Raw genomic sequence first — 55560 nt, forward strand, 5'->3', positions numbered from 1 at the left:
CGTGCACGTCGACCCGCACGAGATCGGCTGACGGTCACGGGTACCGGGCGGTGACCTCCGCGAGGTTCTCGGTGGCCAGCGCCAACGCCGCCGCGCGCGGACTGGTCCCTCGTTGGCCGGCCCGTTCCAGCACCCGCCCGCTCAGCTCGGTGATCCGCGCGCGGATCTTGTCGAACGAACCGCCCGCGTCGATGTCGCCGAACAGCACCCACCACCACCAGGCGTTCGTCGCGGAGTTGGCCAGGAAGTCCGGGCTGATCAGCACGCCGCGCCCGCGCAGCGCGTCCTCCGCCTCCGGGGTGACCGGCATGTTGGCCGCCTCCACGATCAGCGACGCGGCCACCTCGCCGTGGTTGCCGGCGTCGATGACGTAGGACGCCGCCGCCGGCACCAGCACGTCCGCCGGCCAGGACAGCCACCGCTCGCCGGGCAGCCGCTCGTCCTCGGCACGCAGCTGGGAGCGGTCCAGCTCGCCGCCCGGGGTGCGGGTGCGCAGCAGCCGCTCCACGTCCAGCCCCGCCGGGTTGGCCACCAGGCCGCGCACGTCCGCGATCCCGACCACCCGCACCCCGGCGGCGGCCAGGTAGCGCGCGGTGGCCCCGCCCATCGAGCCGAAGCCCTGGATCACCGCCGTGCTCGCCTCCGGCCGCCGCCCGAGGTGCCCCAGCGCGGCGAGCGCGGCCTGTGCCACGCCGTAGCCGCCGACCAGCTCGTCCAGCCGCACCCCGTCGAGCACGGTGGCGAACGCGGCGGCCAGCCTGGCGCGCGCCGCGTCAGGGTCGGGCAGCACCCGGAACGCGGCCTGCACCGAGCTGTCCAGCCCGCACCGCGCGATGCCCCGGTCCACCGCGTCCTGGCGCACGCCGAGGTCCTCGCCCATCGACCAGTGGTGCTCGACCATCGGGCGCATCGCCGCCAGGTAGCGGAACAGCACGCCCTCAGCGTCCGGGTGGTACGGGTCGAAGTCGATGCCACCCTTGGCCCCGCCCAGCGGCACGTACCGCGCGCCCGGCTCGTAGTGCAGCGCCTCCTTCAGCGTCATCCCCCTGGCCAGCCCGCGCACCTCGGCGGTCGTGCACCCCGCGCGCATCCGCAACCCGCCGCTGCACAGCCCGCGCACCAACCGGTCGATCACCAGGTAGCCGCGCGCCTCGGACTCCGGGTCGGACCAGCCGACCTCGAGGTAGGGCGCGTCGGCCCGGGCGCCGGGCGCGGCGGAGATCGCGTTGGGCAGGGCGAGCGGCACCGGAACCTCCCGTGGGCTGACTGACCAATTAGTCAGTACCACCGGCGGGAGGCGCCGGTCAACCGGTGCCCAGCTCTGTGCCCAGCTCTGTGCCCAGCTCGGAGCGCAGCGCGGTCTCCACCCAGCGCTCCAGGTCCGCCGGGGAGATCGCGTCGTCGAAGGCGATCCGCTGCACGGCCAGGCCGTCGATGAGCGCGGTCAGCCGCCAGGCCGCGCCGCGCGGGTCCCCGGTGTGGAACTCGCCGCGCGCGACCCCCTCCGCGATGAGGTCGGTGACCACGTTGCGCCAGCGCTGGTCCAGCGCGTGCAGCACCGCGCGCAGCGCAGGGTTGCGCAGGCCCGCCGACCAACCCTCGATCCACAGCCGCCAGCTCGCCCCGGATCCGGTCGGGCCGTACTCGCGCAGCGCGGTGCGCAGCCGCTCGCCGGGGCTCGACCCGGGCGCGTCGAGCAGCTCGTCCAGCTTGGCCAGGTCGCGCTCGGTGGCGTACCGGAACGCGCTGACCGCGAGGTTCTCCAGGCTGTCGAAGTGGTAGAAGACCAGCGCCGGGCTGATGTCCAGGCGCTGCGCCACGTCCACCCCGCGCAGCGCGTCGATGCCCCGCTCGCCGATCAGCTCGAGCGTCGAGGCCAGGATCTCCGCCCGCCGGACCTCGGCCCCCTTCTTCACCCGCGCCATTCGCCCACGCTACGCGGGACCACGGGGCGCCGGTCGGAAGCGGACGCTGAGCACGGCGTTCGGAGGGCCGTCGTGCACGCGGTCGAGGCGCACGGGTGCGCCGCCGGGGTTGTCGAACAGCCGGATGCCGTCGCCGAGCAGGACCGGCACGATGTGCAGGTCGATCTCGTCGATCAGGCCGCGCTCGATCAGCTGTGCTCCGATCGAGGCCGAGTGCACCTCGACGTTCTTGCCGTTCGCGGCGTCCAGCGCGATCCGCACGGCCTCGGCGACGTCGCAGGTGAGGAACGTGACGTCGTCGGCCGGCGTGGCGTCCTCCGGGTGATGGGTGAGGACGAAGACCGGACCGCGCCAGGCCTCGCCGCCCCCGTAAGGGCGGGATCCGGGGAACGCGTCCCAGCCGTTGCGGCCGCCGAGCACGGCGCCGGTGGTCGCGGTGTACTCCTCCTCAAGGCCGGGCCGGCCGGAGAACCCGGACATCCAGTCCATCGCGTGGTTCGGCCCCGCGACGAAGCCGTCGAGCGACATCGTGAAGTGCCAGAGCACCTTGCCGGCCGGCGTCTGCGGTTCTGGGTGGGGTGTCGTGTTCATGCATGCTCAGACGGCCCTCGGCGGCGGAACTCATCGGGTTCTCGCGGCATATCTTCTCGGGTCGACCATAGTGAGACAGGCATAGCTGTGGCGGGCTTAGGTATTGGTGACGGCGGCGAGCGCGCGCGCATACTTCCCGAACATTCGACCGGTCGCCGGATCTTCGCAAAGACGGGAAGCCCCGCATGAGCGAGACAACTCGTGATCTCGACGCGTCAGTTCCGCTGTCCGACAAGGGTCTGCGCCGCGATATCGGAAAGCTCGGCCTGTTGTTCGTCAGCTGCGGCGCGATCATCGGTTCGTCCTGGCTGTTCGTGCCGGTCACGGCCGCGAAGCTGGCCGGCCCGGCCGCCGTGGTGTCCTGGGTGATCGGGATCGTGCTCATCCTGCTCATCGTGGTGACCTTTGCCGAACTCAGCGCCATGTTCCCGGTCGCGGGCGGGGTGAGCCGATTCCCGCAGTACTCGTTCGGCTCGTTCGCCAGTTACACGATGGGCTGGATTACCTGGCTGGCCATTGCCGCGGTGCCGCCGATCGAGGTGCTCGCGACATTGCAGTACGCCTCGGCATATCTGCCCTATCTCTTCGAGCGGGCCGACGACGTCCCGGTGCTGACCCCCGTGGGGATCGCGGTCTCGGTCGTGCTGGTGTCGGTCATCCTGCTGACGGCCACTTTCGACTCGTCCCGGTTCACCGCGGCGTCGACCGGCGGGTTCGCGCCGTACGGCTTTGGCTCGGTGCTCTCCGCCGTGGCCTCCGGCGGGATCGTGTTCAGCTTCCTCGGCTGCCGACAGGCCGTCGACCTGGCGGCGGAGAGCACCAGGCCGCACCGCAACGTGCCGTTCGCGCTGCTCGGTTCGGCGCTGCTGTGCGGGGTGATCCTGATCTTCCTGCAGGTCGCGGTGACCGGTGCCGTCCCGGCGGACGCGCTGGCCGGAGGGTGGGCGCACCTGGCTCTGGCGGACGGGTTCGGGCCGCTGGCCGGGCTGGCCGGCGCCGTCGGCCTGACCTGGCTGGTGGTGCTGATCCGGGTGGACGCGGTCGTCTCGCCGTTCGACACCGGGCTGATCTACGCCGCGTCGGCGGCCAGGGTCTCCTACGCGCAGGGCTGACGAAGATCAACTCAAGGGGCTTGCCGTGGGTGTCGATCCTGGTGATGTTCGTCGTGGGCTGCCTGTTCTTCCTGCCGTTCCCGTCCTGGCAGAAGCTGGCCGGCTTCATCACCTCGGCGACCATCCTGTCCTTCGGCGCCGGGCCGCTGGTGGTGGCCGCGCTGCGCCGACAGCTCCCGGAGCAGGCCCGGCCGTTCCGGCCCGACCAGCTCGCCAGCATGTGCGTGACCGGGCTGGACTTCGAGCCGGGCGTGAACGAGCTGGAGCGGGCGGGCCTGACGGCGCTGCAGGCGCGGAGGGTGCGACCGCCGCGCATCGCCGAGTACGGCCGGCACTTCGAGTGCAAGGTGCTGTGGAACATGGTCTGGCGGGACCGGGTCACCATCGTCGGTGAGGTGGTGGCCGCGTCCTGCGACGACGGGATGCTGGACGGGAACGGCGACATCCGGTGGGAGGTGGCCCGGCCGGCGACCTACTGCGGCGGGCCGTACGGGCACACGTTCACGCCGTCGTTCGAGACGATGACGGTACCGGCGGGTGATCGACTCGGTGAAGCCGCCGGGCCGGTCCCACAGCGGGGTGCGGATCGACCCCGGCGACACCGAGTTCACCCGGATGCCGTCCGGGCCGAGCTCCTCGGACAGTGCCTTGGCCACGGCCAGCACGGCGGCCTTGGACGCGGCGTAGTCGACGAAGTACGGGTCCGGGACCCGTGCGGTGGTGGATGCGACGAACACCACCGAGGGCGCCGGCGAGCGGCGCAGCTCGTCCAGCCCGGCCCGGGTGGCCCGCACCGCGCACATCAGGTTCAGCCGGAAGGTGGCGTCCCAGTCGCCGTCGGTCACCGCCGCCAGCCCGGCCCGGGTCGCCATCCCCACGTTGTTGACCAGCACGTCGAGCCGGCCGTGCCGACGGATCGCCTCGGTCACCAGGTCGGCCGGGCCGTCCGGGCTGGAGAGGTCGACCTGGAAGGAACCGATCGCCGGGTTCTCCGTCGGGCCCGGATCACGGTCGCCGCACACCACGTGCGCGCCGTCCGAGGCGAGCCGCAGCGCCGTCGCCAACCCGATCCCGGCCGCCCCGCCGGTCACGATGGCGACCCGCCCGTCCTGATCGGCCATGTGTTTGCCCTTCCCGGTCAGCCCAGCGGTTGTAGATCGCGGGAACAGCAACGTTCGTACGGATTCGCTGTTTGCGGTCTCACCCTGGACTTCATGATGACCACCCACAAGGCACCGAGATCGTCACGATTCATGCTCGGCCGCGCATACCGGCGTGGATAGGTGACAGTGGCCTCACTGACGTGGTGGAGCCGGGTTCGGGTTGTCGAATGGGAGCCAGCCCACTTCGAGGTAGGGCCGTTTGCCTTGTTGGAGGAGTTCGATCGTCGCCGCGGCGAGGTTGGCGCTGGCCGGGGAGGCCATGAGCCGCTGTTGGGTGTTGAGGTAGTAGGTCCAGGCGTCCTGGAAGCTGGTGTCGTTGGCGGTGTTGATGATGTGTTTGCATGCGCCGACGCTGGCCAGGGTGTCGGCGGTGAGGGGCGCGACGATCTGTTCCCACGCCGCGCGCAGGTGGTCGGGGTGGACGACCTGGTCGACGAGGCCCCAGTGCGCGGCGTGGGCGGCGTCGAGCACCGCGCCGCCGAGCATCAGCGCTTTGGCCCTGCCGATACCGAGTAGGTGCGGCAGGTACCAGGTCGCCATGCCGCCGAGGATTCCGACCTCGCGTGAGGCGGGGATGGCGAAGACGGCCCGTTCGGTTGCCACCCGGAGGTCGCATGCCATTGCGAGTTGGATGCCGCCGCCGAGGCAGTAGCCGTCGATGAGGCCGACCACGACCTGGTCGATTGCCTGTAGGTTCGCGATTGCGGTGTCCCAGCGCTCGGCGCTTTCGCGGCTGGGTCGCCATCCGTGTTGCTGTGCGGCCTTCATGTCCAGGCCGGTGCACCAATGGTCGCCTAGTGACCCGATCGCCACCGCGTCGAAGTCGTCACGGTCGCGCAGGCCGTTGGTGGCGTCGTGCAGGTCGTTGATCAGGGCCTCGTTCTGGGCGTTGTGGACCTCGGGTCGGCAGAGGGTGAGGAACACCCTGCGTCCCTCCTGGCGGACATCCAGCGTCTGGTGCGAGCGGCTGCGCGGGTTCATCAGATGCTCCTGCCTGCTAGTCCTGCCAGAAGTTCGTGACGAGGCGACGCCGGGCGTCGCGGGTTTGTCTGTGGGTGAAATCCCGGATGCCGGCTCCGAACGGCTCGCGGGGCGGCGCGCCCTCGAAAGCCAGGCTGGACCACATGTCGAGGTCCGCGCCCTTGTCCAGGAAGTACTTCGTGCACAGCAGGGTGGCTGGGCTCTTGTCCAGCAGGACCTCGATCAGCCCGTCCACCTGCTCGCCGAGCGCCTCGGGCTCGCAGAGTCGGTTGACCAGGTCGTGCCGCTCGGCGGTCGCGGCGGAGAACAGCGCACCGATGAGGTTCCACTCCTTGGCCTTGCGCCGGCCGGCGAACTTGGCCAGCCGACCGGTGCCGCCCCATCCCGGGGTGATAGCCCAGTTGATCTCGGGCATTCCCCACCGCGACCGGTGGGTGGCGATCACGAAGTCACACACCAGCGTGAGCTCGAGGCCGCCGCCGGTGCAGATGCCGTCCACGGCGGCGATGGTGACCGGAACCAGGTTGGAGATGATGTTCACCGTCTCCTGGTACTGGCGGAGCTGCCAGAGCCCGTCCTCGCCGGACCAGGTGGTGAACTCCTTGATGTCATCGCCGGCGCAGAATGTGTCACCGGCGCCCCGGATCACCACGATTCGGCATTGCCGGTCGACGTCGATGTCCTTGACCGCGCGGTTGAGCTCGGCGGAGACCTCGCGGTCGAGCGCGTTGTGGACCTCTGGACGGTTCAGCGTGATCGTCGTGACCGGGCCGTCGCGGCTGATGATCAGCTTGCCCGAAGGGGAGGGATGCTGGCTCATACGGTGGGCTCCTGGGATCCGTACCGATGCTGAGGACGAACCCTAACACCGTAAGTCTTGTTGTGAAAGTAAGTATCGTAAGCAGACTAGATGGGGTGGTTATGACCCAGGGCCGTGCGCAGGCAGCTGTCGGCTGGCGTGATTCGATCTTGAGTACCATGGAGGTCGTCGGTGACGCCTGGTCATGGCTGATCCTGCGGGAGGCCGTGTTCCACCGGGTTCGGCGTTTCGGCGAGTTCCAGGCCCGGCTCGGGATCTCACGCGCGACGTTGTCTGCCCGGCTCGGCCAGCTGGGCCGTGGGGGCGTGTTGGTTCGAGAGTCCTCGACCGGCCAGGACTACCAGCTGACCGACCGCGGCGAGGACCTCTTCGGATGTTTGATGGCCGCTCTTCGCTGGGGCGACCGGTGGCGCCCGCTGCCCGAACCCACGCTGTCGGTCACCCACCTGGCCTGCGGCAACCGCATCGCCGCCGAGCTGCGCTGCCGGGCCTGCGGTCAGGTGATCACGGCCAGGGACGTGCGGGCCGAGCGCGGTGACGCCCGGCCCCCGGCGGCGATCGGCGGCGACGTCCGCAGGCGCACCCCGGACTTCGAGCTGCTCGAACGGAACCAGCCCTCCTCGATCGCGTACACGCTCACCATGACCGGCGACTGGTGGAGCGGCCTGATCGTGCGCGAGGCGTTCTTCGGCGTTCGCCGGTTCGACGACCTCCAGCACAGCCTCGGGGTCGGCCCGAACATCCTCTCCGCACGGCTGCGCCGCCTGGTCGGGCACGGATTCCTGCGCCGGGCGGAGTACCAGTCCTGGCCGGTCCGCCACGAATACCTACTCACCGAGAAGGGCCGCGACTTCTACCCACTGCCGCTGGCCATGGCCACCTGGGGCCGTCGATGGCTCCCACCGGCCGACGGCGAGCCCCGACTCACCCACTCCTGTGGTCACGACGTACAGGCGATGTTGTGCTGCGAAGCCTGCGGCCGGGAGATCACCCGGGGGGACGTCACCACACGGCACGACCACTGACCGCGGCGCGCGCGCCCATTGACAAACATGTGACGGCGGTCGCATGCTGCTCTAACTGTTTGACTGGTCAGTTAGGAAGCGACGCCGATGTCGGATCCTGTGACGCTCGACGGCACCGACACGCTGCGGGCCACCAAGAGCCGGTTGCGCCGGGGGCTCGGGCGGTTCGACGTGTTCTTCCTGCTGGTCTGCTCGCTGGTCGGGCTGGACACCATCGGCTCGCTCGCCGCCGCCGGGCACGAGGCGTTCACCTGGCTGTTCGTGCTGTGCGTGCTGTTCTTCGTGCCGTACGGGCTGATCGTGGCCGAGCTGAGCGCGGCGTTCCCGCTGGAGGGCGGGCAGTACGCGTGGAGCCGGCTGGCGTTCGGCCGGTTCGTCGCCGGGGTGACCCAGTTGGTGTACTGGCTGTCCAACCCGGTGTGGGTGGGCGGGACGCTGTGCGTGGTGGCGATCACCACGTTCGAGAAGTTCGTGCACCCGCTGCCCGGGCCGTGGACCTACCTGGCCGGGCTGGTGTTCATCTGGGCCGGCGTGCTGTGCACCTCGGTGTCGCTGTCGGTGGGGCGCTGGGTGCCGGCGGCGGGCGCGGTCGCCCGGATCGTGCTGTTGGGGTTCTTCTTCGTCTCCACGGTGGTGTACGGGATCTCGCGGGGTGCCCAGCCGCTGGCGGCGGGCGACTTCACACCGACCTACCTGGGTTTTCTCGCGCTGGTGCCGGTCATCGTGTTCACCTTCGTCGGGTTCGAGGTGTCCAGCTCGGCCGCCGAGGAGATCCACAACCCGCGCCGGGCCATCCCGCTGGGCGTGCTGCGGGCCGGGCTGCTGTCGTTCGTCATGGTCGCCGCGCCGATCGCCGGGATCCTGGTGGTGCTGCCCGGCGAGCAGGTGAGCAGCCTGGGCGGGTTCATCGACGCGTGCAAGGCGGTGTTCACGGTGTACGGCGGCGAGGTGGCCGCGGACGGCGCCGTGCGGCTGACCGGGTTCGGGGCGGTGGTGGGGGTGCTGGCCGCGGTGGGGCTGATCGTGGGGCTGTTCACCAGCGGGGTGTCCTGGGCGTTGGGGGAGAGCCGGGCGCAGACGGTGGCCTGCGCGGACGGCGCGGGGCCGAGGTTCTTCGGCGTGGTGTCGGTGCGGCGCGGCACGCCGGTGCGGATCAACGTGCTGTCCGGGTTCCTGGCCACCGCGGTGATGGTCGCCGCGCTGAACTTCACCGGCGGCGACACCGGCAAGTACTTCAGCGCCGGGTTGAACCTGGCCATTTCGATGACCATGGTGGCCTACCTGGTCATGTTCTGCTCGCTGCCGGTCTTGCGCCGGAAGTTCCCGGGCGTGGCCCGGCCGTTCACCGTGCCCGGCGGGCGGGCCGGCGGCTACCTGGCGTCCGCGCTGACCGCCGCGATCGTGCTGTTCACGCTGGTCCAGCTGGTGTGGCCGGGGCTGGGCACCGGGTGGTTCGGCTCGGCGGGCAGCCCGGACGACGCGCTGCCGGCCGCGTTCGCCGGGCAGCGGTGGGCGTACGAGGTCACCCAGCTGGTGCCGCTGGCCGTGTTCGTCGGCATCGGCGTGGCGTTCTACCTGGTCGGCCGGTGGGAGACCCGGTCACGCCCGGCCTCGGAACCCGAGCTGGTCAGCGTGCGATCAGGCGGTCGATGAAGGTCCGGCAGGCCTCCCGCATGGCCTCCAGCGGCATCGCCTTGGCGCGCAGCAACACCTGCATGGCCAGCCCGTCGATCATGCCGATGAGCATGTTGGCCAGCAGCTCGGGGTCGCCGTCGCGGGCGGTGCCGGCCCGCTGCGCCGCCGCGATGGCGTTCTGGACCAGCTCGCGCCACCGCCCGTAGAGCTCCTCGTTGACCTGCCGCAGCGCGGGGTCGCGGATGCCCTCGGCCCACAGCTCGGCCCACACCTTCCAGGCGCGCAGCGAGGCGCCCCGGTTCGGCAGGTACGACTCGACGATCTCGCCGAGCAGCTCCAGCGGCGGCCTGGTCTCGTCTTGCATCCACCGCCTGCGCTCCAGGGAGTGCCGGAAGTTGTACTCGAACGCGGCGTTGACCAGCTCTTTCTTCGTGTCGAAGTAGTAGTGGATGGTGCCCGAGCTGACCCCGGCCACCGCCGCCACGTCCAGCAGCCGCAGCTCCTGCAGGCCGCGCCTGGCGATCACCGTGCAGGCCGCGTCCAGGATCTGCTTGCGGCGCTGCGCTTCCACGCTGGGCCGGGGCACGGTTCGAACACTACCCGTCACAGGTTCCTGGAGATCACCAAGCGCATGATGTCCGAGGTGCCCTCCTCGATCTCTTCCAGCTTGACGTCACGCATCCACTGCTCCACCGGGTGCTCGCGGGAGTAGCCCCAGCCGCCGAGGGTCTGGACGGCCGCCCAGGTGACGAACATGGCGGTCTCGGAGGCGGTCAGCTTGGCCATGGCGGCCAGCCCGGTGGCACGTTGGCCGGAGTCGATCACCCGGGCGGCGTGGTGCACCAGCAGCCGGGCGGACTCGATGCGGGTGGCCATGTCGGCCAGCCGGAACGCCACCGCCTGGTGCTGGATGATCGGCACGCCGAACTGGGTGCGGGTCCTGGCGTAGTCGTGGGCGTACTCGTAGGCGGCGCGCGCCGCGCCCAGCGCCGCCGCGCCGAGCACCACCCGGGAGATGTCGAAGGTCTCCATCAGGCCGTGGAAGCCCTGGCCCTCGGCGCCGAGGCGCTGCTCGTCGGGCACGAACACGTCGTCGAAGAAGATCTCCCGGCAGACGATCGCGCGCTGGCCCATCTTGCGCATCGGCTGGCCGAAGCTCAGCCCCTCGGCGTCGCGGCGCAGCAGGAACGCGGTGACCCCTGACGAGCGCTTGGACGGGTCGGTCTTGGCGAACACCACGTACAGCTCGGCGGCGCCGGCGTTGGAGATCCACGCCTTCTGCCCGTTGATCCGGTAGCCGCCGTCCACCTTGCGGGCGGTGGTCACGATGGACGCGGCGTCCGAGCCGGCCTCGGGTTCGGTGGTGGCCAGCGCGGTCATCGGGGAGCCCGGGCCGGTCAGCGGGGTCAGCCAGGCGCGCTTCTGCTCCTCGGTGCCCAGCGCCAGGATCGGGTCGGCGAAGAAGCCGTTGGAGCAGACCAGGTTGCCGATGCCCGGGTCGCCCCAGCACAGCTCCTCCTGCGCCAGGCACTGGGTGAACACGTCGGTGAACCCGCCGCCGCCGTACTCCTGCGGGATCATGAAGTCGGTGACGCCCACCTCGGCGGCCTTGCCGTACAGGTCGGTCGGGGTGACCACGTCGGCTTCGTCCACCTCCCGGCCGCGCGGGCGGATCTCGTTGGCCGCGAACTCCCGGCAGAGCGCGACGACCTGCCGCTGCTCGTCGGTGAGTGGCCAGGCCGGGATGCTGCTCATGCGTTGTCCCTTCGCTCGATGAACGCGTCCACCGCGAGGACGCCGTCCGGACCGACCCGCACCGGGTTCAGCTCCAGCTCGGTGATCTCTTCGTGCGCGGCGACGAACCGGGATACGGCGGCGACCACACCGGCCAGCGCGTCCCGGTCGGTCGGGGGGCGGCCGCGCCAGCCGGCGAGCAGCGCGGCGCAGCGCAGGCGGCCCAGCATCTCCCGCGCGGTGGCCGGGTCGACCGGGGCCAGCTCCACGGCGGTGTCCGCCCACACCTCCGCCCGGGTGCCGCCGGCGCCGACCACCACGACCGGGCCGAAACCGGGGTCGCGGCGGGCGCCGACGAGGACCTCTACCACGCCCGGGCGGCGGTCCTGCTCTTCCAGCACGTACTCGCCCTCGCCGAGGGTCGCGCGCATCCGGTCGAACGCACGCAGTGCCTCGGTCTGGCCGGCCAGGTCGAGCGCGACGCCGCCGGCCTCGGTCTTGTGGGCCAGCCAGCCGGCCTTGAGCACGTAGGGCGGCCGCAGCACGGCGGTGGCCGCGTGCAGCTCCGCCCGGGTGCGCACCGGCTCGGCGGGCGGGAACGGTACGCCCTGCTCGCGCAGTGCCTCGCGGGTCGCCCAGTAGCCCGGTGCCTTTGGTAGCGCGGCGGCCGATGTCGGCGTCGGGTCCTGCGCCGAGGCGAGCGGGCGCAGCGCAGCCAGGCCGGCCAGCGCGCGCACCGCCGAGCGGATGTCGCCGAACGCCGGCGCGCCGGCCCGCCACAGCGCCTCGACGCTGGCCGCGCCCGGCTCGGCCATGCTGTGCACCAGCAGCGGCCGGCCGTGCTCGCGGGCCAGCGCGCCGAGCCGCCGGGCGACCGCACGCTCCCGCTCGGCCAGACCCGGCACGTCCTCGGCGTAGCGGCCGAAGTAGCCGGTCAGCACGGCGGCGTCCACGTCGCCGCCGGCCAGCACGTGCGCGACGGTGTCGGCGTAGCTGGCCAGGTCCCGCTCGCCGGCGCCGGCCAGGTCGACGGGGTTGGTGGTGGCCGCGCCCGGCGGCAGCGCCCGCGCCAGCTCACGGGCCAACTCCGCCCCGAACGCCGGCACCGCCAGCCCGGCCGCCCCGGCCAGGTCGGCGGCGATGCCGGCCTGCCCGCCGCTGTCGCCGATGATCGCCACCCGGCGGCCGGCGGGCGCGGCGGCGCCGCTGAGGCACGCCCGGGCCAGGTCCAGCAGCTCGGCAGGCGACTCCGCCCGGGGCACCCCCGACCGCCGGCAGGCGGCGTCCACCACGTCCATCCGCGAGGTGAGCGAACCGGTGTGCGAGCGGGCCAGCCGGCTGCTCGCCTCGCCCGCGCCGACGGTGAGCAGCACCGTCGGCTTGCCGGCGGCGCGCAGCGCGGCGACCGCGTCGAACAGGCCCTCGGCGCCGTCGAAGCTCTCCAGGTAGAGCGCGACCACCCTGGTCGGCTCGTGGTCGGCCAGGTCGGCGAGCACCTCGGTGGCGGACACGTCGGACTGGTTGCCGATGGACACGAACCGGGACACCCCGAGCCCCACCCGCGCGCCCAGGGTGGCCAGCTCGGAGCCCAGCTGGCCGCTCTGCGAGACGATGGCCAGCGGCCCGGGGGTGAACCGCCCCCAGGCCAGCTCCAGCTCGGCGGCGCCGTCGTAGATGCCCAGGCTGTTCGCCCCGACCAGGCGCGCGCCGCCGGCCCTGATCCGCGCCGCCAGCTCCCGCTCGCCGGGTATGCCCGCGGTGATGCCCAGGAACCCCCGCACGCCCAGCGCCAGCCCCTGCTCCACCACGCCCGCCACGTGCGGGCCGGGCACGCACAGCGCGACCAGCTCAGGGACCTCGTCGAGGGCCGCCAGCTCGGGCGCGCAGGGCCTGTCGAACAGCGCCGCCGCGCGCCGGTTCACCAGCCCGACCGAGCGGCGGTGGCCGCCGCGCAGCGCGCCCCTGGCCAGCCAGTAGCCCCACTTGGCCCGGTCGCCCGAGGCGCCCACCACCGCGACCGACGCGGGATCGCGGAACACCCCCAGCCGGGTCATGGCACCTCGCTCTCGAAATCTATAACTGACTCGCCAGTCAACTATAGGTGCATACGCGCTGTTGACAAGGGATCGCGGCACCTTGAACATAACTGAGCGGCCAGTTAAGTATCAGCGTTGATGGAGGCGGCGATGGCGCAGAGCGCAGAGCACACCTCGGTGCGAGCCGACACCCCGCCCGGAGGCGAGCTGCGCCGGGGCGTGCTGCCGTCCTGGGCGGTGTTCGGCGTGGCGCTGGGGGTGCTCGCCCCGGCGTCCACCCTGGCGCTGGCCATCGGCGTGGTGGTGGAGATCGCCGGTCCGCTGAGCTGGCTGACCTGGACGGTCACCTCGGTGCTGGTGCTCGGCTTCGCGGGCGGCATCGCGTGGCTGGCCAGGCGGTTCACCACCACCGGCGGCATCTACGTGCTGGCCACCCGCGCGGTGGGCCGGGGCGGCGGCTACTTCGTGATGGTCTTCCACCTGTGCTCGTCGATGGTCTCCGGACCGGCCTGCGTGCTCGGCTCGGCGATCTACCTCAACGCCTGGCTGGTCAAGTTCGGCGTGCCGGACAACGCGGCCACCCTGGGCGTCGTCGCGGCGGTGGTGGCCGGGCTGGTGACCTGGCTGTCGCTGCGCGAGGTGAAGCTGTCCGCCAAGCTGCTGCTGGCCATCGAGTTCCTGACCGTGGCGATCATCGTGGTGCTGCTGGTCGCGGTGCTGGTACGGGCTCCGGGCGGGGTGTGGGACGGGCGGCAGTTCGACTTCACCGGGTTCAGCGCCACCGCGATCCTGGCCACCGCCGGTTTCTCGGTGTTCTCCCTGGCCGGGTTCGACCACGCGGTGACGCTCGGGCGGGAGGCGGCCCGGCCGCACCGGGCGGTGAGCGTGTCGGTGCTCGGCTCGGTGCTCGGCTGCGGCGTGCTGTACATCCTGGCCACGTACGTGATCGTGCTCGGGCTGCGGGACGTGCCGATGGTGCGGCTGGACGCGCCGCTGGACCTGCTCGCCTCCGCGCACGGCGTGGGCTGGCTGGGCTTCCTGATCGACCCCGGGGTGGCGATCAGCTTCTTCGGCTCGACGCTGGGCATCCTGGCCGGCACCAGCCGTACCGTGTACACCATGTCGCGCGACGGGATGCTGCCTCGGCGGCTGTCCCGGGTGGGCGCGGGCGGCGGCTCGCCGGCGGCGGCGGTGCTGGCGGTGGGCGGGTTCTTCGGCCTGGTCGGGGTGCTCGGCGCGCTGCTGGCCAGGGCGGAGACGTCGTACGGGCTGCTCGGCACGTTCGCCGGCTACATGTTGATCGTTTCGTACGGGCTGACGGCGGTGTGTGGCGGGGTGTGCGCGCTGCGCACCCGGACCGCGCGGCCGGGCATCCTGGTCAGCACGCTGCTCGCGGCGGCGGGTTCGGTGCTGGTCTACTGGTTCTGCTTCCACCCGTTCCCGACCGGGGCGAAGGCGGTGGTGGCCGGGTTGTTCTTCGCGGTGCTGGTGGGGGTGGGTGTGCTGTTCTTCGTGCTGCGCGCGCGGCGTCCGGAGGCGCTGGACCGGCTCGGCGGCGCCGACCTCGACGGGTCCACCCCGTGAGTACCGGCGGGCAGGTGCTGGTCGAGGCGCTGCGCACGCACGGGGTGGACACCGTGTTCGGCATCCCGGGCACGCACAACCTCGCGGTGTTCGCCGCGCTCGACCAGGCCGGCGTCCGTGTCGTGCTCACCCGGCACGAACAGGGCGCGGGCTACGCCGCCGACGGCTACGCGCGGGTGAGCGGCCGTCCCGGGGTGTGCCTGACCACCTCCGGGCCGGCCATCCTGAACGCCTCGGCGGCCGCGTCGCAGGCCTGGTCGGACTCGGTGCCGGTGCTGTTCGTCGCCCCCGGCCTGCCGACCGGCCACCCCGGCCTCGGCAACGGCTACCTGCACGAGGTGCGCGACCAGCGCGGCGCGATGGCCGCGATCGTGGCGCACGCCCACCGGGTCCGGTCGGTGCCGGAGATCCCGCACGCGGTGGCCGCCGCGTTCGCCGCCATGCTCGGCGGGCGGCCCCGGCCGGCGTACCTGGAGATCCCGCTGGACCTGCTGGACGCCACCGCCTCGGTCGGCCCCGTCGACCCGCTGCCGCTGCCGGCCGTGCTCCCGACGGAGGATGCGCTGGACTCGGCGGCGGCGCTGCTGGCCGGCGCGCGGCGGCCGGTGATCATCGCGGGCGGCGGCGCGCGTGGGGCCTCCGGGTCGCTGCGCGCGCTCGCCGGGCGGCTGGGTGCGCCGGTGGTGACGAGTACGAACGGCAAGGGCGCCGTGGACGAGTCGGACCCGCTCGCGGTCGGTGCCGGGCTGCACCAGCCGGCGGTGCGGGCGCTGGTCGAGGACGGCGACGTGGTGCTCGCGGTCGGCACCGAGCTGGCCCCGTCGGACATGTGGAACGGCCCGTTCGCGCTGTCCGGCGCGCTGGTCCGGATCGACATCGACCCCGCCGGGCTGAGCACGAACGCCGACCCGACATCGCGGCTGCTCGGCGATGCCGGGCCGACGCTGGACGCGCTGCTGGCCAGGCTGCCGGACCGGTCCGACAGCGACAACGGCCGGGAGAGGACGGAGCGGGCGCGGGCCGCGTTGCGCGCCGACGCGGCGAAGGAGGGCGCGGCGTACCAGGAGATCCTGTCCGCGCTGGCCCCGGTGGTGGACGCCGCCACCGTCGTCGCCGGGGACAACACGATGGCCTGCTACCTGGGCGCGCTGTCCGGCCTGGCCGTGCACCGGCCCGGCGGCTTCCTGTTCCCCAGCGGCGGCGGCACCCTCGGCTACGGCCTGCCCGCCGCCATCGGCGTCAAGCTGGCCGAACCCGGCGCGCGGGTGCTGGCGATCCTGGGCGACGGCGGCCTGATGTTCACCGTCGCCGAGCTGGCCACCGCCGCGCAGCTCGGCCTGGCGCTACCGGTGCTGGTGGTGGACAACGGCGGCTACGGCGAGATCCGCAACGAGATGCTGGACCGGGGCGAGCGGCCGGTCGCCGTCGACCTGGACCCCGTCGACTTCCCCGCGCTGGCCCGCTCGATGGGCTGCCACGGCGTTCGTATCTCGGAACCGTCCGCGCTGACCGATGCGGTGGCGGCCGCGTTCACCGCCGACCGCCCCACCCTGCTGCATGTCTCCGTCTAGGCCCCGACTGGCGACTTCACCGATTCAACGAGCTGGCCGCTCCATCTAGCCTTCGCCCCGCCTACTCGAAAGGACCCAACGATGGCCAAGGTCATCTCCACCCTGTTCATCTCGGTCGACGGCGTGGCCGAGATCGACCCGGACTGGCACTTCCCGTACTTCGACGAGAACATGAGCCGCGCCGTCAGCGAGGACTACGAGGCGGCCTCCGTGCTGCTCATCGGCCGCGAGACCTACGACAGCTTCGCCGGTGCGTGGCCCGGGCGCGAGGCCGGCGGCGGGCCGGACGCATCGTTTGCCAAGCAGCTCGGCGACATGCGCAAGGTCGTCGTCTCCCGCCAGGCGCTCGAGCTCTCCTGGCGCAACTCGGAGCTGATCGCGGGCGACCTCGAGGAAGCCGTCACCTCGCTCAAGGCCGATGCGGAGATCACGGGCATCCTCATCCCCGGTTCGATCTCCGTGGTGCGGCGGCTGCTCGCCGCGGGGCTGGTCGACGAGATCCGCCTGCTGGTGCACCCCGTGGCGGCACGCAAGGGCCGCAAGCTCTTCGACGACGGCGACACCCCGTACCACCTGAAGGTGATCGCGACGGAGGCGTTCCCGACCGGCGTCATCCGGGTCATCTACGCGCCCACCGAGGCACCCGCCAAGGCCGGCTACGACGACGTCAAGGATCAGGTCCCCGACGGGCGGTAGCGACCGACCGGCGCCCCCCGAGCCGCGATCCGCGCGCGACTAGGCTGGATCGACAGGATCGAGTGATCAGACAGGGGGCGGCGTAGAAGATGGCGATCCAGCCGATCCGGCTGTTCGGCGACCCGGTGCTGCGCACCCGCGCGGCGGAGGTCGTCGACTTCGACGTCGAGCTGCGCAAGCTCGTCGCGGACCTCACCGACACGCTGCGCGACGAGGCGGGAGCCGGGCTGGCCGCGCCGCAGCTGGGGGTGGGGCTGCGGGTGTTCGTCTACCACTGCGACGGGTTCGAGGGGCACCTGGTGAACCCGACGTTCGACGTGGTGGGCGAGGACATGCAGGACGGGCCGGAGGGCTGCCTGTCCATCCCGGGGATGCGCTGGGACTGCACGCGGCACCTGCACGTGATCGCCAACGGCTGGAACATGCACGGTGACCCGGTGCAGGTGGAGGGCACCGAGCTGCTGGCCCGGTGCATCCAGCACGAGACCGACCACCTGGACGGGGTGCTGTTCGTGGACCGGCTGGACCCGGAGACCCGCAAGCGGGCGATGGCCGAGATCCGGTCGGCGCCGTGGTTCGCCCAGGCGGACCCGGTGGACCGGCCGGTGATCAAGGCCAGCCCGCACCCGCTGTTCGGGAAGGCCCGGTAAGAAACGGTGAGGCTCGTTTTCGCCGGCACCCCGGCCGCCGCGCTGCCGGCGCTGTCCGCGCTGCTGGACTCCCCGCGCCACGACGTGGTCGCCGTGCTCACCCGCCCGGACGCGCCGACCGGGCGCGGGCGCCGGCTGGCCGCCTCGCCGGTCGCCCAGCTCGCCTCCGAGCACGGCGTCCCGGTGCTGCGCCCGCCCCGGCCGTCCGCGCCGGAGTTCGTGGAGTCGCTGTCCGCCTACCGGCCGGACTGCTGCCCGGTGGTGGCCTACGGGTCGCTGCTGCGGCCGGCGGTGCTCGCGGTGCCCCGGCTGGGTTGGGTCAACCTGCACTTCTCGGTGCTGCCGGCGTGGCGGGGCGCGGCCCCGGTGCAGGCCGCGATCAGGCACGGCGACGAGGTCACCGGGGCGAGCGTGTTCCAGCTCGAGGAGGGCATGGACACCGGGCCGGTCTACGGCGTGGTCACCGAGTCGATCGGCCCCGGCGACACCGCCGGCGACCTGCTGGACCGGCTGGCCCGCTCCGGTGCGGAGCTGCTGCTGGCCACGCTGGACGGCATCGAGGACGGGACCCTGCGCGCGGTGCCGCAGCCCGCCGAGGGGGTCAGCTACGCGCCCAAGGTGACGGTGGCCGACGCCGAGGTGGACTGGCGGTCGCCGGCGCTCGCGGTGGACCGGATGGTCCGGTCGGTGACCCCGGAGCCGGGGGCGTGGAGCGTGTTCCGCGACGAGCGGGTCGGGCTGGGCCCGGTGCGGCCGGTCGAGCAGGCCGGGCTGGCGCCGGGCGAGCTGCGGGTGGAGAAGCGCGAGGTGGTGGTCGGCACCGGTAGCGGCGCGGTGCGGCTGGGGACGGTGCGGGCCGCCGGCAAGCGCGCGATGCCGGCCCCGGACTGGGCCCGCGGCGCCCGGCCTGAGCCCGGCGAGCGGTTCGGTGCGCCGGTCGCCGGGGTGCGCGCCCAGTGAGTGCTCCACGACGCAGCGGCCGTCCGTCTCGTCCGGGCAACGGCGGGCCGCCACGCCGGCGCTCCGGCCCGTCCCGGCCGCCGGCCACCGACCCGTCCCGCGCCGCCGCACTGGAGCTGCTCACCGCGGTGCGCGAGCGCGACGCCTACGCGAACCTGGCGCTACCGGCGATCCTGCGCCGCTACCGACTGTCCGGCCGGGACGCGGCGCTGGCCACCGAGCTGGGCTACGGCAGCTGCCGGGCGCTGGGCCTGCTGGACGCGGTGATCGACGCCTGCGCCAGCCGCCCGCGCGAGCGCATCGAGCCGGAGCTGATCGACGCCCTGCGCCTCGGCGTCTACCAGCTGCTTCGCACCCGGATCCCGCCGCACGCGGCCGTCGACTCCACGGTGGAGCTGGTGCGCGCCTCGGCCGGGTCCCGGTCGGCAGGGTTCGTGAACGCGATCCTGCGCCGCGCCGGCGAGCGCTCCGAGCCCGAGTGGGTCGCCGAGCTCGCGCCCGACGCCGAGCGCGACCCGATCGGTCACCTGGCCTTCAAGCATGCCCACCCGACCTGGATCGCGCGGGCCTTCTCCGACGCGCTCGGCGGCGCCCGCGACGAGCTGGGCGAGCTGCTGGCCGCCGACGACGAGCGCCCGTCCGTACACCTGCTCGCCCGCCCCGGGGTGATCACCGCCGAGGAGCTGGCCCTGGCCACCGGCGGCGAGCCGGCGCCGTACTCGCCCTACGGGGTGCGGCTGGACACCGGCGCCGGCGACCCCGCCGACCTCGACGCGGTCACCGAGGGGCTCGCGCTGGTGGTCGACGAGGGCAGCCAGCTGGTCGCGCTCGGGCTGGCGAACGCCCCACTGGCCGGCCCGGACGGCGGGCGCTGGCTGGACCTGTGCGCCGGGCCCGGTGGCAAGGCCGCGATCCTGGCCGGCCTCGCCGAGCTGGACGGCGGCCGGCTGGACGCCGTGGAGCGCGCCGAGCACCGTGCGGACCTGGTCCGTGCCAACACCGCCGAGCTCCCGGTCACCGTGCACGTCGCCGACGCCCGCTCGTCCGGCCTGCCCGAAGGCGAGTACGACAGGGTGCTGGTGGACGTCCCGTGCACCGGCCTGGGCGCGCTGCGCCGCCGCCCGGAGGCCCGCTGGCGCCGCGAGCCGGGCGACGTGGCCGCGCTCGCCGCCCTGCAGCGCGAGCTGCTCACCGCCGCGCTGCGGCACGTGCGCCCCGGCGGGGTGGTCGGCTACGCGACCTGCTCACCCCACCTGGCCGAGACGCACGGCGTGCTCACCGGCGTGCTGCGCCGCCACCCCGACGACGTCGAGCGCCTGGACGCGCGCGAGGCGCTCCCGGACATCCCCGCCCTCGGCGACGGCCCGACCGTCCAGCTCTGGCCGCACCGGCACGGCACCGACGCCATGTTCCTCGCCCTGCTCCGACGCACCGGGCCGTGAGCGACCAGGCGCGGTCATGATCCGGTCCTCGGCGAAGGCAGAGTATCGGCGGGCTCTGGCAAGGGCGGTACCCATCCGCTGAGCAAGAGCGCTTCCACGACGGCGGTGACCGGAGCGTCCACCCAATCGCGGGCGCGACTGTACGTCGCGCTTGGGTAATCCAGGTGGGTGGCGAGCGCGCGGAAGAACGACTCGACGGCCCTATCGATCGTGTCGTCGGGGATCATCGTTCCTGACCGACCTCGATCCACATGGTGAGCCTCCGTTTCGACGTTGAACTGATCGCTGGCATGGCCATGGACATCGGGCGTGCGCTTGTCTTGGCCGGACGGCGGCCGGGGACGATGAGCCACCGCCGGCCGAGCGCCCGTTGCACGACGGCTCGCAGCCCGGTGGCCGGTTCCGGGGGAGCGGCCCGCATCGCCCGGCCCCCACCAGCGAGCAGCGCCACGCACACCGCGCACGGAGGATCAGGTGGTGAAGCGAGGGAACCTGGCACGACCTCACGGCCGCACATCGCCCGATAGATCCCGCGGCGGCCCGCGCGAGCAACCTCGATGTCGGTGACCGCGTGCTCATGACAGTCGCCTGTACAGCTCGTCATCGGCACGACCATCACCTCGTCGCAGCCGTCGAAACGAGCGAGCACCTGGACGCGGATGTGATCGGAACACGTCATGACCAAGCCGGTGCCGTCCGAGGTGGCAGTACGCGAACGCTTGACAGAGCGCGCCATCGTGATGTCACCCCGCTGTTGATCCGCGGCGCGCACCAGGCTCGGGCCGAGCGTTCGACGGGTGTGCGGTGGGAGTCCGGTCCCAGCGACGATCAACGTACAAGTGTCCTAGTACACAGTCAAGAGATGTGTACTAGAACAGCTTGACACCAACCCTCGATGATTGGCCGAACAGGTGTTGGCGTGCTAGAACGCGATACGGCTCAGTGCGAGGGAGGTGGTCATGCCGAGTATCGAACGTACCGAGCCGCCGTACCTACAGATCGTGCGGCACATCCGTGAGGAGATCCTCTCCGGTCGCCTCGCCGAGGGGGACCGGGTGCCCTCGGCCAGGCAGATCGTCGCGGACTGGGACGTCGCGCTCGCCACGGCCTCCAAAGCACTCAACGCGTTGCGAGCCGAGGGCTTGGTGCAGGGCATCCCAGGCGTGGGCACTGTGGTCGCCGCGCAAGGCTCGCTGTACCGCTCGGCTCGGGACCGCCGGCTGGCGATCCACCGCACCGGCAAGATCTATCCGCCCGGTCACTACGCCCGCATCCGAGCCGCGGAGCTGACGACCGCGCCGGAACGAGTGGCGGCCGCGCTCGGGCTGGACACCGGAGCGCCTGTGATCCGGCGTCAACGCACCACCTACGACAGTGACGACACGCCCGTGTCGACCTCGACCAGCTGGTTCGACGGTGACCTCGCCGGCACGTGCCCTGACCTGCTCGTCGCCGAGCGGATCGAACAAGGCACGTCGAGCTATATCGAGGCCCGGACCGGCCGCGTGGCCGCCGCCGGCTACGACCAGCTCGCCGCCGGCGCGGCCAGCGAGGACATTGCCGCCGAGTTGGGTATCGCGCCTGGCATGCCGGTCCTGCTCGCGCAGAACCGATGGGTCGACGAAACCGGCCGCGTCATCGAGTACGGCGAATCGGTCTCCCCGCCCGACAGGTGGGCCTTCTACGAGTACACGATCAGGAGCGACGCGACGTGAAGCTGGTGCACAGCGGCAAGGTTCGGGACCTTTACGAACTCGAGGACGGTGACCTGCTGTTGGTCGCCTCCGACCGGGTATCGGTCTACGACGTCAGCCTCCCGACGCCGGTCCCGGACAAGGGCAAGGTGCTGACCGCGCTGTCGGTGTGGTGGTTCGAGCAGCTCGCCGACGTCGTACCCAACCACCTGATCTCGGCCGCCGACGTGCCCGCCGAGTACGCCGGGCGCGCTGTCCGCTGCAAGCCACTGCGCATGATCCCCGTGGAGTGCATTGCTCGCGGCTACCTGGCCGGCCTGGGCCTGCGCGAGTACCAACGCGACGGCGCCGTGTCCGGCGTGCCACTGCCGCCGGGCCTGACCGAGGGCAGCAAGTTGCCGACGCCGGTCTTCACGCCGACCACCAAGTACAGCGACACCGGCCACGACGAGTTCATCACGTTCGACGACGTCATCGACCAGGTTGGGCGTGAGACGGCCGAGCGGTTGCGCGACCTGACGCTGGAGATCTACACCCGCGGCGCCGAACGGGCTGCCCAGAACGGCATCATCATCGCCGACACGAAGGTCGAGTTCGGCTGGAGCGCGGACGGCACCCTGACGCTCGGCGATGAGGTTCTCACCTCGGACTCCTCCCGGTTCTGGCGAGTCGAAGAATGGGAGCCCGGCCGGCCGGGCGGCCAACGCGCCTACGACAAGCAGTACGTCCGAGACTGGAGCCTGACCACCGGCTGGGACAAGACAGAACCCGGCCCGGCAATGCCCGACGACGTCGTGCGCGCCACCCAGCAGCGCTACATCGATGTCTACGAACGCATCACCGGACAGACCTGGCGGAACGGAGACAAGCCATGACCTGGCCGCACTACAACCAAGACCAACTCGTCGACGACGTGATCGCCCTGCTGGCCGAGAAGGGCATCACCACCGTTCCGGACCCAGCCCAGGCCGCACGGCGGGAGCAAGGAGCCGCACAACTGCTCTCCGGCCTGTGCGTCATACCCACGCGCGCACCCGAGAAGGTCCTCGACCTGGACGGCCAAGCCCGCTACAACCGGCTCGTTCACGGCGACTGAAGAGAAGGCTTGGCAGGCGGAACGTGACCAATGCCACATCTTGGTTTTTACTCCGTGTTCGACCGGTGCCGTTGGGTTACCGGTGGGAGGCGGGCGTGTTGACGCTTCGTACGCAAGGAATAGCGCGCGCCGCCCCGGCGTAATCTGCGGACGTGACCTCGATGATCGCGCCGAGCATCCTGTCCGCCGACTTCGCGCGGCTCGCGGAGGAGGCGGCCGCCGTGGACGGCGGGGCGGGCGGGGCGGACTGGCTGCACGTCGACGTGATGGACGGCCACTTCGTACCGAACCTGACCATCGGCCTGCCCGTCGTCCAGTCGCTGCTGAGCTGTACCGACACCCCGCTGGACTGTCACCTCATGATCGAGGACCCCGACCGGTGGGCGATCGGGTACGCCGAGGCCGGCGCCTACAACGTCACGGTGCACGTGGAGGCCGCGAAGGACCCGGTCGCGCTGGCCGCGAACCTGCGGGCGGCGGGGGCCAAAGCGGGGCTGTCGGTCAAACCGGACACCCCGCTGGAGCCCTACCTGGACGTGCTGCGGCACTACGACACGCTGCTGGTGATGAGCGTGGAGCCCGGCTTCGGCGGCCAGGGGTTCATCCCGCACGTGCTGGACAAGGTGCGCACCGCGCGGCGACTGGTGGACACCGGACAGCTCACCGTGCTGGTGGAGATCGACGGCGGGATCAATGACGACACCATCGAGGCGGCGGCCGAGGCCGGGGTGGACTGCTTCGTCGCCGGCTCCGCGGTGTACGGGGCCGACGACCCGGCGGCGGCGGTGCGCCGGCTGCGGGCCAAGGCGGAACTGATGTCCGGGCGCCACGGCGAAGGGGAGAAGTGATGTTCACCGGCATCGTGGAAGAGGTCGGCGAGGTGCGCGAGGTGGCCTCGGACGCCGGCTCCGACGTGGTCCGGCTGGTCATCGAGGGTCCGGTGGTCACCTCGGACGCCAAGCACGGCGACTCGATAGCGGTGAACGGGACCTGCCTGACGGTCGTCGACATCTCCGGCACCCGCTTCGGCGTGGAGATGACCCCGGAGACGCTGCGCCGCACCAGCCTGGCCAGGGTCGAGGCCGGTAACAAGGTGAACCTGGAGCGGGCCATGGCCAACGGCCAGCGCTTCGGCGGGCACATCGTGCAGGGCCACGTGGACGGCACCGAGTCGGTGATATCCCGCACAACCGGAGAGCGGACCGCCGAGATCAGGTTCACGCTATCTGCAGAGCTGGCCCGTTACGTGGTGGAGAAGGGCTCGATCACGGTGGACGGGGTGTCGCTCACGGTGGCCTCGCTGGACCGCGACAGCTTCACCGTGGCGCTCATCCCGACCACCCTCGCCGAGACCAACCTCGCCGTGCGGCGGCCCGGCGATCGGGTCAACATCGAGGTGGACGTGCTGGCCAAGTACGTCGAGCGACTGGTCTCGGCCTACCGACCGGGGCCAGCGGGGGAGGCACCGCCGGTGGCGGCGGGGCCGGCCGAGGAAGGCGGTGCCAGGTCGTGGTGAGCGGTTCGGACACGGACAGCCTGGGTGAGCTGAACGGCGGCCGGTTCGCCGCGATCGAGCGGGCCATGGCCGACCTCGCGGCGGGCAAGCCCGTCGTGGTGGTGGACGACGAGGACCGGGAGAACGAGGGCGACCTGATCTTCGCGGCGGAACGCGCCACGCCCGAGCTGGTCTCGTTCATGGTCCGCTACACCTCCGGCTACATCTGCGTCGCGCTCACCGAGGACGACTGCGACCGGCTGGACCTGCCGCCGATGTACCACTCCAACGGCGACGCGTTCCGCACCGCGTTCACCGTGACCGTGGACGCCAAGGAGGGCATCAGCACCGGCATCTCCGCCACCGACCGGGCGCACACCATCCGCCTGCTGGCCAGCGCGCACGCGCACGCCTCCGACTTCGTGCGCCCCGGGCACGTGCTGCCGCTGCGGGCCAAGGCGGGCGGCGTGCTGCGCCGGCCCGGGCACACCGAGGCGGCGGTTGACCTGGCCAGGCTGGCCGGCCTGCAGCCGGCGGGCGCGCTGTGCGAGATCGTCTCGCAGAAGAACGAGGGCGACATGGCCCGCGCCGACGAGCTGCGGGTGTTCGCCGAGGACCACGACCTGGAGCTGGTCACGATCGCCGAGCTGATCGCCTACCGGCGGCGGTTCGAGAAGCAGGTGGAGCGGGTCGCCGAGGCGCGCATCCCCACCCCGCACGGCGCCTTCGTGGCCTACGGCTACGACAACGTCCTGGACGGCATCGAGCACATCGCGCTGGTCTGCGGCGACATCGGCGACGGCGAGGCCGTGCTGGTGCGGGTGCACTCGGAGTGCCTGACCGGGGACGTGTTCGGCTCGCTGCGCTGCGACTGCGGCCCGCAGCTCGACGCCGCGCTGGCCGCCGTGGCCGCCGAGGGCAGGGGCGTGGTGCTCTACGTGCGCGGGCACGAGGGCCGGGGCATCGGCCTGATGCACAAGCTGCAGGCCTACCAGCTGCAGGAGTCCGGGGCGGACACGGTGGACGCGAACCTGGCGCTGGGCATGCCAGCCGACGCCCGCGACTACGGCACCGGCGCGCAGATCCTGGTCGACCTCGGCGTGCGGTCCATGCGGCTGCTCACCAACAACCCGGACAAGCGCGCCGGGCTGGAGGGCTACGGCCTGCGCGTGGTCGAGCGGGTGGCGCTGCCGATCCGCCCGACCAGGGAGAACCTGCACTACCTGCGCACCAAGCGGGACCGGATGGGCCACGACCTGCCGGGCCTGGACACCGTCATGGACCCGACGCGCGACGGCATCGACGGCACCGGAAGCGGTGGCGTCACGGCATGACAGGATCCGTGTGGACGAGGGATGTTCACGCGGGACGGGTGATCGTGGTGAGTGGGCAGTGAGCGGCGAGGGCCGGCCGGTCGAGGTCGAGGGCGGGACGCGCGGCGCCGGGGACGTGCGGTTGGGCATCGCCGCCGCCCGCTGGCATCCGGCCATCTCCGACATGCTGTTGGAGCGCGCGCTCGCGGTGGCCGCCGAGGCCGGGGTGGCCGAGCCCACGGTGGTGCGGGTGCCCGGTTCGCTGGAGCTGCCGGTGGTCTGCCAGGAGCTGGCCCGCCGGCACGACGCGGTGGTGGCGCTCGGGGTGGTCGTGCGCGGCGGTACCCCGCACTTCGACTACGTGTGCGACTCGGTGACCGCCGGCCTGACCCGGATCGCGCTCGACCAGTCCACGCCGATCGGCAACGGCGTGCTGACCTGCAACACCGTCGAGCAGGCGGTGGCGCGCAGCGGCCGGGAGGGCGCCGAGGAGGACAAGGGCGGCGACGCCTGCCGGGCCGCCCTGGACACGGCGCTGGCGCTGCGCGCGCTGCGGGCCGCCCCGGTGCCGGGCGGGTGACGGTCCCGGTGGACGAGCAGGTCGTGTTCCGCCCGTGGCGGGTCCGCTGGCTGGCCTGGATCGGCGCGATCGTGCTGTTCGGCGTCATGGTCGTGGTGGCGGTCCTGCTGCGCGAGGTGCCCACCGGCGTGCACTTCCGGCTGGCCGACCAGGTGGCGCTGGTGCTGATCGGCCTGCTGATGGCGCTCGGGATGCTGCTGCTCGCGATGCCCAGGGTGATCGCGGACGCCAACGGGGTGCGGGTGCGCAACGTGCTGGTCACCAAGGAGTTCGGCTGGGACGACGTGCTGGAGGTCGGCTTCCCGGACGGCGCCCCCTGGGCGCGGCTGGAGCTGCCCGACGACGAGTACCTGCCGATGCTGGCCGTCCAGGCGGTGGACAAGGCCCGGGCGGTGACCGCGATCCGCGCCCTGCGCGCGCTGCACGCCGCGCACGCCGGCTCGGATCACTGAGGCAGGCTTCGTTCCAGCGCCTGCCAGCCGGTGTCACGCTCGCGGGCGCGGGCCTCGGCCCCGCCGCCGCCGCGCAGGCCGAACAGCCGCTTGGCGTAGAGCAGGTAGCCCACCACCGCCAGGTTGATCACCAGCGTGATGATCTTGGGGGCGCTGATCCGGCCGGTCAGCTCGTAGACCTCCGGGATCAGCAGCAGCGAGGTGGCCACGAACGTGAGGTACTCCGCCCACCGCTTGCCCAGCCACAGCCCGACCGCCTCGACCCCCTCCAGTACCGCGTAACCGGCCAGCACCAGCCCGACCAGGTGCAGGGTGAACGAGGAGGCCTCGAACGCGCGCCGCAGCTCGTGCACCAAGCCGTTGCCGGCCAGACCGTTCGGCCCGCCGACCCCGCCCTGCAGGTCGTCGAGCACCCGGGAGAACTCCGCGCTCAGCACCGGCCGCTCGGCCGCGAACAGGAACACCGCCACCGCCAGCGCGCCGAGCACCACGAAGTGCAGCAGCCTGTCCAACGCGATCAGCCGCAGCACATAGCGGTCGCGCAGCGGCCGGCCCCGCAGCGGCAGCCGGATGCTGGCCCGGTCGGGCAGATGCTCGGTGACCGGACCGCGAGGCGGCGCCAGCGGGATCCAGGCGTCGCAGCGCAGGCAGCGGTGCCAGCGCAGCCCGTCACCCGGCTCGCGCACCACCAGCGCGTCCTCCGGCCGCACGCGGGCCACGTCCATGCCGAGCAGCTCGTGCCCGCCCAGCCCGCACGCGATCAGCTCGTAGTGGAACCTGGGCCGCCAGCCGGTGGGCCGTACCACCCCCGGCGGGGCCGACGCGGGCTCGTCCATCGGAACGATCCTGGTCTGATCACCGGTCGGCGAGCAAACCGCCTAGTCCGCACCGATCGCCGCCAGCAGCTCGGCGCGGGTCGGCCCACCTGGCGGGTAGCCGGGCCGCACGTGGCCGGGCGTCGTGACCTCGGCGCGGGCGGCGGGCGGTAGGTCCGCGAGCCCGGGGGCCGTGAGGTCGAGCTGTACGTGGCGCAGGTACACGCGGAGCAGGTCGGCGTCCTTCGCCTTCAAGCTGTCCAGCATGCACAGGACCGACCAGGACGGATCGGCCGGCCGGTACGTGTCGCCGATGAGCTCCGCCTGGACCTGGGCCATCCGGTGCCTGTCGTAGTCGGCCGTCACGTGGTAGATCGGGTCGATCGCCGACTCGGTGGCTTCGGCGAACCGGTGCGCAAGCGCCTCGCTCCGGCGCGGCTCGACCTCGCGGAGGGTGTCGCGCAGGAGGCAGGCGTGTGCCAGGCCGATCGACGTCCCCCTGCCCAGCGAGGGGTTCGTCCGGGCGTAGCTGTCGCCCACGGGGACCAGGCCGGTCACCACCGGGTTCCCGTCGACGATGAACGAGCGCCGCTGGTCCTCCGCCCCGGACATCACCTGGACGCCGGAGATCGGTTCCGAGGCCGCGCGAAGCCGCTCGGCGGCCGGGAACAGGGTCAGCGCGCGCTCCCAGACGTCCACGTCCCGCAGCTCGCGCGCCGGCCGGTCGTTGCTGGCGACGACGAAGGACAGGCTGAAGGTGCCCGAGTCGGCCACGAAGGCGAGCAACGAGACGGTCTCGTGGTTCGTCCTGAGGACGGGGGTCGCCGCCGCCTGGTCGGTTCGGAAATGCCGGCAGTAGTAGACGAAAGCCAGGCGTTCACGCCACAGGCGCGGCGGGCGCGCGCCGACCGTGCGCACCAGCGCATCGATCGGTGTGCGCCGCCCCATGGCATCGACCACCAGCTCGGACTCGACGACCTCGCCGTCCTGGGTGACCACCCCGGTGACGTCCGGAACCCCGTCCGACGAGCGCGGCCCGGCCACCAGCGCCATGACCTTGGTGCCGCGCCGCACCGTCAGGCCCGGGGTCCGGGCCGCGACCGCCGCGAACGCCCCCTCCACGACCGGCCGGCGCGCCGCGACCCCCCGCAGCTCCTCGTCCCCGGCCCGGAACCCCCCGGTGACGTGGGCCGGGAGGCCGTCCAGCGTGCCCAGGCGCCTGCCTCCCATCCCTTCGAGCTCGCCGAGCACCTCCGGGAGCTCACTCGCCATCCGCCGGCGCCAGTTCGCCAGCATGTAGTGCGGAAGGTGGAACTGGCTGACGCCGGGCCGCTCCCAGCCCGTCGACAGCCGCTCCGGGCCGCCTTCCGGGGCGGCCCGGTCGCGTTCCAGCACCGTCACCTCGTGCCCGTCCCCGGCGAGCAACAACGCGGTGGCCAGGCCGTTGTGACCGGCCCCGAGTACGGTGATGCGCGCCATACCGAACACTTCAGCACGGGGGACCTCCGCTCGGCCGTGCTCGTCGAGCATGGGTGTATTTGCCGACGGCATCGCCGTCAGGCCAGCTTGTCCTCCTTGACCGCGAGGTCGTGATCGCCGCTCTTGTAGGTCACCTCCCGGATGCCGAGCGCGTCGCCGAGCTGGCCGGCCGGCAGGGTCAGCGGCGCCGGTGCCGCGCCCTGGCCGGGTTTCGGCAGCGGGTAGGCGGTGGTGGTGGCGCTGTGGAAGGTGATGTTGCCCTCGGTCTTGGTGAACAGCTGGTGGACGTGCCCGTTGAGGCAGGTGACCGAGGAGAACCGGCGCAGGTACGACAGCGCCTGGGTGGCGTCGTCGGTGCCCCAGCCCCAGGTGGGGTACATGGCGAACAGCGGGATGTGGCTGAACACCACGATCGGGGTGTCGCTGGACAGCCCGGCCACGTCGCGCTGGACGAACTCCAGCTGGTCGTTGCCGAGGTGGCCGAGCTTCTCCAGGGCGAGGGTGTTGACCAGGGCGATCACATGCACCCCCTTGGTGTCGAAGCTGTACCAGCCGTCGCCCAAGCTGGCGGCGCCGAACCGGGCCCGGTACTTCTGGCCGTGGTCGTCGACCGAGTCGTGCTCGCCGGGCACGGTGAACGTCCCGCCGGTGTTGAGCCCGCCCAGCATCTGGTGCACCTGGTCGAACTGCGCCGGGGTGGACAGGTGGGTGAGGTCGCCGGTGTGCATCACGAAGTCCGGCCGGAACCCGAGGTTGTTGACCTGGGTGATGGCCCGGGAGAACGAGCCGGCGACGTCGGTGTTCGCCGGGCCGTTGAAACCGATGTGGCTGTCGCTGACCTGCACGAACCGCAGCGCGTGCGGGTCGTCCGCCGCGGCGGTCGCGGTGGCGGACGTCGACTCGCCGCCGACGTGGCTGATCACCTCGCCGCCGGCGACGGCCAGCACCACCGCGGAGCCGAACCAGGCGGTGTGGCGGATCAGCTGCCGGCGGGTCATGTCGCCGGGCTTGCGCTGCTCCTCCGGGCCGGTCACGGGGTCACCACCACGGTGGCCGTCATGAACGGATGGATGGTGCACAGGTAGTCGAAGTGTCCGGGGGCGTTGAACGTGTAGCGGAAGCTCTGGCCGTTGTTGAGCGTCGGCGAGCGCAGCGGGCCGCCGTTCATCGAGGTCACCGTGTGCGGATCCTGGTCCTGGTTGGTCCAGGTGACGGTGGTGCCGACCTTGACGGTCATGGTGGCCGGGGCGTAGACGAACCCCTGGATGGTCACCGCGTTGGTGCCGGCCGGGGCGGGCGCGGCGGCGTGCGCCGGTGGCATGCTCATCCCGGCCATCGACGGGGCGGCTTCGGGGGCGGAGGGCCACACGGCGAGGCCCGCGACGGCCACCGAGGCCGCCAGCGAGATCGTCGTGGCCGGCAGCCAGCTCCAGGACGTTTTCATGACGGGTTGTCCCCTTCTCCGGCCCGTGGCTGGTGGGCCTGTTGGTGCACCCGCGTCGCGCGAGTGTCACCGTTGAATAGGGGACGGGGTTACACCCGCCCTCAGGCGCTGGGCGGGGCGAAGACCTGCACCATCCCGTCGGCCTCGCGGACCTCGAAATGCGGCAGCGGGCGCGGCGGTTGCGGCAGCTGGTGGCGCAGCAGTTGGCCGTCCAGCGCGAACGAGGTGGTGTGGCAGGGGCAGTCCAGCCGGCGGGCCTGGGTGTTGAACGCGAGCTTGCAGCCCAGGTGGGTGCACGCGCCCGACACCGCCCGCGCCTGGCCGCCGACGCGGGTGACGAACCCGGTGATGCTGCCCAGCTCGAAGCCGCGCACGGCGCCCTCGGCCAGCTCGGCGCTGGCCGCGACGGGGTGCCACCGGCCGGAGTTCGGGACCAGCGTCGGCGAGGTGGTGTCCGGCGCCTCCTGGGCGGCCTGGCCGATCATGTGGTCGGCCGCCGCCCCGATGGCGGCCGCCGCCGCGGCGATCGAGGTGGTCTGCACGATCCGCCGCCTGGTCCGGTCCACCGGCCGCGCGGCGGGTTCGCCCAGCTCGCCGGCCAGCCGCCGGTGCAGGTCGTTGACGAACTCCTCGCGGGGGGTGCCGGCGCCGGGGCGGGCGGCCCGCAGCGCGATCGCCGCGCGCAGGTCCGCCGCCTCGTCGTCGTCGGGCCGAAACGCGCGCGGCCGCCGCCCCCGCAGCAGGTCGGCCACGTATCGGCGCACGTTCCGCCCGGTCACCGGTCCACCTCTTCCATCGCCATCGCGGCGCGTCGCAGCGCGCGGTGTTGTAACACCTTCGCATTCGCCACACTCACCCCGAGCGCGGCGGCGGTGTCGCGCACCGAGTAGCCCTCCAGGAAGCGCAGCCGCAGCACCTGGCGGTACTGGTCGGGCAGCTCGGTCAGCACCCGGTCGACCCGCGCCTCGGTGAGCTGGGTGGCCTGCTCGACAGGCCGCGGCGGCAGCTCGGCGTCGGTGATCGCGGTGATCTCGCGGCCCAGGGTGCGCCGCCAGTGGTGGGCGAGCACGGTGCGCGCGGTCGCCGACAGGTAGGCCCGGACCTCGCCGACGCTGGCGGTGACCCGTAGCGGGCGCAGCGCGGCGGTGAACACCTCGGCCGTGAGGTCCTCCGCGTCCGGCCGGTTGCCGACCTTGGAGAACATCAGGTGGTAGATCCGCTCCACGTTGTCGCGGTAGATCGACTCCCAGTCCGGGTAGAACCCGCCGTCCACCAGCCGCAACGCCGGCCCCTCCGGCTCGGCCTCGGGTTCGGATGGCCGTTTCGACCGGCTCGAACGTCCATGATCCCTACGACGCACGCCGTCCACCCACCCACCCACGAATGCGCTGCCCACTTCAACGAATAGGGAGGCGGGTTACACCCCTCCGGTTGCCGAGGGCGGCACTTCCATATGGAATCGAGACCTCGCCAACGAAGACGAGGGGGGTGCCCGTGAAGTTCACCGCGTGGACGCTGCTGACCGACGTCGGCCTGCTGGGCGGGCTGCTGCTGGTGGGCATGCTCGTGCGGGCCAAGCTCGGCGTCGCGCAGCGGCTGCTGTTGCCGGCCAGCGTGGTCGGTGGGGCGTTGGGGCTGGTCCTGGGGCCGAACGTGCTGCGCGTGCTGCCGTTCTCCGACCAGCTCGCGGTGTACCCGTCGGTGCTGATCGTGGTGGTGTTCGCGGCGCTGCCGCTGCAGTCCTCGGTGCGCGCCTCGGGCGGGTTCGGACGGGCGGTGGGCAGGTTCCTCGGCTACTCGGTGGCGTCGTACACCCTGCAGTTCGGGCTGGGGCTGCTGTTCGCGCTGCTGGTCCTCGGCCAGTTCTGGGACCTGCCGGCCGGGTTCGGCGTGATGCTGGCGGCGGGGTGGGCCGGCGGGTTCGGCACGGCGGCGGCGATGGGTACGACGTTCGCCGGCCAGGGCTGGGCGGAGGCGACCTCGCTGGGCTTCACCTCGGCCACCGTCGGCACGCTGGTGGGCACCGTCGGCGGGATCGCGCTGAGCTACTGGGGCGCCTCGACCGGCCGGATCAGCGGCCTGCCCCGGTTCGCCGACCTGCCCGCCTCGATGCGCACCGGCCTGATCGACGCCGAGGAGGAGCGCGAGCCGATCGGGCAGGCCACCGTGTCCAGCAGCTCCGTCGAGTCGCTCATGGTCCAGCTCGGCATCGTCGCGGCGGTGTCCGCCGCCGGCTACGGGGTGACCAAGCTGGTCGCGCTGGCCTGGCCGAGCCTGTCGGTGCCGGTGTTCGCGGTGGCGTTCCTGATCAGCGCGCTGGTGCGGGCGGTACTGGGGCGCACGGCGTGCTGGCGGTACGTGTGCACCCGCAGCATGCGCAGCGTGTCCGGCACGGCCACCGACGTCCTGGTGGTGACCGGCATCGCGTCCATCGTGCCGGCGTACCTGCGCGGCTACGTGGCGCCGCTGGCGGTGCTGATGGCGTTCGGTCTGGTGTTCTGCCTGGTGATGTTCCGGGTGGTCGGGCCGTGGGCGCTCGGCCAGGGTTGGGTGGAGCGGGCGCTGTTCACCTGGGGCTGGGCCACCGCCGCGCTGTTCGCCTCGATGGCGCTGCTGCGGATGATCGACCCCAAGCTGCGCGGCGGCACCGTGGAGGAGTACGGCGCCGGCTACGTGCTGTGGGCGCCCGTCGAGATCGCCAGCGTGACGTTCGTGCCGCTGCTCATCGGGGTGGGCCTGACCTGGGTGGTGGTCGGCGGCTGGACGGCGATCGGGCTGGCCGGGCTGGCGCTGGTGGCGGTGCTCGCCAGAACCAGGGCACGAACACCGTCCGCGCGCGAGACCGCACGGGAAGCGTCGTGACGGCGGACGGGCTGGACGCTGGGTTGGATGCCGAGGTAGCGGTCGTCGGCGTCGGCACCATGGGCTCGATGGCGCTGTGGGCGCTGGCCGAGGCCGGGGTGCCGGCGATCGGCTTCGAACGGTTCGGCCTGGGCCACGACCGCTCGGCGGTGGGCGGGGAGACCCGGCTGTTCCGGATGGCCTACCACGAGAGCCCGGAGTACGTGCCGCTGCTGCGGCAGGCCCGCCGGTTGTGGGGCGAGCTGGAGCGGCGGTCGGGCATCCAGCTGTTCACCCGGACCGGCTGCCTGTCCATCGGCGACCCGGACAGCGAGCCGATGCGCAACGTGCGCGAGTCGATCGAGGCCAACGACCTGCCGCACGAGTACCTGGACGCGCCGACCCTGCGCCGCCGCTACCCGCAGCACCGGCTCCGCCCGGACGAGGTGGGCCTGCTCGACCTCGAAGGCGGTGCGGTGCGCCCGGAGTTCGCCGTGCTCGCCGCGGCCGAGCGGGCCGTCGAACTGGGCGCCCGGCTGCACACCGACACGGTGGTCGACGAGGTGCTCCCCACCGGCGACGACCGGGTCCTGGTCCGCGCCGGCGGCCGGGAGTACCGGGTGCGCCACGCAGTGCTGGCCACCGGGCCGTGGCTGGGCCGTTGGCTGCCGGGGCTGGACACGGCGGTCACCGCGAGGCGGCTGGTGCTGAGCTGGTTCGCGCCGCACCGGCCGGAGGAGTTCGCCGTCGGGGCGTTCCCGTCCTTCATCAGGGACACCGACGGCACGCACCTGTTCGGCATGCCGATCATGGACGGGGTCTCGGTGAAGGCCGGGTTCGGCGACCAGTTCGGCGACGTCGACGATCCCGACCGGTTCGTCCGCGACGTGCGGCCCGAGGAGCTGGGCGTGCTGCGCGACGCGGTGGCCGAGCTGCTGCCCGGCGTGCGACCCGACCCGATCCGGGTGTCGGTGCACATGGACGGGTACACCTCGGACCGTCATGCCCTGGTCGGGCCGCTCCCGGGTCAGCCAGGAGTGTGGTTGCTCGGCGGGTTCTCTGGACATGGCTTCAAGCTCTCGCCCGCGTTCGGCAAGATCATGGCCGAGCTGATCATCGAAGGGAGGCCGTCGCTGCCCATCGACCGGTTCGACCCGAAGCGCCTGTTGGTCTCGGGCTGACCGCACCGGCCGCGCTCGACCGGCGGGACCTCCCCGATGGTGGACAATGAACGGTTGGCGAGGGGAGTCAGCGTGGGGCAGGTACGGCTCGGCGACATCGAGCTACGAAATCGTTTGGTGACATCGTCGAGCCTGCTCGGCTACGGGGTGTCGGACGCGGCGCTGGTGCCGTACGGGATGAGTCCGATCTCCCGGTTCGTCCCGCTGCACAGGTTCGGCGCGGTCACCACCCGCACCCTCACGGTGGAGCCCCGCGACGGGCACTTCACCAACCGGGTGGACTGGTCACCCGCCGAGGTGCCCGACCTGTTACGCAGGTACGCGCGGGTGCTGCGACCGACCAGCTCCGGCTGGGTCAACGCCTTCGGCTGGTGCAACATCGGCATCGAGGCCTACCTGCGCGACTACTACCCGCGCACCCGCGACCAGCGCACCATCATCTCCCTCGGTGGGTTCTCCGCCGAGGAGTTCGTCAACCTGGTCGACGCGGTGAACAAGGCGGTGCCGGCAGGGGACATCGCCGCCGTCGAGTTCAACGTGTCCTGCCACAACGTCAACTTCGACTTCTCCGCGATCCTGGACGCGGTGCTCGCCGACGCGGTGCCGCGCAGCAACCACCCGGTGATCCTCAAGCTGTCGCCGGACGTGGACTACCTGGACAACGCCCGCCGCGCGGCCGCCGCCGGCGTCAGTGCGCTGACCGCCATCAACACCGTGAAGGCGCTGCGGCTGAACCCGCGCACCGGCGAGCCGCTGCTGTCCAACCGCTACGGAGGCCTGTCCGGCCGGGCGATCAAGCCGATCGGCCTGCGGGTGGTCGCCGAGCTGCGCGACGCCGGCGTCACGCTGCCGATCATCGCCACCGGCGGCATCCGCACCGCCGACGACTGCCGGGAGTACTTCTGGGCCGGTGCCGACGCGGTCAGCCTGGGCAGCGCGACCTGGCTGCGTTCCTACCCCGGCTACGCCCTCGCCCCGCTCTACGCCACCCGGGTGCGCCGACTGCTCCGGGTGATGGAGCACAACCCGGAGCAACCGTTCAGTAGCGTGGCGTTACGCTCACCCGTCCCTTCGGAATCTCAGATTCGATGAGGCGGTGCGGCCGATGACTGCGCCCGAACGGACCCGGGCACGGCGTCCGAAAGTCGTGCTGCTCGACGTGTTCGAGACGCTGCTGCGGCTGTCCGCGCTGCGTCCGAGGTTCGTCGACGTCGGGCGGCCCGAGCGGGAGCTCGAGCTGTTCTTCGCCCGCACCCTGCGGGACGGCATGGCACTCACCCTGGCCGGCGGCTCGCCGCCGTTCACCGAGGTCGCCCGGTCCGCGCTGATCGGCACCACTGGCCGGCGGCTCAGCGAGGAGGCGGTGCAGCACGTGCTCGCCGGCCTGTCCGAGCTGCCGCCGCACCCCGACGTGGAGCCCGCGCTGATCACCCTGGCCAGGGCGCGGGTGCCCGCGTACGCGTTCACCCACGGCTCCGCCGACGTGGTCCGCCAGGCGCTGGACCGCGCCCAGCTGCGCAGCTACCTGCGCGGCGTGCTCTCCGCCGAGGAGATCGGCTCGTTCAAACCCCCGGCGACGGTGTACCACTGGGCCTGCAAAAGGGTCGGCAGCGAGGCCGCCCGCACCGCGCTGGTCTCCGTGCACCCGTGGGACGTGCACGGCGCCGTGCGCGCCGGCCTGCTCGCGGGGTTCGCGACCCGCCAGGAGGGCGGCATGTCCGACGTGTTCGACGCGCCGCACGTGGTCGCCGAGACTTTGGACGTCGTGGTCGAACGCCTGCTCGCCCAGCCGGCCTAGTCGAGCCCGAGCGCGGCGCACGCCGCGTCCACCGAGGCCCGCCGCAGCTCCTCGCGCGGTGCGTCCCGGAACTGGATGGTGCAGTCCTGCAGCCCGCCCAGCGCGGTCACCGCCCTGGTGGCCTGCTCCAGCGTGGGCTCGGGGCCGACCAGCAGCACGGTCAACCGGGTGCGCCAGTCCACCACCAGCTCGACCATGCCCAGCTCGGCCAGCGTGGTCAGCTCGCTGAGCATGAGCAGCAGCAGCCTGCGGTGCCGGTAGTAGAAGTCGAAGCAGGTCTCCAACAGCGCGCGCGGCTCCACGGCGCCGCCGAGTGCCTCCTGCGCACTCAGGAACTCCTCGGCCTCGTCGAGCACCGGCTGCACGATGCTGCGCACCAGCTCCTCGCGCGAGGAGAAGTGGTAGTACAGCGCGGGCTTGGTGATCCCCAGCCGGTCCGCGATGTCGCGCAGGCTGGTCTTCTGCACGCCCTGCTCGGCGAACAGCTCGCCCGCGGCGTCCTGGATGCGCCGCTTGGTGTCCGAGGGGCGAGGCATGGCGGCCAGGATATCTGACTTAACGGTAGGTCAGTGTACGCGCTATGCTTACCTTCCGGTAAGTAAGGAGGCGGACGGATGCGAGTCCTCATCTCCGGCGCGAGCATCGCCGGGCCCGTGCTGGCCTACTGGCTGACCAGGCACGGGTTCACCGTCACCGTCGTCGAGCGATCACCGGCGCTGCGCAAGACGGGCGGGCACGCGGTGGACCTGTTCCGGCCCGCGATGGACATCTCCGAGCGGATGGGCGTGCTGGCTCGCGTCGAGGAGATGGCCACCCGCGTGGACCGGATGACCGTGCACCGCGAGGGCGCCCGGAAGCCGTTCGCGGTGGACCTCGGGAAGGTGTACCGGGCGGCCTCGGACCGGCACGTCGAGATCATGCGCGACGACCTGAGCGAGATCTACTACGACGCGACCCGCGACGACGTGGAGTACGTGTTCGGCGACCATCTGACGGCGATCGACGCCGAGGAGGGCACTGTGGTTTTCGAGCACGGTCCGCCGCGCCGGTTCGACGTGGTGGTCGGCGCGGACGGGCTGCACTCGGGCGTGCGCCGGCTGGTGTTCGGGCCGGAGGCCGGGGTCTTCATCGGGGCGTACCTGGCGGTGCTGTCGGTGCCGCGCGAGCGCGCCGTGGTCGGCGAGTACGTCGGGCACCTGGGCGCCGGGCGGATGGCCGGGGTGTACGCGGCCGAGCACATGACCGACGCGCGGGCGGTGTTCCTGTTCCGCGCCGAGCGCGAGCTGGACTGCCACCACCGGGACGTCCCGAGGCAGAAACGGCTGCTGCGCGAGGCGTTCGCCGGCATGCACGGCGACGTGGACGGCTGGCTGGACGAGCTGGACGCCACCCCGGCGTTCTACTTCGACTCGATCACCCAGCTCCGCGCGGACACCTGGTCGCGCGGGCGGGTGACGCTGGTGGGGGACGCGGGCTACTGCCCGGGGCCGGCCGTCGGCGGCAGCACCAGCCTGGCCGTGGTGGGCGCCTACACGCTGGCCGGCGAGCTGGCCGAGGCCGGCGGCGACGCAGGGCGCGCGTTCGCCGCCTACGAGCGCGCGATGGCCGGGCCGGTGCGTGGAGCGCGGGCGTTCGCGCTCGGCTCCGCCCGCACGCTCATCCCGCGCACCCCGCTCGGCGCCTGGGCGCTCGCCTCGGGCGCGCGGCTGGTGTCCGCGCTCCCGACCGCCCTCACCAGGTCACTGGCCAGACTCAACCAGCGAGGCGTGCGCCTCTACGACTCGATGGCCGTCAAGGACTACCTGGGCGCCCGTACACCGAGACGTGAGCGCCCGACGCGGCGGTGAACGGCTCGCGGCGCCACCCGGCCCACCGCTCGCGCAGCCGCAGGCCGGCGAGCTGTGCCATCAGGTCCAGCTCGGACGGCCACGCGTAGCGCAGCGAGACCGGCAGCAGCCGGATGCCCTCGGCGCGCATCAGCATGTGCTGGCTGTCGATGCGCTGGGCGACCGGGTCGTGCCTGCTGACGTCCAGGAGCACCTCGTCCACCGTGACGCGGTTGGTGTTCACCGACTGCTGTCGCTCGAACCGTTTCGGATCCGGCACGAACGCCTCGATCACGAACACGCCGTCGTCGGTGAGACGCTCGGCGACGTTGCGGAAGCAGCGCACCTGCTCGGCCTGGGTGAGCAGCGCGAAGAACGTGTTGAACACGACGTACACCAGCCGGAACCGTCCCTCGACGGCCACATCCGCGAAGTCCCCGAGTGCGACCGGGATGCGGCCGCCGCCCGGCTTGGTGCGCAGCTCGGCGACCATGGCCTCGGAGGCGTCGATGCCGTGCACCTCGACGCCGCGTTCGGCCAGCGGCAGTGCGATCCGCCCGGTTCCGATGGCCAGCTCCAGCGCCCGGCCGCCGCCGGCGCCGCCGGCAAGCTCGGCCAACAGCGCCGCTATCGTCTCGGTGCCCTCGCCCCGAGGGTGCCACCGGTCGTAGACGTCGGCGATCAGGTCGCCGTAGGTGCTCGCGTCGTAGCCCTCCATCCTTCGATGCAAGCAGACGCGGGCAACACGGTTTCCGCTCGGCGCGACACGCCGGGGGCGACACGCCGTAGCGGTGCCGGCGAAGGTGCTTGGCCGGTCTTCTAGGCTGGAGGGACCATGGCCGATCCGTCCACATATCGTCCGGCCGCCGGCACCATCCCGGAGGCCCCGGGGGTGTACCGCTTCTCCGACCAACACGGCCGGGTGATCTACGTCGGCAAGGCGAAGAGCCTGCGCAGCCGGCTCAACTCGTACTTCGCCGACCTGGTCAACCTGCACCCGCGCACCCGGCAGATGGTCACCACCGCCGCGCACGTGCAGTGGACGGTGGTCAGCACCGAGGTCGAGGCGCTCCAGCTGGAGTACAACTGGATCAAGGAGTTCGACCCCCGGTTCAACGTCAGGTACCGCGACGACAAGACCTACCCGGTGCTGGCGGTGACCCTGCCCGACGAGTACCCGAGGCTGCACGTCTACCGGGGACCCCGGCGCAAGGGGGTGCGCTACTTCGGGCCGTACGCGCACGCCTGGGCGATCCGCGAGACGCTGGACCTGCTGCTGCGCGTGTTCCCGGCGCGGACCTGCTCGAACGGGGTCTTTCGACGGCACGGGCAGATCGGCCGCCCGTGCCTGCTGGGCTACATCGACAAGTGCTCCGCGCCGTGCGTCGGCCGGGTCGACGCGGACGAGCACCGCGACATCGTCAACGACTTCTGCGACTTCCTGGGCGGGCGCACCGACCGGATGATCCGGGAGCTGGAGCGGAAGATGGCCGCCGCCTCCGAGGAGCTGGAGTTCGAGCGGGCGGCCCGGCTGCGCGACGACATCGGCGCGCTGCGCCGCGCCATGGAGCGCCAGGCCGTGGTGCTCGGGGACGGCACGGACGCGGATGTGGTGGCGTTCGCGGACGACGAGCTGGAGGCCGCCGTCCAGGTCTTCCACGTGCGCGGCGGCCGGGTGCGCGGGCAGCGCGGCTGGGTGATCGAGAAGGCCGAGGAGATGGGCACCGCCGACCTGGTGGCCCAGTTCCTGAGCCAGTTCTACGGCGAGCAGGCCGCGCTGCTCGACTCCGGGGTGGACTCGTCCGAGGCGCCGGTGCCGAAGGAGATCCTGGTCCCCGAGCTGCCCACCGACTCCGACACGATCGCCGAGTGGCTGTGCGGGCTGCGCGGCAGCCGGGTGCGGCTGCGGGTGCCGGTCCGGGGCGACAAGCGGGCGCTCGCGGACACCGTGGCCCGCAACGCCGCCGAGGCCCTGACCCAGCACAAGCTGCGCAGGGCCGGCGACCTCACCGCCCGCTCCGCCGCGCTCACCGAGATCCAGGAGGCGCTCGGGCTGGACTCCGCGCCGCTGCGCATCGAGTGCGTGGACGTCAGCCACGTGCAGGGCAGCGACGTGGTGGCCTCGCTGGTGGTGTTCGAGGACGGCCTGGTCCGCAAGTCCGAGTACCGCCGCTTCGAGATCAAGGGCGGGGCCGAGGGCGGGGACGTCGCGTCCATCGCCGAGGTCGTGCGCCGCCGCTTCCGCCGCTACCTGGCGGAGTCCGACCAGCCCGAGGGCCCGAACCCCGGCATCGACCCGGAGACCGGCCGCCCCCGCAAGTTCGCCTACCCGCCGAACCTGCTGGTCGTGGACGGCGGCGCGCCGCAGGTGGAGGCCGCGTCGGACGTGCTGGCCGACCTCGGCGTCACGGACGTGGCGGTGTGCGGGCTGGCCAAGCGGCTGGAGGAGGTCTGGCTGCCGGCCGACCCGGACCCGGTGATCCTGCCGCGCACCAGCGAGGGGCTGTACCTGCTGCAGCGGATCCGGGACGAGGCGCACCGGTTCGCCATCACCTACCACCGGCAGAAACGTTCCAAGCGGATGACCGAGTCCGCGCTGGACGCGGTGCCCGGGCTCGGACAGGCCCGCCGCACCGCGCTGCTCAGGCACTTCGGCTCGCTGCGCAAGCTCAAGGCGGCCGATGCCGACGAGATCGCCGCCGTGCCGGGGATGGGGCCCCGCACGGCGGCCGCCGTGGTCGCCGCGCTGCGCGGTGACCAGCCATCCGACACCTCGGGGGAGAAGACGTGAACAGCACGGGGCCCAGCGCCTCCGGTATCGAGGTCGCGCTGGTCAGCGGCCTGTCCGGGGCGGGGCGGAGCACGGCGGCCAAGGTCCTGGAGGACCTGGGCTGGTTCGTGGTGGACAACCTGCCGCCGGAGCTGATCTCCACCATGGTGGAGCTCGGGTCCAGGGCACGAGGCGAGATCACCCGGATCGCGGTGGTCATGGACGTGCGCAGCCGCGCGTTCACCGACGACCTGTCCTCGGTGATCAAGGATCTGGACGCGCGGGGCTACAAGCCCCGGCTGCTCTACCTGGAGGCCAGCGACCAGGTGCTGATCGGGCGGTTCGAGCACGTCCGGCGGGGCCACCCGTTACAGGGCGCCGGCCGGCTGGCCGACGGCATCGCCGCCGAGCGCGAGCTGCTCGGCCCGCTGCGCGCCGCCGCCGACCTGGTGCTGGACACCAGCGCGCTGTCGGTGCACCAGCTGCGGGCCGCCATCGAGCGCTCGTTCGGCACCGAGGCGTCCGCGGACACCAAGGTCACCCTGCTGTCCTTCGGCTACAAGTACGGGCTGCCGATGGACTCCGACCTGGTCATCGACATGCGGTTCCTGCCGAACCCGCACTGGATCCCGGAGCTGCGCGACTTCACCGGCAAGGACGAGGCGGTCCGCGACTACGTGCTCTCCCAGGAGGGCGCCGAGGAGTTCCTGGACCGCTACCACGAGCTGTTGCACCTGGTGAACGGCGGTTACCGGCGTGAGGGCAAGCGCTACCTCACGGTCGCGGTCGGCTGCACCGGCGGCAAGCACCGCAGCGTGGCCATCGCCGAGGAGCTGGCCAGGCGGCTGCACGGGGAGGACGGCGTGACGGTCAGCGTGGCCCACCGCGACCTGGGACGCGAGTGAGCACCCTCGCCCCGAAAGCGGTCGCGCTGGGGGGAGGGCACGGGCTCTTCGCCACGCTCAGCGCGCTGCGGCTGTTCACCGACGCGGTGACCGCCGTGGTCACCGTCGCCGACGACGGCGGCTCGTCCGGGCGGCTGCGCGGCGAGCTGGGCGTGCTGCCGCCCGGCGACCTGCGGATGGCGCTGGCCGCGCTGGCCGACGGCGGCCCGTCCGGCGCCCGCTGGGGCCAGCTGTTCCAGCACCGCTTCGGCGGCACCGGCGCGCTGGCCGGCCACGCCGTGGGCAACCTGCTGCTGGCCGGCCTGATCGAGGTGCTCGGCGACCCGGTGGCCGCCCTGGACGAGGCGTGCACGCTGCTCGGCGTGCGCGGCCGGGTGCTCCCGATGAGCGCCGAGCCGCTGATCATCGAGGCCGAGGTGACCGGCCTCGGCCAGGACCCGGACACGGTCAGCCGGATCAGGGGACAGGTGGCGGTGGCCAGCACCCCCGGCCGGGTCCGCCGGGTATGGCTGCACCCGGCCCGGCCGAGGGCCTGCCCGCAGGCGGTGGAGGCGGTGCGCGCCGCCGAGCTGGTGCTGCTCGGACCCGGCTCCTGGTTCACCAGCGTGCTGCCGCACCTGCTGGTGCCGGAGCTGCGCCGGGCGCTGCTGGACACCCCCGCCCGGCGGGTCGTGGTGCTCAACCTTGCCCCCCAACCGGGGGAAACCGCGGGCTTCTCACCCGAGCAACACCTGGACGTTCTCTGCGAGCACGCCCCTGAGCTGCGGATTGACGCGGTGCTGGCGGACACCCACGCGGTGCCGGTCGCGGAGCGGCTGCAACACTCGGCGGCCGCACTGGGTGCGAAGGCGGTGTTGGCCCCGATCGGCGAACCGGACGGTTCGCCGAGGCACAACCCGGCGGCCCTCGCCGACGCGGTGCGGTCCGTGCTCGCGGAGCTGGACCGGGGGGAGCGGGACAAGGAAGCGCGGTCGCGGTCCGGCCGAGAGGAGAAGACGAGGTGGCGATGACATCGTCGGTGAAGGACGAACTCAGCCGGCTGTCGGTGACCAAGCCGTGCTGTCGTCGGTCCGAGCTGTCCTCCCTGCTGCGGTTCGCCGGCGGGCTGCACATCGTGGGCGGCAAGGTGGTGATCGAGGCCGAGGTGGACACCGGCTCGGTGGCCCGCCGGCTGCGCCGCGAGGTGCACGACCTGTACGGGCACACCTCCGAGGTGCAGGTGATCAGCTCCGGCGGGCTGCGCCGGGGCGCCCGGTACGTGGTGCGGGTGGTCAAGGACGGCGCCGGGCTGGCCCGCCAGACCGGGCTGCTGGACCTGCGCGGGCGGCCGGTGCGCGGGCTGCCGCCGCAGGTGGTGTCCGGCGGGCTGTGCGACGCCGAGGCGGCCTGGCGCGGCGCGTTCCTGGCCCACGGCTCGCTCACCGAGCCCGGCCGCAGCTCCGCGCTGGAGGTCACCTGCCCCGGCCCGGAGGCGGCGCTGGCGCTGGTCGGCGCGGCCCGGCGGCTGGGCGTGACGGCCAAGGCCCGCGAGGTGCGCGGCGCGGACCGGGTGGTGGTGCGCGACGGCGACGCGATCGGCGCGCTGCTCACCAGGCTGGGCGCGCACTCCTCGGTGCTGGCCTGGGAGGAGCGCCGGATGCGCCGCGAGGTGCGGGCCACCGCGAACCGGCTGGCCAACTTCGACGACGCCAACCTGCGCCGCTCCGCGCGCGCCGCCGTGGCCGCGTCCGCGCGCGTCCGCCGCGCGCTGGACCTGCTCGCCGACGACATCCCCGACCACCTGCTCGCCGCCGGCAAGCTGCGCCTGGAGCACACCCAGGCCTCGCTGGAGGAGCTGGGCCAGCTCTCCGACCCGCCGATGACCAAGGACGCGGTCGCCGGCCGGATCCGCCGCCTCCTGCACATGGCCGACAAGCGCGCCGCCGACCTGGGCGTCCCCGACACCGAGTCCGCCGTCACCGCTGAGATGCTGGCCGACACGTAACCCGTGAGTGGTTAGCGTTGTCATAGCAACGCTAACCACTCACGGGTATGGGCGCGACGGTAGGCTGACCGGCGAATTCGGAATCGATCAGGGAGGGCACCCCGTGGTCCGGGTAGGCGTGAACGGCTTCGGCCGTATCGGGCGGAACTTCTGGCGCTCGGTGAACGAGCAGAACCGAGCGGGTCAGACCGACATCGAGATCGTCGCCGTCAACGACATCACCGACAATGCCACGCTCGCGCACCTGCTCAAGTACGACTCCATCCTGGGCCGGCTGCCGCACGAGGTGACCTCCACCGACGAGGAGATCATCGTCGACGGCAAGGGCTTCAAGGGCCTGGCCATCCGCGACCCCGCCGAGCTGCCCTGGAAGGACCTGGGCGTCGACGTCGTGCTGGAGTCCACCGGGCTGTTCACCAAGCGGGAGGCCGCGTCCAAGCACCTGGACGCCGGCGCCAAGAAGGTGGTCATCTCCGCGCCGGCAAGCGGCGAGGACATCACGATCGTCAAGGGCGTGAACGACGGCGCCTACGACGGCAGCCAGACGATCGTCTCCAACGCCTCCTGCACCACGAACTGCCTGGCCCCGATGGCCAAGGTGCTCGACGACCTGGTGGGCATCGAGAAGGGCCTGATGACCACCATCCACGCCTACACCCAGGACCAGAACCTGCAGGACGGCCCGCACCGGGACCTGCGCAGGGCGCGCGCGGCCGCGATCAACATCGTGCCCACCTCGACCGGCGCCGCCAAGGCAATCGGCCTGGTGCTGCCGCACCTGAAGGGCAAGCTGGACGGCTACTCGCTGCGGGTGCCGATCCCCACCGGCAGCTGCACCGACCTGACCGCCACCGTCGGGCGGGAGACCTCCGTCGAAGAGGTCAACGCCGCGATGAAGGCGGCCGCCGAGGGCCCGCTGCGCGGCGTGCTGAGCTACACCGAGGACCCGATCGTCTCCGCCGACATCGTCACCGACCCGGCGTCCTGCATCCTCGACGCCGGCCTGACCAAGGTCATCGGCGACCAGGTGAAGATCGTCGGCTGGTACGACAACGAGTGGGGCTACTCGAACCGGCTGGTGGACATCGCCTCCCTGGTGGCATCCAAGCTGTGAGGACGCTGGACGACCTGCTCGCCGAGGGTGTCGCCGGCCGGACGGTGCTGGTCCGCTCCGACCTGAACGTGCCGCTGGACGGTGCCCGGATCACCGACGACGGCCGGATCCGCGCCTCGCTGCCCACCCTCTCCGCGCTGGCCCGCGCCGGCGCCAGGGTGATCGTCGCCGCGCACCTCGGCCGTCCCAAGGGCGGTCCGGACCCGAAGTACTCGCTGGCCCCGGTGGCCGCCCGCCTGGGCGAGCTCGTGGGTCAGCCGGTACGGCTGGTCGGACTGGCCGACGGCCCGCCCGAGCTGGCCGACGGCGAGGTCGCGCTGCTGGAGAACATCCGCTTCGACCCGCGCGAGACGTCCAAGGACGACGCCGAGCGCGGCGCGCTGGCCGACGAGCTGGCCGCGCTCACCGGCACCAACGGCGCGTTCGTCTCCGACGGGTTCGGCGTGGTGCACCGCAAGCAGGCCTCGGTGTACGACATCGCCACCAGGCTGCCGGCCTACACCGGCGGCCTGGTGCGCGCCGAGGTCGACGTCCTGCGCCGGCTCACCGAGAGCCCGCAGCGCCCGTACCTGGTGGTGCTCGGCGGCTCCAAGGTGTCCGACAAGCTCGCCGTGATCGAGGCGCTGCTGCCCAAGGTGGACGCGCTGCTGGTCGGCGGCGGCATGTGCTTCACGTTCCTGGCCGCCCAGGGCCACGGCGTGGGCAAGTCGCTGCTGGAGACCGACCAGGTGGACAACTGCCGGCGCCTGCTGGACTCGGGGAAGATCGTGCTCCCGGTCGACGTTGTGGTCGCCGACGCGTTCGCCGCCGACGCGAACACCCGGACCGTCCCCGCCGACGAGATCCCGGACGGCTGGCTGGGGCTGGACATCGGGCCCGCCTCGGTGGCCGCGTTCGCCGACCGGCTGGCCGGCGCCAAGACGGTGTTCTGGAACGGCCCGATGGGCGTGTTCGAGATGGCCCCGTTCGCGGACGGCACCCGGGGCGTGGCCCAGGCGATCATCGACGGTGGCGCCTACAGCGTGGTCGGCGGCGGCGACTCGGCGGCCGCCGTGCGCGCGCTCGGCCTGGACGAGGCCGGTTTCTCGCACATCTCGACGGGCGGCGGCGCGTCGCTGGAGTACCTGGAGGGCAAGACGCTGCCCGGCCTGTTGGCATTGGAGCAAGGGTGACACGTAAGCCGCTGATCGCCGGCAACTGGAAGATGAACCTCAACCACCTCGAGGGCATCGCCCTGGTGCAGAAGCTCGCCTTCGCGCTGCCGGAGAAGTACTACACGAAGATCGAGATGGCGGTCCTGCCGCCGTTCACGCACATCCGCAGCATCCAGACCATGATCGACGGTGACGAGCTGCTGATGGTGCACGGCGCGCAGGACATCGCGCCCAAGGACTCCGGCGCGTTCACCGGCGACGTCTCCGGCCCGATGCTGGCGAAGCTGGGCTGTACCTACGTGGTGGTCGGGCACTCCGAGCGCCGCGAGCACCACGGCGAGGACGACGCGCTGGTCAACGCCAAGGTGCGGGCGGCGCTGCGCAACGGCATCACCCCGATCCTGTGCGTCGGCGAGGGCCTGGCGGTGCGCGAGGAGGGCCAGCACGTGGAGCACTGCGTCAAGCAGCTCGACGCCGCGCTGGGCAGGGTGACCGCCGAGCAGGTCGCCGGGCTGGTGATCGCCTACGAGCCGATCTGGGCGATCGGCACCGGCCGGGTGGCCACCCCGGCGGACGCCCAGGAGGTCTGTGGCGCGCTGCGCGAGCGGGTGCGCTCCCGCCACGGCGAGCCCACCGCGGCGGCGGTGCGGGTGCTCTACGGCGGCTCGGTGAAGTCGGGCAACATCGGCGAGCTGGTCGCCGAGCCGGACGTGGACGGCGCATTGGTCGGCGGCGCCAGCCTGGACGCCGACGAGTTCGCCAAGCTGTGCGCGATAGCCGCGGGTGGCCCACTGCCCTGATCGGCAGACCGGTACTCTGGTGGCCTGCGTCCCGAGACCCCGGACACGGGATCGGTACGCGTGATCTATCCGTCGGATGAGGATGGCATGAAGCTCGCCCTGCAGATCGTGTTGATCATTTCCAGTGTCCTGCTGGTACTCCTGATCCTCCTGCACCGGGGGCGCGGTGGCGGTCTTTCCTCTCTGTTCGGCGGTGGAATGCAGTCCAGCCTCTCCGGGTCCGCGCGGGCGGAGAAGAACCTGGACCGGATTACGCTGTTCGTCGGGGCGATCTGGCTGGTCGCGATCGTCGGAACTGGTTTGTTGGTGAAGCTCGGCAGCTGATGCTCCCCGCGCGGGCGGCCGGGCTCGAGGACGACAGGCAGAGGTTCGCATGGCCGGTGGAAACGCGATCCGGGGTACCCGGGTCGGCGCGGGACCGATGGGTGAGTCGGAGCGGGGCGAGACCGCACCGAGGATAAAGGTCACCTACTGGTGCGCCAACGGACACAAGACAAGTCCGTCCTTCGCGTGTGACGCGGAGCAGCCGGAGAGTTGGGACTGCCCCCGCTGTGGGCTTCCCGCTGGTCCGGACCACGAGGCGCCGCCGGCGCCGCCGCGCAACGAGCCGTACAAGACGCACCTCGCGTACGTCAAGGAACGGCGAAGCGACGCGGACGGCGCGGCGATCCTGGAGGAAGCGCTGAGCAGGCTGCGCAAGCACCGCGAAGAGGTCTGACCAATCCGTAGGCTGGACATCCGGCACGCCCTGCGGGCCAAGTTCGCGAGGGTGGTCGAAGAGGTCGTCGAGCGGCACCACGCGGATCAGCGCGAGGAGCTGCGCCGGGAGTTCGACACGCTCCGGGCGGACCTGCGGGCCGAGACCGATCGGATGATCGAGTTCGCCCGGGGCGTGGAGATCCGGGACCGTCGCGACCTGTTCGCCGCCGAGGAACGGGTAGCGGTCGGGGAGAGCGCCGCGTTCGTGCGCGTCGAGATGCCCACCGCGCGCCCCTTCCCGAACCCGACGGCCACGCTGGAGCACGGCCTCTCGCTGGCCCCGGCGGACGGCATGGCCCTGGAGTTCGGCGTATACACCGGCTCCACGCTGAAGGTCATCGCGGCGGCGCGCGAGGGCGGGAAGGTGTTCGGGTTCGACTCGTTCGCCGGGCTGCCCGAGCACTGGCGGCCGGGCTTTCCGGAGGGCGCCTTCCACGCGCCCGAGCCACCAGAGGTGCCCGGCGCCGAGATGGTGGTGGGCCTGTTCGCGGACACCCTGCCCGGGTTCCTGGAGACGCACCCGGGGCCGGTCGGGTTCCTGCACGTCGACTGCGACCTGTACTCCTCGACGCGCACGGTGCTCGACCTGGTCGGGCCCCGGCTGCTGCCCGGCGCGGTGATCGTGTTCGACGAGTACCTCAACTACCCCGGCTGGGCCGAGCACGAGCACCGGGCGTGGCGTGAGTACGTGACGAGGACCGGCACAGAGTTCCGCTACGAGGCGTACACGCTGGACAACGAGCAGGTGGTGGTCCGCCTCGCGAACCCGTGAGTGGCTAGGGCCGCCATAGCGACCCTAGCCACTCACGGGTCGGTGGCCGTAGCCTCCGCGGATGAGCCGCTGGACGCTTCCGCCGGAGCGGATCCCCTCCGCCTGGTTCAACGTCGCGCCGCACCTGTCGACGCCGTTGGGGCCGCCGCTGCACCCGGCCACCCGGGAGCCGCTCGGGCCCGACGACCTGGCCCCGCTGTTCCCGATGGCGCTGATCGGGCAGGAGGTCAGCACCGAGCCGTGGATCGACATCCCCGGCGAGGTGCTCGACATCCTGCGGCTGTGGCGGCCCACGCCGCTGGTGCGGGCGGTGCGGCTGGAGCGCGAGCTGGGCACGCCGGCGCGGATCTACTTCAAGGACGAGTCGGTGTCCCCGGCCGGCAGCCACAAGCCGAACACCGCCGTGGCGCAGGCGTACTACAACAAGGCCGAGGGCATCACCCGGCTGACCACCGAGACCGGCGCCGGCCAGTGGGGGACCGCGCTGTCCTTCGCCTGCGCGCAGTTCGGCCTTGATCTGCAGGTGTACATGGTGCGGGCGTCGTACCAGCAGAAACCGTACCGCCGGGTGATCATGCAGACCTGGGGCGGCTCGGTCGTCCCGTCGCCGGTGGACGACCCGGAGCATCCCGGTTCGCTGGGTGCGGCGATCTCGGACGCGGTGCGCGACGCGGCCGGGCGGGAGGACACCCACTACTCGCTCGGCTCGGTGCTCAACCACGTGCTGCTGCACCAGACGGTGATCGGGCTGGAGGCGAAGGAGCAGCTGGCGCTGGCCGGCGAGCGCGCCCCGGACGTGGTGATCGCGTCCTGCGGCGGCGGCTCCAACCTGGGCGGGATCGCCTTCCCGTTCGTGCCGGACTCGGGCGTGCGGCTGGTCGCGGTGGAGCCGACGTCGTGCCCGACCCTGACCCAGGGGCGGTTCGAGTACGACTACGGCGACACCGTCGGGCTCACCCCGCTGCTGCCGATGTACACCCTCGGCCACGACTTCGTGCCCCCGCCCATCCACGCCGGTGGCCTGCGCTACCACGGCGACTCCTCGATCGTGTCCGCGCTGGTCCGCGACGGGCGGATGGAGGCGGTGGCCTACCCGCAGGGCAAGGTGTTCGAGGCGGCCATGCGGTTCGCCCGGTTGGAGGGCAAGCTGCCGGCGCCGGAGGCCGGTCACGCGATCCGCGCGGCCATCGACGAGGCGCTCGCGGCCAAGGAGACCGGCGAGGAGAAGGTCATCCTGTTCAACTACAGCGGGCACGGGCTGCTGGACCTGTCCGCCTACGACGACTACATGGACGGCAACCTGCCCGACTCGGTGTGATTTCAGACCACTCTGGCCGCTCCGTGCCGGCCGGCGCCGGCGGCGAACGCGGCGGCGCCCTCGGCGGCGTCGGCGGCCAGCGAGATCTCGCCGTGCGCGAACTCGGAGGCCAGCGCCTCCCGCTCGGTCAGGCCGTGCTGTTGGAGCACCGACAGCCGGTCCTGGCGCAGGCAGGTCTGGGGCAGCGTGGCCAGCTCGGCGGCGAGCTTCTCGGCCTCCGCGCGGGCGGTGCCGGTGGGCACCAGCCGGTTCGCCAGCCCGATCTGGAACGCCTCCTCGGCCGGCACCTCGCGCCCGGTCAGGATGATGTCCATGGCCCTGCTGGTGCCGATCAGCCGGGGCAGCCGCACGGTCCCGCCGTCGATCAGCGGCACCCCCCAGCGCCGGCAGAACACCCCGAACACCGCGTCCCGCTCGACAACCCGCAGGTCACACCACAGCGCCAGCTCGAGCCCGCCGGCAACCGCGTACCCACTGACCGCCGCGATCACCGGCTTGGACAGCACCATCCGGGTCGGACCCATCGGCCCGTCCGCGTCCGGGGACGCCTCGGTGCGGTTGCCCTGGTCGGTGCCGACCGCCTTCAGGTCGGCCCCGGCGCAGAACGTGCCGCCCTCGCCGTAGAGCACCGCCACCGAGGCCTCGGGGTCGTCGTCGAACGCGCGGAACGCGCGCGAGAGGGCGAGCGCGGTGGGGCCGTCCACCGCGTTGCGTGCCTCCGGACGGTAAAGGATTACCGTGTGCACCGGCCCGTTGCGTTCCACTCGCACCGATGGCTGCTCGCTCATACCGGCACGTTAATCCGGTTCCGCTTTTCCCGCGCGCCACGTGCCGCGCGTCCGGCCGCAATCCACCCAGCGGTGATAACAGTGATGCGGGCGGTGCCGGGTGGGTCAGGCGATCGCGGCGGTGAGCTCGAGCTCGACCAGTTGGTCGGGGAAGCCCAGGGTGCTGACGCCGACCAGGGTGCTCGCGGCGGTCAGCGCGGCTCCGATCTCGGACCGGTGGAAGCGGTGCCAGGCGCGGGCCGGTGCCTGGTAGTCGGTGGCGACGACGTAGACCACCGATCGCACGACATCGGCAGGGCGCGCTCCGGCGAGCCGTAGCGCACGGATGGAGTTCTCGATCGTGCGGTCGACCTGGGCGTCCAGGTCGCCGATGCCGACGACCCCCTGGCCGGAGTCGTCCATGGGCATCTGGCCGGCGAGGAACACCAGCCGACCCGGGTCGACGACGGTGACGTGGCTGTATCCCGAGGTGGGGTGCAGTTCCCCGTTCCGCTTCTCGATCATGCTTGGCTGAGTCCTTCCTGTTTGCGGTGGCCGAGTGCGAGGTCGAGCCAGCGGCCGACCCGCGAGCACACCTCGGCGGCCGATCCGGCGTCCCGGTTGACAGCAATGTGGCAGTCCGGCCTGACCAGCAGCAGCCGCCCGGCCATGCCAGGGGGTGGTTCGCCCTCCGCGAGGTTGCGCACACCACCCGACACCGCGCCGGGCGGCACGATGGTGAGGGTTTCGAGTCCGGCCCTCGTGGCGAGCGCCGAGGACACCGACGCCGCCGAATGGGCGTCCGGCGCGAAGTGCACGAGCAGGAAGGCATCCCCGACGAAGTCGCGCAGCCGGACCTGGCGTTGGTCGGGGAACTGTCGAAGGGGGATGTCCGGCATGATCTCGCCGGAAGCGTCCACGATCGGCGATCGAGGATAGCCGGGCGGCGAGTAGAACCTGCCCGAGTCGACCAGCCGCTTGGCCCAGGGCACCCTGGCGGCGGCGGCCAGTACGAGGTCGCGGTAGAGCCGGCCCCGCCGGGTCGTCGGGGCCATGAACCGGGCCGACGCGCTGGTCGCCGCGAAGTGCTCGACGGCCGCGCCCCGGCGCTCCAGGTCGTAGGTGTCGAGCAGCTCGCGCGGGGCACGCCCGAGCAGCACCCACGCCAGCTTCCAGGCCAGGTTGTCGGCGTCGGCGAACCCGGAGTTCAGTCCGCGCGCCCCGTACGGGGCGTACAGGTGCGCCGCGTCGCCGGCCAGGAACACCCGGCCGTGGGAGAACCTGCTGGCCAGTAGCTGTTTGAACACGTATGTGGTGGACCACACGAGCTCGTAGCGGGCGGCCCCGATGACGCCCCGGATCCGCCGGTCGAGCCGGCCGGTGCGCACCTCCTCGTCGATGTCGGGCGCCGGGCCGACCTGGTAGTCCAGGTGCCAGAGGTTGTCCAGCTGCGGGTGCACCAGGATGGTCCGTCGCGGGTTGGTCGGCGGGTCGAAGAAGAACCGGCGCTCGGGCGGCAGCGCCAGGTCGGCGCGGATGTCGACGATCAGGTAGTGCTCGTCGTGGCTGTGCCCGACGAACTCGACGGGCAGCCACTTGCGGACCGTCGAGCGGGCGCCGTCACAGCCGGCCACGTACTCGGCCCGTACCCGCAAGCCGCCCGCGTCGGTGTCGAGGTTCGCCGTGACGCCGGCGTCGTCGACGGCGATGTCCCGAACGGTGGTCCGAAGGTGCAGGTCGATGAGCGGCTCGGCGCGTACCCGCGCGAGGAGTGCGCGCTCGGTCTCGCTCTGCGGGAAGTTGACCGCCATCGGGTAGCCGTGCGAGGTGGCGGGGAACCTGTCATGGACCAGCTCGTGGTTGCGGTAGAAGGTCCGTGAGCCGGTGAGGGCGATGCCCCTGCTGCGCACCTCGTCGCCGACGCCGGCCCGGTGCAGCACCTCGGCGGACTCGCCGTGCATCAGCACCGCCTTCGAGCTGAGCCGGATCTCGGAGTCGAGCCGGTCCACCAGGACGCTCGCCACGCCGAACCGCGCGAGGCGCAGCGCGAGGGTCATCCCCACCGGCCCGCGCCCCACGATGAGGACCGGCGTGCCGATCGTGCGCATCGTCACCGCGCGTCGGCCGGCAGCACGGCGACCGCGGAGATCTCGACCAGGAACTGTGGCCGGGCCAGCGCCGCGACACCGACCAGGGTGCTCGTCGGCTTCACCGGGCCGGTGAGGTAGCGGGCCCGTACCTCGTTGACGGCCAGCACGTCGGCCATGTCGGTGAGGTAGGTGGTGGTCTCGACCAGGTCGTCGAGGCCGCCGCCGGCCGCTTGCAGGACGGCCCGGAGGTTCTCGAACACCTGGGCGGCCTGTGCCCGCACGTCGTTCTCTCCGACGATGCCGCCGGTGTGGTCCAGCGCCACCATGCCGGAGACGCGCACGGTGTCCCCCGTCCTGACGCCGTAGGAGTAGGCGAAGCGCCGCGCGACCTCGGCGGACAGGGCCGGTGTGCTGATCTCCTGGCTGCGGGTGTCGGTCATGACGTCTCCTTTTCCGGCGTAACTCAGTCGGTCGGGCGCGCACGCAGTTGCGACCACAGGTCGTTCGGCTGCCACCAGGTGCGAATGCCGAGGTCACGGGCGATCTCGGCGGCCGCGAGGTAGCCGGGCAGCCCGGTCACGTTGCCACCGGGGTGCACGCTGGAGCCGCACAGGTACAGCCGCTCCGGTTCGGGCGCGCGGTAGGGGCGGCCTCCGGGGAACGGCCGGTCCACACCGCGCTGGCCGGGGCCGTTCCAGCCGTGGAACAGGTCGCCGCGGGCCATGCTCGGGAACCGCCGCTCGGTGTCCAGCGGGCTGCCCGCGAAGCTGCCGAGGATGTTCTCGCCGCCGACGTTCGGCGCGTACCGCCGCCAGAAGTCGAGGATGGCCTGCAGCTGCTTGGGCTTGTGCCGGTCCCAGTTGAGTGGGTCGCCGTCGAGCGCGTACGGCGCCTTCTGCCACATGAACGCCGCGTGGTGACCGGGCGGCGCCTGGCTCGGGTCGTGCACGGTGGGGCAGCCGCCGATCAGCATGATCCGCTCGGACAGCGTCCCGGTCCGGGCGTTGTCGTAGAGCCGGTAGACGTCCTCCGGGTCGTCCAGGCCGAGGAAGGTGAGCCGGGCGTCGTTCACGTCCGGGTTGTGCTCGGCGGCCAGGTAGTCGGGGGCGTCGCGCAGCGCGGCGTTCACCCCGAAGATCTGCCCGACGCTCTGGTAGGTGTACTTCTCGGCGGCACCGGTGGTGGTGGCGCCGACCCGGCCGGGTTCGAGCAGCTCCAGGAAGGTCTGCTGGGGGTTCAGGCTGCTCGCGACGAACGAGCGCGCCCGGATCCGCCGGCCGTCCGCGAGCTCCACCCCGACGGCCCTGCCGCTCTCGACCAGGATCCGCCGGGGGACCGTCTGCTCCATGATGTGCCCGCCGTGGTCGAACACCTCGTGCTTGAGCGCCCTGGTCAGGGAGTACGACCCGCCGACGGTGAGCTCGCCGGGCAGCTCGGTGGCCAGGAAGGTGGGGATCACCCCGCCCTGGCCGGTGACGTTGACGTCGACCTCGCGGATGATGCAGTAGTAGAGCAGCATCGCCTTGACCGCCGGGTGCTCGAAGTGCTCCTCGATGAACCACTTCGGGCTCAGCGGCAGCAGCCCCAGGTACTGGCGCCCGAGGGCGCTTCGGGCCAGCACCCGGTCGCGCTCGCCGTCGGGTATCGGCGGGGACGCCTGCTCGGGGCCGAGCAGCTCCCGGGTCAGCTCGCGGTAGGTGGTGGCGATCTCCCGCCACGCCTGCGCGTCCCGCTCGGACAGCGCGGCGATGGACTCGACGGTGCGGTCCAGGTCGGAGTACCAGCGGATCGCCCGGTGGTCGTCCAGGATCGAGACGATCGCCGGGTCGGGCCGCACGAACCGCACGCCCCAGCGGTCGAGCTCCAGGTCGCGGAACCAGGCCGAGGTGGAGATTCCCTTGAACGACACGGCGTGCGTGCCGTGGTAGAAGCCGGGCAGCGAGTTGTCCTCGGGGGTCTGCAGGCCGCCCCCGGCGTGCTGGCCGCGTTCGATGGACAGCGTCTTCAGCCCGGCGCGGGAGAGGTACGCCTGGGTGATGAGGCCGTTGTGGCCGGCACCCAGGATGATGCCGTCGTACTCGTCGAGATAACCCACCGTGCACCTTCCTTCACAGGATGTCGTGGACGATCCGGCCGCCCACACAGGTCATCAGGACCCGCGCATCGCGCAGCCGGTCCGGCGCGGTGATCGGGTCGGTGTCGATCGCCGTCCAGTCCGCGCGCTTGCCGACCTGGAGCACCCCGCGCTCGTGCTCGGCGAAGCTCAGCCACGCGGCGTCCTCGGTGAACAGCCGCAGCGCCTCGGCCGGGGTCAGGCGCTGGTCGGCGCCGAGCACGCCGTGGCTGTCGACGTCACGGGTCACCGCGTGCCACATGCCGGCCAGCGGGTCGGTCGGGGTGAGCGGGGCGTCCGAGCCGCCGCCGACCCGCACCCCGCCGTCCAGCCAGGAGCGCAGCGGTGTCGCGCGGGCGGCCGCGTCCACACCCCAGCGGGCCGCGAGCTTCGGCGCGACCCAGGCCTGCATCGCGGGCTGGGCCGCGACGCACACGCCGAGCCGGGCGGCGGTGCGGATGTTGTGCTCGGACGGCCACAGGTAGGCGTGGATGAGGCTGAACCGCAGGTCGGCGATCGGGTGTCGGGCGGAGACCTCGTCGAACACGTCGAGGGCGATGTCGATGGCGCCGCCGCCCACCGCGTGCACCCCCAGCGACCGGCCGGCCCGGGCGCACGCGGTGGCGACGTCGCGGAGCCGGTCGGTGGACATGACCTGGGTGCCTCGGCCGCCGTCACCGTCCGGATAGGGCTCCCGCACCAGCGCGGTGCCCATCGACGCGATGCCGTCGAGGAAGACCTTCACCCCGCCCAGCCGCAGCCACTGGTCACCGTCACCGGTTCGCCCGTCCAGATCAGCGGCCGAGCCGTCCGCGCCGACGACCGGCATCATCACCGTCCGCACCGTCAGCTCGCCTCGGTCCCGCAGCTCGCGGTACAGCGCCATGTCCGCCGCGCTCAGGCACGGATCCACCACGCCGGTGACCCCCACCGCGTGGTAGCGAGCCTGGACCGCGCGCAACGCGTCCAGCCGCTGCTCGCGCGAGGGCGCCGGCACGTGCCGGGCGACCAGGTCGAACGCCGGAGCCTCCAGCAGCTCTCCGGTGGGCCGCCCGGTCCCCGGCTCGCGGACGAT

Annotated in this window: 58 protein-coding genes (2 of these 58 only partly in view); 34 read left to right on the forward strand and 24 right to left on the reverse strand. The window is 72.3% G+C overall.

Annotation, left to right across the window (positions count from 1 at the left end; genetic code table 11):
• Window positions 1–31, forward strand: partial view of a primosomal protein N' gene (locus tag N912_RS0114250; protein WP_028922965.1) — the 3' portion only. The gene continues 2018 nt to the left of window position 1, outside the view; 31 of the gene's 2049 nt are visible here — the last part of the coding sequence; the start codon falls outside the window, past its left edge; it ends in the stop codon at window positions 29–31.
• 3 nt (window positions 32–34) lie between these two features.
• Here N912_RS0114250 and N912_RS0114255 read toward each other — a convergent pair whose 3' ends face one another.
• The 3 genes from N912_RS0114255 to N912_RS0114265 are packed head-to-tail and all read right to left on the reverse strand — an operon-like array spanning window position 35 to window position 2516.
• Window positions 35–1246 (reverse strand): Glu/Leu/Phe/Val dehydrogenase dimerization domain-containing protein, encoded by a 1212-nt coding sequence (locus N912_RS0114255; RefSeq protein WP_028922966.1) that lies wholly within the window; start codon window positions 1244–1246, stop codon window positions 35–37.
• A gap of 58 nt (window positions 1247–1304) precedes the next feature.
• Complete coding sequence (locus N912_RS0114260) at window positions 1305–1925, reverse strand: TetR/AcrR family transcriptional regulator (RefSeq protein ID WP_028922967.1); 621 nt, start codon at window positions 1923–1925, stop codon at window positions 1305–1307.
• A gap of 9 nt (window positions 1926–1934) precedes the next feature.
• Window positions 1935–2516, reverse strand: coding sequence for a dihydrofolate reductase family protein (locus N912_RS0114265; RefSeq protein WP_028922968.1), 582 nt, complete (start codon window positions 2514–2516; stop codon window positions 1935–1937).
• 185 nt (window positions 2517–2701) lie between these two features.
• Between N912_RS0114265 and N912_RS51820 the strand changes: the two genes are divergently transcribed.
• On the forward strand, window positions 2702–3628 hold the full coding sequence (locus tag N912_RS51820; RefSeq protein ID WP_084210864.1) for an APC family permease: 927 nt from the start codon (window positions 2702–2704) through the stop codon (window positions 3626–3628).
• An 11-nt stretch (window positions 3629–3639) separates the two neighbouring features.
• Here the strand turns inward: N912_RS51820 and N912_RS60310 are convergent, their stop codons facing one another.
• The 3 genes from N912_RS60310 to N912_RS51835 all read right to left on the reverse strand — a co-directional run bounded on the left by N912_RS60310 (window position 3640) and on the right by N912_RS51835 (window position 6592).
• The gene (locus N912_RS60310) at window positions 3640–4749 is read right to left on the reverse strand and encodes an SDR family NAD(P)-dependent oxidoreductase (protein ID WP_051580164.1); all 1110 of its coding nucleotides are present in this window, start codon (window positions 4747–4749) and stop codon (window positions 3640–3642) included.
• A 174-nt stretch (window positions 4750–4923) separates the two neighbouring features.
• Window positions 4924–5772, reverse strand: a complete 849-nt coding sequence (locus N912_RS60315) for an enoyl-CoA hydratase/isomerase family protein (RefSeq protein ID WP_051580165.1) — start codon at window positions 5770–5772, stop codon at window positions 4924–4926.
• Between the two features lie 16 nt (window positions 5773–5788).
• Window positions 5789–6592, reverse strand: a complete 804-nt coding sequence (locus N912_RS51835; protein WP_051580166.1) for an enoyl-CoA hydratase/isomerase family protein — start codon at window positions 6590–6592, stop codon at window positions 5789–5791.
• A gap of 158 nt (window positions 6593–6750) precedes the next feature.
• On the opposite strand from N912_RS51835, the gene N912_RS51840 reads away from it, so the two are divergent.
• Both N912_RS51840 and N912_RS51845 read left to right on the forward strand, forming a co-directional pair.
• The gene (locus tag N912_RS51840) at window positions 6751–7617 is read left to right on the forward strand and encodes a winged helix-turn-helix transcriptional regulator (RefSeq protein WP_051580167.1); all 867 of its coding nucleotides are present in this window, start codon (window positions 6751–6753) and stop codon (window positions 7615–7617) included.
• An 87-nt stretch (window positions 7618–7704) separates the two neighbouring features.
• Window positions 7705–9270, forward strand: a complete 1566-nt coding sequence (locus N912_RS51845; protein WP_084210866.1) for an APC family permease — start codon at window positions 7705–7707, stop codon at window positions 9268–9270.
• Here the strand turns inward: N912_RS51845 and N912_RS51850 are convergent.
• From N912_RS51850 to N912_RS0114310, 3 genes are read right to left on the reverse strand one after another with little or no spacing between them, the layout of a single operon-like run.
• Complete coding sequence (locus N912_RS51850; protein ID WP_037064374.1) at window positions 9245–9838, reverse strand: TetR/AcrR family transcriptional regulator; 594 nt, start codon at window positions 9836–9838, stop codon at window positions 9245–9247. The genes N912_RS51845 and N912_RS51850 overlap by 26 nt on opposite strands.
• A 17-nt stretch (window positions 9839–9855) precedes the next feature.
• Entirely contained in the window at window positions 9856–11007 is a 1152-nt protein-coding gene (locus N912_RS0114305) for an acyl-CoA dehydrogenase family protein (protein WP_028922969.1), read from the reverse strand.
• Window positions 11004–13040: an acetate--CoA ligase family protein gene (locus N912_RS0114310; RefSeq protein ID WP_028922970.1), complete on the reverse strand. Its 2037-nt coding sequence runs from the start codon at window positions 13038–13040 to the stop codon at window positions 11004–11006. Before N912_RS0114310 ends, N912_RS0114305 begins: the two co-directional genes overlap by 4 nt.
• Window positions 13041–13172: 132 nt before the next feature.
• On the opposite strand from N912_RS0114310, the gene N912_RS51855 reads away from it, so the two are divergent.
• From N912_RS51855 to N912_RS0114340, 6 genes are all read left to right on the forward strand, one after another.
• Complete coding sequence (locus N912_RS51855; RefSeq protein ID WP_084210937.1) at window positions 13173–14606, forward strand: APC family permease; 1434 nt, start codon at window positions 13173–13175, stop codon at window positions 14604–14606.
• The gene (locus tag N912_RS0114320) at window positions 14603–16177 is read left to right on the forward strand and encodes a thiamine pyrophosphate-binding protein (protein ID WP_028922971.1); all 1575 of its coding nucleotides are present in this window, start codon (window positions 14603–14605) and stop codon (window positions 16175–16177) included. The genes N912_RS51855 and N912_RS0114320 overlap by 4 nt, the downstream gene beginning before the upstream one ends.
• An 81-nt stretch (window positions 16178–16258) precedes the next feature.
• Window positions 16259–16873, forward strand: coding sequence for a dihydrofolate reductase family protein (locus N912_RS0114325; protein WP_028922972.1), 615 nt, complete (start codon window positions 16259–16261; stop codon window positions 16871–16873).
• A gap of 89 nt (window positions 16874–16962) precedes the next feature.
• Entirely contained in the window at window positions 16963–17523 is a 561-nt protein-coding gene (def, locus tag N912_RS0114330) for a peptide deformylase (protein ID WP_028922973.1), read from the forward strand.
• 6 nt (window positions 17524–17529) lie between these two features.
• Window positions 17530–18483 (forward strand): methionyl-tRNA formyltransferase, encoded by a 954-nt coding sequence (gene fmt, locus N912_RS0114335; protein WP_028922974.1) that lies wholly within the window; start codon window positions 17530–17532, stop codon window positions 18481–18483.
• A complete protein-coding gene (locus tag N912_RS0114340; protein WP_028922975.1) occupies window positions 18480–19925 on the forward strand; it encodes an RsmB/NOP family class I SAM-dependent RNA methyltransferase in 1446 nt (481 codons plus the stop codon). The genes fmt and N912_RS0114340 overlap by 4 nt, the downstream gene beginning before the upstream one ends.
• 223 nt (window positions 19926–20148) lie before the next feature.
• On the opposite strand, the gene N912_RS0114350 is transcribed toward N912_RS0114340, so the two are convergent.
• On the reverse strand, window positions 20149–20757 hold the full coding sequence (locus tag N912_RS0114350; RefSeq protein WP_156993555.1) for a hypothetical protein: 609 nt from the start codon (window positions 20755–20757) through the stop codon (window positions 20149–20151).
• A gap of 127 nt (window positions 20758–20884) precedes the next feature.
• Here N912_RS0114350 and N912_RS0114355 point away from each other — a divergent pair, with 127 nt between their 5' ends.
• The 8 genes from N912_RS0114355 to N912_RS0114390 all read left to right on the forward strand — a co-directional run bounded on the left by N912_RS0114355 (window position 20885) and on the right by N912_RS0114390 (window position 26555).
• Window positions 20885–21640, forward strand: coding sequence for a GntR family transcriptional regulator (locus N912_RS0114355; RefSeq protein ID WP_028922978.1), 756 nt, complete (start codon window positions 20885–20887; stop codon window positions 21638–21640).
• A complete protein-coding gene (locus N912_RS0114360) occupies window positions 21637–22494 on the forward strand; it encodes a phosphoribosylaminoimidazolesuccinocarboxamide synthase (RefSeq protein ID WP_028922979.1) in 858 nt (285 codons plus the stop codon). Before N912_RS0114355 ends, N912_RS0114360 begins: the two co-directional genes overlap by 4 nt.
• Window positions 22491–22715 (forward strand): hypothetical protein, encoded by a 225-nt coding sequence (locus N912_RS0114365; protein ID WP_028922980.1) that lies wholly within the window; start codon window positions 22491–22493, stop codon window positions 22713–22715. The genes N912_RS0114360 and N912_RS0114365 overlap by 4 nt, the downstream gene beginning before the upstream one ends.
• A 161-nt stretch (window positions 22716–22876) precedes the next feature.
• Entirely contained in the window at window positions 22877–23563 is a 687-nt protein-coding gene (rpe, locus tag N912_RS0114370) for a ribulose-phosphate 3-epimerase (RefSeq protein WP_028922981.1), read from the forward strand.
• Window positions 23563–24231, forward strand: a complete 669-nt coding sequence (locus N912_RS0114375) for a riboflavin synthase (RefSeq protein ID WP_028922982.1) — start codon at window positions 23563–23565, stop codon at window positions 24229–24231. The genes rpe and N912_RS0114375 overlap by 1 nt, the downstream gene beginning before the upstream one ends.
• Window positions 24228–25544: a bifunctional 3,4-dihydroxy-2-butanone-4-phosphate synthase/GTP cyclohydrolase II gene (locus tag N912_RS51860; RefSeq protein WP_281176266.1), complete on the forward strand. Its 1317-nt coding sequence runs from the start codon at window positions 24228–24230 to the stop codon at window positions 25542–25544. The genes N912_RS0114375 and N912_RS51860 overlap by 4 nt, the downstream gene beginning before the upstream one ends.
• A 58-nt stretch (window positions 25545–25602) precedes the next feature.
• Window positions 25603–26103, forward strand: coding sequence for a 6,7-dimethyl-8-ribityllumazine synthase (gene ribH, locus N912_RS0114385; RefSeq protein ID WP_028922983.1), 501 nt, complete (start codon window positions 25603–25605; stop codon window positions 26101–26103).
• Window positions 26100–26555 (forward strand): PH domain-containing protein, encoded by a 456-nt coding sequence (locus tag N912_RS0114390; protein WP_028922984.1) that lies wholly within the window; start codon window positions 26100–26102, stop codon window positions 26553–26555. The genes ribH and N912_RS0114390 overlap by 4 nt, the downstream gene beginning before the upstream one ends.
• Here N912_RS0114390 and N912_RS0114395 read toward each other — a convergent pair.
• The 6 genes from N912_RS0114395 to N912_RS0114420 form a co-directional block, all read right to left on the reverse strand.
• On the reverse strand, window positions 26549–27391 hold the full coding sequence (locus N912_RS0114395; RefSeq protein ID WP_028922985.1) for a DUF2127 domain-containing protein: 843 nt from the start codon (window positions 27389–27391) through the stop codon (window positions 26549–26551). The genes N912_RS0114390 and N912_RS0114395 overlap by 7 nt on opposite strands.
• A 42-nt stretch (window positions 27392–27433) precedes the next feature.
• Entirely contained in the window at window positions 27434–28849 is a 1416-nt protein-coding gene (locus N912_RS60320) for an FAD-dependent oxidoreductase (protein WP_051580169.1), read from the reverse strand.
• A gap of 77 nt (window positions 28850–28926) precedes the next feature.
• Entirely contained in the window at window positions 28927–29883 is a 957-nt protein-coding gene (locus N912_RS0114405; protein WP_028922986.1) for a metallophosphoesterase family protein, read from the reverse strand.
• Complete coding sequence (locus N912_RS0114410; RefSeq protein ID WP_211261234.1) at window positions 29880–30293, reverse strand: cupredoxin domain-containing protein; 414 nt, start codon at window positions 30291–30293, stop codon at window positions 29880–29882. Before N912_RS0114410 ends, N912_RS0114405 begins: the two co-directional genes overlap by 4 nt.
• A gap of 101 nt (window positions 30294–30394) precedes the next feature.
• Complete coding sequence (locus N912_RS0114415) at window positions 30395–31072, reverse strand: QcrA and Rieske domain-containing protein (protein WP_028922988.1); 678 nt, start codon at window positions 31070–31072, stop codon at window positions 30395–30397.
• Window positions 31069–31566: an RNA polymerase sigma factor gene (locus N912_RS0114420; RefSeq protein WP_084210940.1), complete on the reverse strand. Its 498-nt coding sequence runs from the start codon at window positions 31564–31566 to the stop codon at window positions 31069–31071. The genes N912_RS0114415 and N912_RS0114420 overlap by 4 nt, the downstream gene beginning before the upstream one ends.
• Before the next feature lie 221 nt (window positions 31567–31787).
• On the opposite strand from N912_RS0114420, the gene N912_RS0114425 reads away from it, so the two are divergent.
• The 4 genes from N912_RS0114425 to N912_RS51880 all read left to right on the forward strand — a co-directional run bounded on the left by N912_RS0114425 (window position 31788) and on the right by N912_RS51880 (window position 36113).
• The gene (locus tag N912_RS0114425) at window positions 31788–33155 is read left to right on the forward strand and encodes a sodium/glutamate symporter (protein WP_028922990.1); all 1368 of its coding nucleotides are present in this window, start codon (window positions 31788–31790) and stop codon (window positions 33153–33155) included.
• A complete protein-coding gene (gene solA, locus N912_RS0114430; RefSeq protein WP_211261235.1) occupies window positions 33152–34315 on the forward strand; it encodes an N-methyl-L-tryptophan oxidase in 1164 nt (387 codons plus the stop codon). The genes N912_RS0114425 and solA overlap by 4 nt, the downstream gene beginning before the upstream one ends.
• A gap of 117 nt (window positions 34316–34432) precedes the next feature.
• A complete protein-coding gene (locus tag N912_RS51875) occupies window positions 34433–35407 on the forward strand; it encodes a beta/alpha barrel domain-containing protein (RefSeq protein WP_245645278.1) in 975 nt (324 codons plus the stop codon).
• 13 nt (window positions 35408–35420) lie between these two features.
• Entirely contained in the window at window positions 35421–36113 is a 693-nt protein-coding gene (locus N912_RS51880) for an HAD family hydrolase (protein ID WP_051580171.1), read from the forward strand.
• Here the strand turns inward: N912_RS51880 and N912_RS0114445 are convergent.
• Entirely contained in the window at window positions 36110–36649 is a 540-nt protein-coding gene (locus N912_RS0114445; protein ID WP_028922993.1) for a TetR/AcrR family transcriptional regulator, read from the reverse strand. The genes N912_RS51880 and N912_RS0114445 overlap by 4 nt on opposite strands.
• A 78-nt stretch (window positions 36650–36727) precedes the next feature.
• Between N912_RS0114445 and N912_RS0114450 the strand changes: the two genes are divergently transcribed.
• Window positions 36728–37960, forward strand: coding sequence for an FAD-dependent monooxygenase (locus N912_RS0114450; RefSeq protein ID WP_028922994.1), 1233 nt, complete (start codon window positions 36728–36730; stop codon window positions 37958–37960).
• Here N912_RS0114450 and N912_RS0114455 read toward each other — a convergent pair.
• Entirely contained in the window at window positions 37905–38657 is a 753-nt protein-coding gene (locus N912_RS0114455) for a methyltransferase domain-containing protein (RefSeq protein ID WP_028922995.1), read from the reverse strand. The two genes, N912_RS0114450 and N912_RS0114455, sit on opposite strands and share 56 nt — an antisense overlap.
• A 117-nt stretch (window positions 38658–38774) precedes the next feature.
• Between N912_RS0114455 and uvrC the strand changes: the two genes are divergently transcribed.
• From uvrC to N912_RS0114510, 11 genes are all read left to right on the forward strand, one after another.
• Window positions 38775–40730, forward strand: a complete 1956-nt coding sequence (uvrC, locus tag N912_RS0114460) for an excinuclease ABC subunit UvrC (protein WP_028922996.1) — start codon at window positions 38775–38777, stop codon at window positions 40728–40730.
• Window positions 40727–41614: an RNase adapter RapZ gene (gene rapZ, locus N912_RS0114465; RefSeq protein WP_028922997.1), complete on the forward strand. Its 888-nt coding sequence runs from the start codon at window positions 40727–40729 to the stop codon at window positions 41612–41614. The genes uvrC and rapZ overlap by 4 nt, the downstream gene beginning before the upstream one ends.
• Window positions 41611–42624 carry a gluconeogenesis factor YvcK family protein gene (locus N912_RS51885; RefSeq protein WP_051580173.1) on the forward strand — a complete coding sequence of 338 codons (1014 nt, stop codon included), beginning with the start codon at window positions 41611–41613 and terminating at the stop codon, window positions 42622–42624. Before rapZ ends, N912_RS51885 begins: the two co-directional genes overlap by 4 nt.
• A complete protein-coding gene (gene whiA / locus N912_RS0114475) occupies window positions 42615–43598 on the forward strand; it encodes a DNA-binding protein WhiA (protein WP_028922998.1) in 984 nt (327 codons plus the stop codon). The genes N912_RS51885 and whiA overlap by 10 nt, the downstream gene beginning before the upstream one ends.
• A gap of 103 nt (window positions 43599–43701) precedes the next feature.
• Window positions 43702–44712 carry a type I glyceraldehyde-3-phosphate dehydrogenase gene (gap, locus tag N912_RS0114480; protein ID WP_037064385.1) on the forward strand — a complete coding sequence of 337 codons (1011 nt, stop codon included), beginning with the start codon at window positions 43702–43704 and terminating at the stop codon, window positions 44710–44712.
• Window positions 44709–45884: a phosphoglycerate kinase gene (locus tag N912_RS0114485; RefSeq protein ID WP_028923000.1), complete on the forward strand. Its 1176-nt coding sequence runs from the start codon at window positions 44709–44711 to the stop codon at window positions 45882–45884. The genes gap and N912_RS0114485 overlap by 4 nt, the downstream gene beginning before the upstream one ends.
• Entirely contained in the window at window positions 45881–46666 is a 786-nt protein-coding gene (gene tpiA, locus N912_RS0114490; RefSeq protein WP_028923001.1) for a triose-phosphate isomerase, read from the forward strand. Before N912_RS0114485 ends, tpiA begins: the two co-directional genes overlap by 4 nt.
• Window positions 46667–46753: 87 nt before the next feature.
• Window positions 46754–46990: a preprotein translocase subunit SecG gene (secG, locus tag N912_RS0114495; RefSeq protein ID WP_028923002.1), complete on the forward strand. Its 237-nt coding sequence runs from the start codon at window positions 46754–46756 to the stop codon at window positions 46988–46990.
• 49 nt (window positions 46991–47039) lie between these two features.
• The gene (locus tag N912_RS0114500) at window positions 47040–47384 is read left to right on the forward strand and encodes an RNA polymerase-binding protein RbpA (RefSeq protein ID WP_064745251.1); all 345 of its coding nucleotides are present in this window, start codon (window positions 47040–47042) and stop codon (window positions 47382–47384) included.
• A gap of 51 nt (window positions 47385–47435) precedes the next feature.
• The gene (locus tag N912_RS0114505) at window positions 47436–48197 is read left to right on the forward strand and encodes a class I SAM-dependent methyltransferase (RefSeq protein ID WP_245645279.1); all 762 of its coding nucleotides are present in this window, start codon (window positions 47436–47438) and stop codon (window positions 48195–48197) included.
• 61 nt (window positions 48198–48258) lie between these two features.
• Complete coding sequence (locus tag N912_RS0114510; protein ID WP_028923005.1) at window positions 48259–49515, forward strand: TrpB-like pyridoxal phosphate-dependent enzyme; 1257 nt, start codon at window positions 48259–48261, stop codon at window positions 49513–49515.
• A 2-nt stretch (window positions 49516–49517) separates the two neighbouring features.
• Here N912_RS0114510 and N912_RS0114515 read toward each other — a convergent pair whose 3' ends face one another.
• The 6 genes from N912_RS0114515 to N912_RS0114540 all read right to left on the reverse strand — a co-directional run.
• The gene (locus tag N912_RS0114515; RefSeq protein WP_028923006.1) at window positions 49518–50303 is read right to left on the reverse strand and encodes a crotonase/enoyl-CoA hydratase family protein; all 786 of its coding nucleotides are present in this window, start codon (window positions 50301–50303) and stop codon (window positions 49518–49520) included.
• Between the two features lie 105 nt (window positions 50304–50408).
• Window positions 50409–50807, reverse strand: a complete 399-nt coding sequence (locus N912_RS0114520) for a RidA family protein (protein WP_028923007.1) — start codon at window positions 50805–50807, stop codon at window positions 50409–50411.
• Window positions 50804–52390 (reverse strand): FAD-dependent monooxygenase, encoded by a 1587-nt coding sequence (locus N912_RS51890; RefSeq protein ID WP_051580174.1) that lies wholly within the window; start codon window positions 52388–52390, stop codon window positions 50804–50806. Before N912_RS51890 ends, N912_RS0114520 begins: the two co-directional genes overlap by 4 nt.
• A gap of 2 nt (window positions 52391–52392) precedes the next feature.
• Window positions 52393–52812, reverse strand: coding sequence for a RidA family protein (locus N912_RS0114530; protein ID WP_084210871.1), 420 nt, complete (start codon window positions 52810–52812; stop codon window positions 52393–52395).
• A 23-nt stretch (window positions 52813–52835) separates the two neighbouring features.
• Window positions 52836–54467 (reverse strand): phytoene desaturase family protein, encoded by a 1632-nt coding sequence (locus N912_RS0114535; RefSeq protein WP_028923009.1) that lies wholly within the window; start codon window positions 54465–54467, stop codon window positions 52836–52838.
• 13 nt (window positions 54468–54480) lie between these two features.
• On the reverse strand, window positions 54481–55560 hold the 3' portion of the coding sequence (locus tag N912_RS0114540) for an amidohydrolase (protein WP_028923010.1). Its footprint extends 498 nt past the window's final position; the window shows 1080 of its 1578 coding nt (coding positions 499–1578); its start codon lies beyond the right edge, outside the window — the gene reads right to left on this strand; the stop codon is at window positions 54481–54483.

The organism is Actinospineispora acaciae DSM 45401 (assembly GCF_000620785.1).
Lineage (GTDB): Bacteria > Actinomycetota > Actinomycetes > Mycobacteriales > Pseudonocardiaceae > Pseudonocardia > Pseudonocardia acaciae.

What these genes read in the sequence shown, in the direction of transcription:
- N912_RS51835 (WP_051580166.1), bottom strand. Translation starts at nt 6,592, where the DNA reads ATGAGCCAGCATCCCTCCCCTTCGGGCAAGCTGATCATCAGCCGCGAC.
- N912_RS60320 (WP_051580169.1), bottom strand. Translation starts at nt 28,849, where the DNA reads ATGGCGCGCATCACCGTACTCGGGGCCGGTCACAACGGCCTGGCCACC.
- N912_RS0114375 (WP_028922982.1), top strand. Translation starts at nt 23,563, where the DNA reads ATGTTCACCGGCATCGTGGAAGAGGTCGGCGAGGTGCGCGAGGTGGCC.
- N912_RS0114355 (WP_028922978.1), top strand. Translation starts at nt 20,885, where the DNA reads ATGCCGAGTATCGAACGTACCGAGCCGCCGTACCTACAGATCGTGCGG.
- N912_RS0114450 (WP_028922994.1), top strand. Translation starts at nt 36,728, where the DNA reads ATGCGAGTCCTCATCTCCGGCGCGAGCATCGCCGGGCCCGTGCTGGCC.
- N912_RS51840 (WP_051580167.1), top strand. Translation starts at nt 6,751, where the DNA reads ATGGAGGTCGTCGGTGACGCCTGGTCATGGCTGATCCTGCGGGAGGCC.
- N912_RS0114520 (WP_028923007.1), bottom strand. Translation starts at nt 50,807, where the DNA reads ATGATCGAGAAGCGGAACGGGGAACTGCACCCCACCTCGGGATACAGC.
- N912_RS51890 (WP_051580174.1), bottom strand. Translation starts at nt 52,390, where the DNA reads ATGCGCACGATCGGCACGCCGGTCCTCATCGTGGGGCGCGGGCCGGTG.
- N912_RS0114325 (WP_028922972.1), top strand. Translation starts at nt 16,259, where the DNA reads ATGGCCAAGGTCATCTCCACCCTGTTCATCTCGGTCGACGGCGTGGCC.
- N912_RS51880 (WP_051580171.1), top strand. Translation starts at nt 35,421, where the DNA reads ATGACTGCGCCCGAACGGACCCGGGCACGGCGTCCGAAAGTCGTGCTG.
- N912_RS0114260 (WP_028922967.1), bottom strand. Translation starts at nt 1,925, where the DNA reads ATGGCGCGGGTGAAGAAGGGGGCCGAGGTCCGGCGGGCGGAGATCCTG.
- N912_RS51845 (WP_084210866.1), top strand. Translation starts at nt 7,705, where the DNA reads ATGTCGGATCCTGTGACGCTCGACGGCACCGACACGCTGCGGGCCACC.
- N912_RS0114500 (WP_064745251.1), top strand. Translation starts at nt 47,040, where the DNA reads ATGGCCGGTGGAAACGCGATCCGGGGTACCCGGGTCGGCGCGGGACCG.
- N912_RS0114395 (WP_028922985.1), bottom strand. Translation starts at nt 27,391, where the DNA reads ATGGACGAGCCCGCGTCGGCCCCGCCGGGGGTGGTACGGCCCACCGGC.
- rpe (WP_028922981.1), top strand. Translation starts at nt 22,877, where the DNA reads ATGATCGCGCCGAGCATCCTGTCCGCCGACTTCGCGCGGCTCGCGGAG.
- N912_RS0114445 (WP_028922993.1), bottom strand. Translation starts at nt 36,649, where the DNA reads ATGCCTCGCCCCTCGGACACCAAGCGGCGCATCCAGGACGCCGCGGGC.
- uvrC (WP_028922996.1), top strand. Translation starts at nt 38,775, where the DNA reads ATGGCCGATCCGTCCACATATCGTCCGGCCGCCGGCACCATCCCGGAG.
- def (WP_028922973.1), top strand. Translation starts at nt 16,963, where the DNA reads ATGGCGATCCAGCCGATCCGGCTGTTCGGCGACCCGGTGCTGCGCACC.
- secG (WP_028923002.1), top strand. Translation starts at nt 46,754, where the DNA reads ATGAAGCTCGCCCTGCAGATCGTGTTGATCATTTCCAGTGTCCTGCTG.
- N912_RS0114365 (WP_028922980.1), top strand. Translation starts at nt 22,491, where the DNA reads ATGACCTGGCCGCACTACAACCAAGACCAACTCGTCGACGACGTGATC.
- N912_RS0114410 (WP_211261234.1), bottom strand. Translation starts at nt 30,293, where the DNA reads ATGAAAACGTCCTGGAGCTGGCTGCCGGCCACGACGATCTCGCTGGCG.
- N912_RS0114305 (WP_028922969.1), bottom strand. Translation starts at nt 11,007, where the DNA reads ATGAGCAGCATCCCGGCCTGGCCACTCACCGACGAGCAGCGGCAGGTC.
- N912_RS0114510 (WP_028923005.1), top strand. Translation starts at nt 48,259, where the DNA reads ATGAGCCGCTGGACGCTTCCGCCGGAGCGGATCCCCTCCGCCTGGTTC.
- N912_RS51820 (WP_084210864.1), top strand. Translation starts at nt 2,702, where the DNA reads ATGAGCGAGACAACTCGTGATCTCGACGCGTCAGTTCCGCTGTCCGAC.
- N912_RS0114310 (WP_028922970.1), bottom strand. Translation starts at nt 13,040, where the DNA reads ATGACCCGGCTGGGGGTGTTCCGCGATCCCGCGTCGGTCGCGGTGGTG.
- N912_RS0114265 (WP_028922968.1), bottom strand. Translation starts at nt 2,516, where the DNA reads ATGAACACGACACCCCACCCAGAACCGCAGACGCCGGCCGGCAAGGTG.
- N912_RS0114530 (WP_084210871.1), bottom strand. Translation starts at nt 52,812, where the DNA reads ATGACCGACACCCGCAGCCAGGAGATCAGCACACCGGCCCTGTCCGCC.
- N912_RS51855 (WP_084210937.1), top strand. Translation starts at nt 13,173, where the DNA reads ATGGCGCAGAGCGCAGAGCACACCTCGGTGCGAGCCGACACCCCGCCC.
- N912_RS60310 (WP_051580164.1), bottom strand. Translation starts at nt 4,749, where the DNA reads ATGGCCGATCAGGACGGGCGGGTCGCCATCGTGACCGGCGGGGCGGCC.
- N912_RS60315 (WP_051580165.1), bottom strand. Translation starts at nt 5,772, where the DNA reads ATGAACCCGCGCAGCCGCTCGCACCAGACGCTGGATGTCCGCCAGGAG.
- N912_RS0114455 (WP_028922995.1), bottom strand. Translation starts at nt 38,657, where the DNA reads ATGGAGGGCTACGACGCGAGCACCTACGGCGACCTGATCGCCGACGTC.
- N912_RS0114515 (WP_028923006.1), bottom strand. Translation starts at nt 50,303, where the DNA reads ATGAGCGAGCAGCCATCGGTGCGAGTGGAACGCAACGGGCCGGTGCAC.